Source organism: Streptococcus sp. 4886 (assembly GCF_013276485.1).
Classification (GTDB): Bacteria; Bacillota; Bacilli; order Lactobacillales; family Streptococcaceae; genus Streptococcus.
Genome location: NZ_VMLD01000004.1, coordinates 115,343 through 167,704 on the forward strand (window position 1 = coordinate 115,343; position 52,362 = coordinate 167,704).

Consider the following 52,362-nt stretch of genomic DNA (forward strand, 5'->3'; position numbering starts at 1 on the left):
CAGCAATACCAGCTAAATTCCAATCACGATCACCAACAGCCTGCAATTTACCGATAAATGCTACATTTCTTAACAGGCCACCACGATCAATCTTATTAACAATACCAGCAATACTATTGTTTCCAAGAATGCTACCAGTAACCTTGATATTCTCAACTGTCGCATTTTTAACAGTCTTAGCAAGTGCTGAAATATCATTAATCCAAGGCATATTGATATTAACGTTTGCTAAGTTAATATTTTTAACTGAACCACCTTCGATACCACCGAATAATTGACGTTTCATGTTATGAATTGAATACTGGTTACCTTCTACACTGGTCAATGTACCTCTAAATGTCCCAGGTACATATTCTTTATTAGGCGTTGGTACATTTTCTGCATTCAAATCTGCACCGATTTTAAATGTACCGTTTTTATCAGCATTCATAGCATCTACCAATTCTTTAAAGTTATAATAAACGTTATCAACTTTTGGAACTGGTTTTTCAATGTAATGAATGTATTCATTTCTAGTCTTAGATGGATCAACATGTTGAATTAAATCTTGAGCGGTTGCTGTAATTTTATAAAGTTCTTTTTCTTTTTCAGTTACTAACTCAATCTTATCAACTGCTAAACGTGTTACTTTATTATCACGACTAGTAATTTTTAAGTACATTTTCTTCACATCTTCATCTGAAGGTTTTTCAGTCATGAAATCACTAGGTGTTTCAGTACCATCGTCATTTACCTTCACTAAATTAGTAGATGCGATATTTTTAATTTCAACTTTTTTCAAATCCAAGCGAAGTGGTTTCTCTTCTAATGTTGCAGTTTCTTCTCCCTTGCCACGGTCATAGGTCATAGTGGTCTCTATCTTATAGTCCTTGTAGAATTTTAAATCTTCTACCTGCTTATTTAACTGCTCTGAAGTCAAATCTACTGTTTTGACAATTTCATTTCCATCTTTAATTGTCGCAGTAATTTTATTGATTGTGACTCCATCTGTATTAACTAAATGATAAGAAAGAGTTGCGGATCGGTTTAATACATTTGTATTTGTTCTATCTAAGGTCAAAACAGGAGCCGTTTTTTCTTTAGGTTTTTCTTTGGTACCTTTTACAAGAATTTTAGGCTTCATTTCTTTCAAAATAGTTACTGTTTCAACTGGGTCACTGATTTTTTTGCCATGTAACTCTTCATAGCTAGTAACAATTTGACGTTCGCCATCCTCACCAACTTGTCTAACAGAATCATCGCCTATAAATTTGCTAGGATCAGGTTCTTCTATAGTGGTTTTAGGAATAGTCTCTGTCCGAATATCGGTATGTAAAGAAGGCAACTCTTCTCTTTCTGATGCAACTTCTGAAACTGTAGATATTGGTTCAGTATACTCTGGAATGTCGTTAACAGGTGGTGCAATCAAGTTGCTGTTTTCGTCCACTCCTGTTGTACCTACTGGTTCAGTGTATGCTGGAATGTCGTTAACAGGTGGTGCAATCAAGTTGCCGTTTTCATCCACTCCTGTTGTACCTACTGGTTCAGTGTATGCTGGAATGTCGTTAACAGGTGGTGCAATCAAGTTGCCGTTTTCGTCTACTCCTGTTGTACCTACCGGATTGGTATACTCTGGTTTTTCGCTAACAGGTGGCTCAATCAAGTTGCCGTTTTCATCTACTCCTGTTGTACCTACAGGTTCAGTATATTCTGGTTTCTCAGTTTTAGGCGCTTTATCTGGAACTGTACCTACAGGTTCAGTGTATGCTGGTTTTTCATGAACTGCTGGTTCAACTAAATTACCGCCAATTGGAGCTGTATATTCTGGTTTCTCATGAACTTCAGATTCTACCAGATTACCACTAACTGGTGCTGTATGTTCTGGCTTCTCAGCTTTAGGCGCCTCGTCAGGGACTGTGCCTACCGGTGCAGTGTACTCTGGCTTCTCTGATTTAGTTGTCTCGTTTGGAACGGTGCTTACAGACTCTGGATTTTTAGGTTTTTCTGCTTTAGGCGCTTCATTAGGGATACTTTCCTGAGTTTCAGATACTGGAACATTTTTTGTCCCCTCAGCTTTATGTTGAATTTCTGAAATTGCATCATCATTAAGGGGTAAGTATCCAATATAACGATACCCAGCAATTTGAACTACTCCTTCATTACTTGGAGCTTTCAAAGGATTGCTTAGATCGAGAGCTTGCATACTAGAAAGACTAATCAGTCCAATCGTAGTAACTAAGAACAGACTAGCAACTTTTTTATTTTTATGAACCAAAAGGACTAAACTACCAACAGCTAATAGACCTAAAGCTGTAAGCACAGAAGTCGATGAACCTGTCGCAGGAAGAGTTTCCTGCTGATAAATAAGAGCATAAGTTACCTCATTATCAGTAGGAATTCCTGCTTGAATCTTGCTTTGTTCTTCCTTTGTAAGATCGCTTTTTTCAACATAATGATAGGTAGAAGCATGAATGATTGACGGCGCAACCAAGATACTTCCGAGTAATACCGAACCAACAATCCCACAGATTTTTCGGATCGAAAATCGTTCTTTTTTAAATAATGACAAGCGTAATCACCTTCTTTAATTTTATTTCCTAACAGTAAAAACTATTTTTTATTCTCAAAAATTGAACTTCTAAAATCATCGGTTTGGTCAAGATAAGCTTTAAAGATTGCTTTTTTCAACTTATGAACCGCACTATCTGTTTCTGGATTATAGTTATCCCAATGAGGTGTATCTAAATCTTCCAATACAGCTTTTCTCATTAAATTTTCTAACTCGTTTATCGATTTAATAGTCTTTATTTTTCGATTATACCAAGGGGTTGATGGATCTTTAAATGACACTGTATTTAATTGTCCAAACTTATCTTGGCGCTCTTTATACATGGCCTTTTTAAAATCACTCCAAGTGTGGTATTGACCATTAAATAATTTCTGAAGTACTAATGTATCTGTTACTAATCCTTTGGTCTTACCATATGAGGTAATCGTTTTATTATTTGCCCTAGCATCGGGTTCAAATTGATTTGAGATATATGGTACCATACCATCTTTAAATCCTTTTGCAGCTAATAGTTCATAGGCTATACGACGGCCCATCAGGTCACCTGGCGTTCCTTTATCATTACTTAATGCTGCATAAATCGGCGCAAATAGTTTGATCGTATAGTAACCATTTCTTTCGTATTTACCTGAAGCATATTCCCTAGACGAAATAATATTATTCTCAATCAAATCATTAAATGAATGTAATTTTTCAGCTTCTGCATATGCCAAATCTTTAACTACATTTGTTGCATAGACACTATTTCCATCTGGATCTGGATGATACTCATTTGTAACTTTTCTAAGAAGTTGTTGTTTTTGATTCGTATCCAATTTAAGAATTGAATTTCCTTCAAGATATTCCAACATATAAACAACATCAAACATGTTGTGTACATATTTTTGAAGATCTGTCGCGTCTTTAAATCTCGTAGTTGGATCGAGTATTTGTAATCGTTCTCCTTCTTTACTATCCGATTTTAAATGTTTCAAGATCGAATTAATGGTGATTGTCGCATCTTCTGGATGGTCTGGTGCTTGCAATAAGCCTTTAGCAAAAAACTCTGGTCCCAAGCCACTTCTTCGACCATAGCCACCAAGATAGATGTCCTGATCTGAATCATGCGTCATTTCATGTGTATAAGTGATAGCTCCATCCTTATCCAACATACGATAACCCATATAATAAACGGCATCCCCTGTAGCATAAGCACCGTGTCCATTATGTCCAACCTTATTTCCAACAGGTCCAAAGAAATGTTTCATTGCAGGATTTGGATTATCAAAATCTGCTACTTCTGTAGCCTTTCCTTCAGTATTATCAGTTCCAAATTTATAGGCATCATAAAGCAAGATATTTCGGTAAAGTTTCTCACGCCCTTCCTTATCTAGAATACGATACCAATAATCATAGTGATCTCGTTGACGCTCTGCTGTTTCGTGAGCACTCTTTTCAACAAAGTTATTTAGATCACCATTTGCTTGATGTTCTTTATTACGATAGCGATCATAAGAACCAAAACCTAGACTAGATATGGTTGAAATGACAAATACGGATCTTTCTGGCAAGGTAAGTAGAGGCAGTACCATGTTACGGTATTTCCAGCTGTCGATAGTGATTCGATCATAGACACCGATAGAGTACTTGCTGCCAACTTTTTCCTGATTAGCCCTCACTTCTGGAATATTAGATTTTTCTTCAACGATTAAGGCTTTTGTCTGTGATTTAAACCATTCATTGTTAGTTTGATGTGGTGCAAATGCTTTACGGTAACCTTCTAAAGCACTAAACAAATCTTTTGTACTGTAGTTATTAGTCAACAAGGCATTGTAAGTAACCACATTATTTTTAGCCAAGAGATTGTTGTAGCCAGATTTGCCTAGTTCAATAATCGTATCAAGAGGAGAGGTATTTCCCTTACCAAAGAAATCCATATGGAACATAAGCAAATCTTTTGCGCTAGCCTTATCAAATTGGAAATCATACCAGCGTTCTAGATAGGTTAATCCTAGCATCAAGGCTTCTTTGTTGCGCTTGATTTTATCAACAATGTAATTGTCAATAGCACTATTATTTCCAGAAACAGCTGCATCAACTGAAAGTAATTTTTTAAGAGTTTCAGTTAAGTGATCTTTTGTCTTAGTGAATTGCTCATCTAGATAGAGTTCTGTTAATTTAACATTATCCGAAATTCCTAACAAATTCTTAAGAGCAGTTGGATTATACTGTACTGCAGTTAAGTCATTTTTAACTCTATCTATTATAGATGTATAATCTTTTAGGAAAGTATTTGGTGTGTATACTAGACCTGTAGTTCCAATAGTATACTCAGCCAGATTTGCAAAGTCACTATGGTAGGTTACGTTTACTTTCTCAGATGTTCCATCTTTGTAATGTAGTAATAAGTGATTGATAGAGTGCTTGTCTGAAGTAATATCTGAAACCACTTCCTCATTTTTCATAGCGACAACAGATAACAATTCTTTCTTAAATAGATTATTATCAGCTGACAATTGATTTCCATACTTCACAATGGTGTCTCTATTATAGAAAGGCAATAATTTTTCTATATTTTTATATGCAACTTCTCTTGCCGCTTGATAATGAGTGGCCTTGGTATAATCTACATCCTGTTTAGCAGAATTTGTGAAATCTTCCACGGTTATAGTTTTCTTTGTAGTAATCTGGTCTTTCTTGGCTTGAACTGCTTCTTTTTCAATCTCAGTACCACGTTCTACAGTGGAATCAACTGACATTACCTCATCTCCAACTGCTTGAACATTAACTACCTTATTGTCTTTATTACTGTATACCTTTGTCTGCTTCATACCATCAAAATGGTATCCAGAAATCGCATTCCCATTTGTAATATTCATATCGCTGAGAACGTTATTCAAGTGGCCGGTATTATCATCTGCTCCGCCGTCTTGTGTCCATAGGGAACCTGCAACTCCACCAACTCTAGCGAATGGTTTAACATTATTTATTTCACCTTCAGCATAACTATTTGCTACAGTTGCATTATTTTCTACGATACCTGCAATTCCGCCAATGGTTTGGTTAGAACGTTCTGCATTACTTGAAATAGTTACTGATGCTATAGAATGACCTACACTAGCATTCGTACCAGTTAATTGACCGACTAGACCACCAATTGCATACTGAGAGGTTGTAACAAAAGTATTTGTTATTCTTCCGGTGAAGCTACTATTACTTACGGTAGAATTTTCAACTTTTTGGACAAGTCCTCCGATACCTAGCTCACCAGCAATGATTCCATTTGCGTGAACGTTATCTAAAGTTGAAGAATTTGTGGCTTCCTTAGCAACTGATGCGACATGATTCTTACCAGAAATATTGACATCTTTTAAGGTGAGATCCTTAACAGTAGCGTGTTCTAATCTATTGAATAACGGCTTTTTCAAATTATAGATAGCATAATGTTTACCCTGATGACTACCAATCAATTTCCCTGTAAAGTTATTTGTAATATAACTTTCTTGATTTTCATTTAACTCAAACTCGCGAGCATTCATGGTCGCACCCAGTGTAAAAGTTCCATCTGGTCTACTATTCATATCAGTTACTAATTTTTTAAATGATGTGTAGATAGGGCTATCGTTTTGAACAACTTTTGGAAGATAATAAGTAAAATTATCTTGGTATTGATTGTCTACAGATTGCTTCAAGTGTTCCAATCTAGCTGTAATTTTATAGACTGCGTTACCGTCTTTTGTAGTGTCCTCAATATTTGAAACTGGGAGCAGTACATCTTTAAATTTAGTTGACTTCACCTTAATGAAATAAGCAGATTTATTATCTGGTACTTTATCCAATCTTGTATGCTGTCTTGACCGATCTCCTTCATAACTATAGAGCTCCACATCAGAAACACTTCTTAGTTCTATTGTTTTTTCTGGATCTGTTTCTTTCGGCTTCTCAACGGGAGTTTCAGGTTTTAGTTGCTCAATATTCCCCTTGTATTCAGGAAGTGGATCTACCTTTTCTGGTTCTACTAATGCACCAGCTTGTACGCCTGTATATTCTGGTAGGGGGGCTACCTGCTCCGGTTCAACAATAGCTCCAGCTTGTACACCTGTATATTCTTTCGGTGCTTCTACTTTCTCTGGCTCGACTATCGCTCCGGCTTGTACTCCTGTGTACTCTCTTGGTGCTTCGACTTTTTCTGGTTCTACTATTGCTCCAGCTTGTATACCCGTATATTCTCTCGGAGCTTCTACTTTCTCTGGCTCGACTATCGCTCCGGCTTGCACCCCTGTGTACTCTTTCGGTGCTTCGGCTTTTTCTGGTTCTACTATAGCTCCGGTCTGAACTCCTGTATATTCAGGTAGCGGTGCTATCTGCTCTGGCTCGACTATCGCTCCAGCCTGTGGACCTGTGTATTCTGGTAGTGGTGCCACTTGCTCAGGTGCGACTACAGCGCCAGCCTGTACCCCTGTGTATTCTGGTAGTGGTGCCACTTGCTCAGGTGCGACTACAGCGCCAGCCTGTACCCCTGTGTATTCTGGTAGGAGTGCAATCTGCTCAGGTTCACCTTTATCACTTACCACAGTATCTGGCGACTCTGGTTGAACCTCAGTCTCACCTTTGTCAGTCACAACTGCTTCCGGCAACGCTGGTTGAACTTCAGGTTCACCTTTATCACTTACTACTGCTTCCGGTAATTCAGGCTGGACTGCGGGTTCAACAATAGCTCCAGACTGTACGTCCTTATATTCTGTACCAGTCTCAGGTTGTTCCGTTATAACTTGAGTTTTTTTAGTACCTTTTTCGACTATTCTTGAAACAGGCGCAGTCGTTGAAGTTGAAACAATTTCTCGCGAAACTTCTTCCTTGTTTACAGAGAATATTCTGATGACTTCAACTTTTTTACCTAATGTACCTTCTTGTTTTACTCTTACAGTTCCTTCAGCTAAATCAGGATTCTCCTGAACTTCTTCTTGAAAATCTATTTTTGTCTCTATAGTTTCGTCACGATATAAGAGTTCAGGTTTATTCAACTGACCTGATAGAACTTCATCCTGTGGATTTAATGTATTTACCCCAGTCTTTTCTTTTGGAGAAATCTTTTCCTCTTTCTTCGTCTCTAGATTTTTGTGTTCGGCTAATTGTGCTTGAGAATTTGAAGATTGTTTCTCTTCTTTTGTTGGATCGGTTAATTCTGTAGAGAGAGGTTTTTCAACTACTTGAACTTCTGTCGGCTTAGTTGAAGAAACAGGTGTTTGTTCCTGAATAGCTTGTACTGTTGATGGATGGTCTACAAAATTCGGTGTAACACTATAATCTACCTTTTGTTGTTTTGTAGGAGTGGCTGCTGATTTTTCTTGATTATTTACTTTAGGCTCAGAAGTTATGTTTCCCTCTTTGATATATCCAACATATCTGTAACCTGAAATATCTTTAGGAAGAGGTAATTTTTCTCCAGAAGTCAATTCATAGTCCGTATTGTAATTCAGCAAAAGATGATTTTCTAAAGAATGGGCTGAAACTAAGACACCATTTCCTATTCCTGCAACCAATACTAAATGTAATACCGTTTTATTCTTAACTTTTTTCTTAGAAACAGCAAAAATTAAAATCCCCAGAGCCGCTAAGCTAGCACCAGCAACTAAGGCTTGCATCTCATTCTTGCTTCCAGTATTTGGCAATTCTCCCAATTGATTTTGGGAATTTAATTTATAAACAAGATAATAAGTCTCATCATCATTCTCCACGTATGTCGGAATATCATAGACAAGCTGCTTCTTTTCTTCTGATGATAGCTCTGACTCTGTCACATATTTATAGTGAACTCCTGAAGTTTCTTGAGCATCCACAGATGAACTAGCTAATACAGACATAAAAAATAAACTTGAAATCGTTGCAGATACAAGTCCTACTGATAATTTTCTAAATGAAAAACGCTCTTGTTTTTCACCAAAATATTTTTCCATGATTCCTCCTTGAAATACAATTTATAGATGTTACAAAGACTTTTATTATATTAGTGTATTATCTATAAAAAAGGCAGTATACCTTAATTATACTATTTATTTACCGAAAAGTCTTAAAATTGCGTAGCGTTTTCATACTTTGTTTTATATTATTTTGGGGATACAATAACACCTACCATGGAATTTACACGGTAGGTGTTACTCATATCACTAATCGTTCTAAAAATGGTTTGATGCAGTTGAGGAGAATTCCTTCTATCCAGCTTTCTTGTGCTGAGGATAGATGTTCTGTCTGAAGGCTTTCTTTTAGAAAATCGCGGACTTGTTCTGGTGAGATTTCAAACTCAAAGGCTTTCATTTTATAGAAAAAGTCGAGCAGATGGTCTGATAAGTATTCAGTTGAAAAAGGCACTTCTCCACTTTTTCGATATTCTAATAAGAGCCGAGCAAATCGGGCTTTTTCTTCAGGAAGCTCACGAAAATAGGAATTGAGGAGCCAGGTCTGCTTCTGCTTTCTTTCAATTGGATCCTGACTGGCAATTCGTTGGTCTTTTTCCAGCTCTTTTTGGTATTGTTTGGCCTTGATAGCCCGTTCTGTCCGATTTTTACCAAAAAGAATTTTCTCCCACTTGCGTTCTTCTTGAGTCAAGGTTTCTGTAAATCCAAAGTAATCCTGATAAGCACGCTCTGCGGGTCCCATGGCTAGGACCAGATTGTCTGCATATTGCTTGGCGATTTTATCTCTCTTTTTGCGCTCTTTCTCTGCCTGGATACGGAGTTCTTGTTCGTAGTCAATTTTCTCCTTACCTAGTTTGACAAGGTAGAGTTGGTCATCTGGTTTTCCAAGTAAAAAGGGTTTGATACACTTTTCAAGGACTTCTTCCATCCGAGCCTTTTTCTTTGGCTCCGCCTTGGTCCAACTTCCTCCTTGAAAGACTTCTAGGAAGAGCTGGTAGTCTCTCTCAGGTGTAAATTGATTGCCGCGATTAGGCTTGAAAACACCTTTTTCCCAGAGCCATTTTAGAAGTCGCTCGTCAAAGTCACTTTTATTGACCTTGATTTTTTCCTTTTTCTGAACTTTTCTGGTTAGATTTTCAACCTTTCTGAGCAGTTTTTCTTCTTCTTCCAATTGCTGGTCAAGGGACAATCGATGAAAATGACGAACACAGTCGCTACCAATTGGAAAGAGACGTTGGCCTGTGACACCATTAAAGAGTTCGTAGGCGTACTTGATGGCATTCCCACAGATACAATTGCTACGGCCGATACCGTTAAAAATCAAGGAAACTTCATTCCATTCCTTGGTAGCTTGTTCCCAAGTATCAGCTTTTGAAGCCTGTAAAACCGCATCGTGTAGGGATTTTCTAACTGGAAGTGTCATGAGGTCTCCTTTCTAGATTATACTTTTACAACTTGAACCTCGTCTTTACCGAGTAAAATCAAGTATTTTTCAATATTTTCAATCGAATAGGCTCGAGATAAAGCCTCTCCGTATAGGGCTAACTGACCACGATAGCGGTCTACGAGTTGACTTGGTTCATCATAGCGGTCTGTCTTATAGTCGAACAGAACAATTTTGTCTTCGTAAAGTAGATAGCCATCAAGGATACCACGGACAACAAAGTCTTCCTGACTCTTTTGGTCACGTTTGAGCATGGAGAAAGGTTGCTCGCGATAGAGATGGTTGGTATTGGCGAGAATTTCCTGACCGAGTGCTGTGTCAAAGAATGCAAGAATTTTAGCAAGATTGATCTTGTCCCTAACAGCTGGGCTGGTTTGAACTTGTTTGAGAGTTTCTGTCAGGCTAGCAAGTGTTGGTCGCTGACTGAGGTCAATTCTCTGCATGAGTTCGTGGGTAGCACTACCAATCTCAGCTCCTGTTACCTTTTCTTTGGTTGAAAAATCTGGTAAATCAAAACTAATTTTCTTGTCTACTAACTGGCCTTGACTAGCAATCTCGACACCTTCCATATCTATAACAGGTTCGTAGAATTTCTTGATTTGACTTGGTGTTTGAACACTAGGCAGTTCAATGGCTGCCCGATGAAGAGTATTATAAACTTCCACCTCTTTCAGCATTTCAAGGGCTTCTTTGATGGTTTCTGACTGACGATTGTCTGCTTGAGAGCTAGCTTGGAGAGGACTTTTGTTTTCCAACTGACCTATAGCTTCTCTAGTCAGCTGATCTTCACCAACAAAACGATAGCTAAAGTTGAGATGATCCTTGGCAAACACTTTGCTGATAGCCCAAAGCCAATCTTGGAAATTCTTGGCTTGGAGTCTAGTGTTGCTATTTAGTTTTCCATTTTTAGCTGCTGGGTATTCCTTGGCTTCCAGCTTTTCACGAGAACCCTTGCCGACAAGATAGAGCTTTTTCTCAGCCCGCGTCATGGCAACATACAGCAGACGCATTTGCTCAGAATAGCTTGCCAGCTGTAATTCCTCTTCATTCTGCCTATAGGTCAGGCTAGGAATAGAGAGCTTGATGGTTTTAGGATAGTGATCTTCCACTGCTCCTGTCTCCATTTTAGCAATATATTTGACACCAAGCCCATTTTTACGGCTGAGAATGACCTCTGACATAGAGTCTTGCTTGTTGAAATCTTGATCCATATTGAGAATAAAGACGTAAGGAAACTCCAGCCCTTTACTCTTGTGGATGGTCATGAGCTCTACTGCATCTTTTGGCGGTGCGACAGCCACGCTTGCCAAATCGTGCTGGGCTTCTAAAACCTGATCAATCATACGAATAAAACGAGACAAGCCTTTGAAATTGCTCTTTTCAAATTGATCAGCACGCAGTGCTAGGGCATAGAGATTGGCCTGTCTAGCAGGACCATTTGGCAAGGCTCCAACATAGTCATAATAAAAACGGTCGTTATAAATCTTCCAAATCAAGTCATAGAGGGAGTGGGTCTTGGCATACAAGCGCCAAGAAGCCAAGATATCCAGGAATTGCTTTAGTTTCTCAGCTAGAGCCGTGTGAATCAAGTTTTTCTGGATTGTTAGCATTTTTTGTGCATTGATCAGTTTCTCATAGAGATTTTCTTGGACTTTATCCTCTGCTTTCTGAAGGGACAAACGTGCTAACTCGTCTTCATCAAAGCCAAACATTGGAGACTTCATAAGGGCAACCAAGGCATAGTCTTGCAGGGGATTGTGAATGACACGAAGAGTATCTAACATGACTTGCACTTCTAGGGATTGGAGATAATTGTTTTGCTCTCCGTCAGTTTTGACAGGAATCCCGTACTCAGACAGGGCGAGAAGAATCTGGTCATTACGACTGCGGCTGGAGGTCAAAAGGGCAATTTCTTTAAAGGCAACACCTTTCTCCTGATGAAGTTTCAGAATCTCCTTGATGACTAAGCGCATCTCACCTGTTAAGTTAATGTCTGCTCGGCTCTCTTCTTCCTCACCTGTGTCGTCCTTGTCATAGAGGAGAAATTCTGCCTTGTTATCAGGATTAGAAGTCAGTTTGGTATTGGCAAAAACAAGCTGGTGCATGTTATCATAGTTGATTTCGCCGACCTCTTGGTCCATGAGACGTTCAAAAACATCATTGGTTGCTGATAGCACTTCTGAACTACTACGGAAATTTTCCTTTAGGAGAATCAGCTTGCCTTCTTGGGGATTTTGCGCATAGCGTTGGAATTTTTCATTGAAAATCTGCGGGTCTGCCTGACGGAAACGGTAGATAGATTGCTTGATATCCCCCACCATAAAGCGATTATGGCCATTAGACAGCAATTCCAGCATCCGTTCTTGAATGTGATTGGTATCCTGATACTCATCGACCATGACTTCGTGGAAACGCTCCTGATAAGCCTCACAGACTTGCGGGAAATTCTCTAAAATCTCGATAGTGTAATGGCTTATATCAGCGAATTCAAAGGCATTTTCCTGTCGTTTTCTCTGACGATAAGCCTCCACAAAATCACTCATGAAGGTTTGGAAGGTTTTAGCTAGTTTCCAAGTGTCTCCATGATAACGTTCTTGATAGTCGAGAATGGTTATCTGGTCTGACAGTTGTCCTAGTTTAGCAAACTGGGTCTTTCTTTCTTCGTTGTAGGCATCGGCCAGTGGCTTCAAATCAGCCTTACGACTGGCATTAGTCAGAGCTCGACCGTTTTTCTCTTTCGAAATTGCGACAACACGCACAAGCACTACTTGATAAGCCTGACTATCGGACTCCTGATTTAAGGAGCTAATTTCATCCAGAATCAACTGAACATTTTCTAAATAAGCAGCCTTTGCAAACTCCTTGGCATCATTGTCCAGATGATAACGGAAAAAGCTTTCCAAATCCCAAAGGGCTTGTTTGATTTGCTCAGTTAGTTTTTCTTTTTCACTGGTAAAATCAGCTTTTTCAAAGCCTTTTAAGAAAGATTCACTCAGCCATTTCTGAGGATTACTGGTGGATTGGAGGAAGTCATAGATTTTATAGACTTGCTGGCGCAACCCCCGTTCATCTTTTCCACGTCCAGCAAAATTTTTTAGTAAATGGCTAAAGGTCTCTTTCTGTTTACCTTGGTAATGGGCTTCAAAGACCTCATGAAAGACTTCATTTTTTAGAAGGAGTTGCTCGCTCTGGTTTTGTAAAATACGGAAATTAGGCGCAATATCAAGCAGATAGCCATGTTTACCAAGGAATTTTTGTGTAAAAGAGTCCATGGTACCGATGGCAGCATTGGGTAGGTCTGCCAACTGACGACCCAAGTGTTGTTTGAGATCAATGTCATCGCTTTCTTGGATTTGTTGGCTGATTTTTTTCTCCAAACGTTCTTTAAGTTCAGTCGCAGCCTTAACGGTAAAGGTTGAGATAAAGAGTTGAGAAATTTCGACACCACGCGCTAATTGGTCCAGAATACGCTCGGCCATGACAAATGTTTTCCCAGAACCAGCCGATGCTGAAACGAGGATATTTTGACCAGAAGTGTAGATGGCTTCGATTTGCTCAGCAGTTTTCTTTTGTTCCTTGCTCGACTGCGCTTCTGCATCTTGCAGTTTTTGAATCTCCTCTTCACTTAAAAAGGGAATGGGCTTCATCGATTCAACTCCTCTCTTATTTTTTCAAACCAAGCTTGCTTGAGTTTTTCTCCGACCAGACGCTTGCCATCAGCCAGGTCCAACTTTTCTAGGAAACGGGCTTGACCCAAGTGGTAATTGGCTTCAAATCCTGTGATGGCTTGGTGTTGCTGAACATACGGTGCAATACTTCTGCCATTTTCAGTATAAGGGTTAATGGCGAACTGGCCTGCTAAAATCTTCTCAGCAGCTTTCTTGTAAAGACAGGCATTGTAGTCCAGTAGGAGCTGAAATTCCTCATCTGTCAGCTGATTAGCCTTGTTTTTGTTGTAAAAATCGCCCAAATGACTGCTTTCTTTTTCTAAAAAGAGTCCTTGGTATTTCATAGATTTGCTGGCTTCTACGACTGCACCTGCCAAATTCTTAACGGCCATCAAAGATTGGACAGGTTCAGCCATTTCCAAGTACATAGCACCAAAAAAGTTCTGCTCCCCTTCTCTTTTTAGAGCAGCAAGATAGGTTGGTAACTGGGAATTGAGCCCATTAAAGAAATGAGGAAACTGGAACTGAGTCAGACTGGATTTGTAGTCTACCACTCCTATCGCCCCATCAGCTTTCAAACGGTCAATCCGGTCAACCTTACCTCGTACATGGACACTGCGTCCATTGTCCAATTGAATAAAGGCTTGCTCTTTCCCACCGAAATTCGCTTCCTCTTTGATGGTTTCGATGGCTAGATTGTGTCGGAGAATATGGCCAGTCGTCCGTGCCACATCAAGCAGAATTTCCTTGGTAAACTGGGCTTCCAAACTTTCTTGATAAATAGCTTCAAATTCGCGTTCTTGACTGGTTTCTTGAATAGCTTGTTCTAAACGTTGGTCAAAAGAATCTTCGTCAGGCAACTGCAAGGCTCGTTCAAAAATACGGTGCAAGAAATTTCCGTGACTACGGGCATCAGGACGCAAACGTAATTCCTCCTGCAAGCCTAAAACATAACGTAGGAAATAACTGTATTGGTTCCGGTAAAACTCCGTCAAACCTGATGTAGAAAGGTAAAACTTCTGTTCAGCAGGATAGAGAGCTTGTAAGGTATCCTTGGTCAACTGCTTACTGCTTGGACTGATTGGGAGGGCTGGATTTTCCAGACCTTGCAGTTCTAGTTTTTTACCCATGACACGCGCAAGAACCTTGACAAAGGTCAAATCTTGCTCCGTCTCACTCATCTCGCCCTGCTGGTGATAGGCAACCAGACTGGACAAAAGACTGTGATAGGAACCCATATCCTCCTTAGATAGCCCTTTGTGATTCATCCTCCTCTCTCTCCGACTAAATCCAAAATGGACCAGTTCTTGAAGATAGGCTGACTCCTTACTTTCACTTTCGTTAAAAAGGCTTGGAGCTGACAAGATTAACTCTTTACGAGCAGAATTGACCAAAGAAAGCATAGTATAGCGATTTTTCTTGAGGTTTTCACTGCTGGCAATCAGCAATTGACTCCCCTCTTCTGTCGCTTGGTTTAGGTTTTGCCTTTCTTCATCTGTCAAAAGACTAGTGTTTTGCGCAATTTTTGGTAAATTGTCCTGAGTCAGCCCAATGGCATAGACAAAGTCAGCAGTCAGTGGTGCAATCAAATCGTAACTCTGCACCAGAACGGTGTCCACTGTCGCTGGAATAGTACGGTATTGGGACAAACTCATTCCAGAATGGAGCAAGGCAAGGAAGTCCTCCAGACTAACTTGTGAACCAGCAAAAACGGTCGCAAATTGTTCTAAAACATGACAGAATGTCTTCCAGACCTCGGCTTGTCTTTCCTGTTCTACAGTTTCCATAGTGGCTGTCAAATCTTGTAACTGCTTGGTCACTGAACTTTCTTTTAGAAAGCTATTCCACTTTTGCAAGAGATTTTCAGCCTTCTGCTTTCGGCTGGCAAAGAGAGTTTCAAGAGGTTCTAAAATTCTCAGGCGAAGGGCATTCAAACGCTCAAGATTAAATTTTCCATGGTGGGATTTGGTGAAGGTTTGCTGAAAGGCTGGCAAGCCATTGATACCAAGATAGCGGATATATTGCTCAAAAGCGTCAATATCAGCCTGACTGAGGTCGGTATACAAACCTGTTCTGAGAAGGTTTATCAAATCCTCCTGACGGAAACGATAGCGTTTCAAAGCCAAAATAGACTCGACAAACTGTGTCAAGGGATGATGAGCCATGGATTCGCTTCTACCAAGATAGAAAGGAATCTGGTACTGGTCAAAAATAGTTTTGAGAGATAACTGGTAAGAAGCCACATCACCCAAGAGAATACGAAAATGCTTGTAACTCAGGTCTGAGTTCTCATGCAATTTCTGACGAATGCTACGGGCTAGCAACTCCAACTCTTCTTTTTGCGTCAAGCAAGACCAGATTTGTAAGTTTTCACGGTCCTTCTCATCGACATCCAATGTGAGTTCTGAAAAATCATAAGAAGACTCTAGCAAACGAGAGGCCTTGTCAAAGCTATCCATCTTCTCATGAGTTTGAGAATAGTCTTGAGCAGGCGTTTGGTATTTAGAGGCTAGATGATGGAGAAACTCCACACTGGCTTGGTAAAGATTGCCCTCACTAAAAGGACTAGTATAAGCTTTCTTACTCGCATAAGCCCCAATAACAATCTCAACACCCTTCCCATGAAGTAAGTCCACAATTCGCTCTTCTTCGGCAGAAAAACGGGTAAATCCATCAATAACCAAGGCAATTTGAGTAAAATCACTACTAACTTTGTCATTCTCAATAGCTTCAATCAAATGGGACAACTGACTTCCCTGAGCTAACTGCTCTTGATTGAGGTAGGCCGTTACTTTCTCAAAAATCAAGAGTAAGTCTGCTCGCTTGTCCTCATCCGTCAAACTCTCCAAGTCCAAAAAACTCATCTGAGCTTTGGTCATCTCGTGGTAAAGCTCAATCAACTGCTGGATAAACTGAGGATCCTGCTTGATGGCGCCGTATACTCGTAAATCCTTGGGGTCAAGTTCTGCAAGGCATCTGTAAAATACCATCCCAAGACCGATATCATCAAGAGTAGTTTTAGCTGGTAAATCATTCAAGACCAGATAACGAGCCATTTGAGCAAAGCGCGTGACGGTAATCGCAAAAGAAGCCTGCTGGGGCAAGCATTCCAGCACGGCACGTTCCTTTTCAAAAGAAAGAGAGTTAGGAGCGATATAGAAGACTCGCTTGCCAGCAGCAACTAACTCCTCCGCCTCTCTGGTTAGAATTTCTGTCAAAGAAGTCCGAATATCAGTATAAAGTAATTTCATCTCAGCCTCGTTGGAATTTTTCATTACCTTTTATTATACCATTATTAGCCTCGTAAATCTGTTAAAATATTTAGACCATCCTTTCTTTTCTTCATCATCTACTAAATCTTAAATACTTAGCTTTACTTGTATTAGATAGAATAAATCTGGCTACTGAAAATCACATAATAAAAAAGCCTCGGTAACAAGGCTTTGAGTTTTATGATTGTTCCCTAGGTCCAGAGTAGACTTCAATGTGTTGTCCTAGTACCTTGATATCGACTGGTAGATTATCTGATTTATCGCCATCAACATCGGACTCTAATTCGATATCAGAAGAAATTTTAATAGTACGTGCCTTTATATATTCAATATTTTCATTCTCTACAAGATCTCCTTTTAACAAATCCGGAATCAAAGATAATTTAGAGAATATAGAAGCATCTTTCAAAATTAGAATATTTGCATATCCATCCTTGTTTTCTTCAAAGATTTTTTTATCGGCAAAATAATTTGTTAGAAGTACTAAAACATGACTTGCTTCCCCAAGGTAATTTCCATTTTCGGTTTCGACTTTAATGTTAAAGACTTGATCTGTCATGACTGACTTCATGGTATTAACTGCATAGGCCAAGATACCAAATTTCGTTTTATCTTCAATTTCAACATTATGAATGGCTTCAGGGAGAGACCCGATACTAAAGATATATCCAAAATAGTGACCATTTGCTTTTCCAATATCAATCTTATCAGTTAAATTGAAATCCAGTTCTTCAATAGCTCCGTCAATATCTTGATTGATTTCTAAAAGTTTTGTAATCAGGTTACCAGTACCACCTGGTATAATTCCCAGTTTAGGAATATAGTCCCTTTCAGCAATCCCTGAAATAACTTCATTGACTGTACCATCTCCACCAAAAACTAGAATTGATTCATATCTTTCTCTAGCAGCTTCTTCTGCGAAATTTGTAGCATCTTTGGCTTTTTGAGTAATTTTAGTTTCCACATCATCAAAATACTCTCTTGCTTTATTCTCCAGCTTCTCTTTGTAATCTAAAGCTTTTTCTCCTCCAGAAGTTGGATTGATAATTAGCATTATTTTTTTCACTCTGTATTTTCTCCTTAAAATTGAAATAGAAAGGTTATTCTCGATGAAAATCAAAGCGTAAACTAGGAAACTAGACGCAGGCTACTCACGACATTGTTTTGAGTCTGTATATTAGCCTGACGTGGTTTAAAAAGATTTTCTAAGAGTATTAACCTGATGACACATGATATTTGCGTATATTGCTATTATACAATGAAATGTTAAAAAATAGAAATAAATTGCTTTTAATATCGGTTTTTATCTCATATTAAAAAATGATCTATTTTTTACTAGTAGGTTGTTCTTAATCATCCAAACTAGTCTCTCTCCTCCCCACGATGGAATATAGTTTGTAGATATTATTGCTATTTTCTAGTTCCGGATAAAGATAAAGCTCACTTGAAAGAAGATTTTCCCCATACATAAGTCAGTCTTTCTCTGACTAGCTACTAGCAGATAGACGAGTTAATGTTCATTGTCTACTAATCTGAAAATGAAAATACTTCAGAGGCAGGCACAGCTAAGGATGAAAAAACTCAATTTTTAAGAGAATATGAAATGATACTCAATCAAAATCAAATAGCAAACTAAAAATCTAGCCACAGCTTACTTAAAGCAGAACTTTGAGGTTACAGATCAAACTAACGCGGTCAGCTCAAGACACTGTTTTGAATTTGTAGATTAGACTGACATGGTTTGAAGAAATTTTTAAGAGAATATAAATTATCTAGTATTACAATAAAAGGCATCTTATCAAGTGTTTTTGACACCTGATAAGATGCGCTTTCCTGTTTGTAAATATTTTTCTCCAACTTTATTATCATTTAAGATAAGACGCTTCCATCATGTTTTGCATCATCATCAACAAACTGTTCTTTCACCAAATCCTTGATATCACTTTTGATACTTTTAGTATCTATAATAGAATCTTCACCAAGTTGGTGAAATGTCGCCTTATCTCTAATAGTATATTCTTGTTCATCGTCATATTTTTTGGTTATCAATCGAATCATCTTTCGTCTTAAAGATTTTTCCCCTTTGATGTTTCCTCTTTCTTTTATCCATGCCACTGCTAAAATGACCAGCATTAGACAACCGACATAACCTAAAAGAGGATACATAATGGAGACTAATTCTTTAAATCCCATAAAAGATAAACCATATCCTATAGCGACCGTAGCAATTAGAATAGGGTAAAAGCGCTTCGGTTTGTTTGAAGAGAAACGTTTTGCCAAGGCATAAAATAAACTGAAAGCTGTATTAAAAATAAGTCCAAAAATAATTAGAGCATACAGCAAAGAAAATAGAGGATGAATTTGCTCCGCAATTGTTAACATAGGAATATCAACAGTTGAAACAAGTTTTATATTGGCGTATAAAATACCAGTTGCTACGGTAATAATCAAACTAACTACAAGTCCACCTAAGAGACCACTTTTTTCCGCAACACCAATTCTCATGACAGAACCTCCTAAGACAAATGCCATGGATACACCAGTCATAACAGTTAGTGCGAAATAATTTAGTAAAGAAACCCATACATTGGGCATCGGAGAAGAAAGTGTAGCTGTGATTGCTTCTAACTCTTCAAAATCAAAACTTTTCCCTACGAACGTATGGACTGCCATAATGATAATCATGACAAAGACCAAAGGAGTAAATATCCCAAGAACGCTGGTAATCTTTTCAAAATTAAGAAAACTGACAATAATGACCAAGATAGCACAAATCAATCCTCCCAACCAAAATGGCAAACCAAATTGTTGGTTAAGGTTTGAACCAGCCCCAGCAATCATAACAAAACCAATTACAAAGCAGGAAACAATTAAAGCAAAATCAAGAATCTTATTAGTAATAGGCCCGGCAATTTGGGAAAGAACTTCAAAATGATCATTTGAACGGAAATAGCTTCCTAAGGTAATGATAATTTTACCAAAAATAATACTTATGATTCCAAGAACAATCGTTCCAATGATACCCCATTTACCAAAACTAACAAAGTATTGCATTAAATCTTGGCCTGAAGATAGTCCAGCACCAATAACAACACCGACATAAGCTAATGCTATATTTAAAATACGTTTTAACACTATTTTCTCCTAACCGTTATCACTACAATAAATGACTGTCTATTTAGTATACTATTTTCTTATATTATTGTCAAAAATATAGGTATTAGAACCTTGTACATAGAAATATTTCTGCACGATATAGCAAGATAACACAAGGACTAGTCAGTTACTAATCAAACTTTTATAGTTCTCAATTGTTTGGAGATATTGGCTAGTCTTATGTTAGATAAATATCACAAAGATAGCAATACATTAGACATCCATACAACATTCAACCGATACATTCCAGATGATGACGGTACTAAGACTTTTGCAAGCTTTCGAACTACCCACTTAACTAAAAGAGAAATTGAGATACTAGACAAAATGATTGAACTGAACCAGCTCAGTGAAAATACTGACCCAAATTGGTACAAAAGCACTCGTATATTCGTCACAAACACTGGTAAGCCAATCCATAGTTCAATTCTAAGCAAGTCTCTCCAGCGAGCAAACGAACGCCTTAAAAAACCAATTCCTAAACATCTGTCCCCTCACATCTTCAGACATACAACTATTAGCATTTTAGCTGAAAATAAAATTCCGCTAAAAACAATCATGGATAGGGTTGGACATTCTGATTCTGATGTTACTAATTCCATCTATACCCACGTCACAAAGAACATGAAAGATGAAGCAATCAATGTACTGGATAAAGTTATGAAAAAGATTTTTTAAAAAGTTTTGCCCCTTTTTTGCCCCCTAAATACAAAAATAGCCCTTCGGATAAAATCCGAGGGGCTAGAAACGTTGTTAAATCAACGATTATTTCTTAAGGTTGTAGAATGATTTCAATCCACGGTATTCAGCTACTTCACCAAGTTGGTCTTCGATGCGAAGCAATTGGTTGTATTTAGCGATACGGTCTGTACGTGAAAGTGAACCAGTCTTGATTTGTCCTGCGTTAGTTGCAACTGCGATGTCAGCGATTGTTGAATCTTCAGTTTCACCTGAACGGTGTGATACAACGGCAGTGTAACCAGCTTCTTTCGCCATTTCGATAGCGTCGAATGTTTCAGTAAGAGTACCGATTTGGTTAACTTTGATAAGGATTGAGTTAGCAGCACCTTCTGCAATACCTTTTTCAAGGTAAGAAGTGTTTGTTACGAAGAAGTCGTCACCAACCAATTGAACTTTACCACCAAGACGTTCAGTAAGAGCTTTCCAACCGTCCCAGTCATTTTCATCCATACCATCTTCGATAGTGATGATTGGGTATTTGTTTACCAATTCTTCAAGGTAATCGATTTGTTCTGCAGCAGTACGTACAGCTGCTCCTTCACCTTCGAATTTAGTGTAGTCGTAAACTTTACGTTCTTTATCGTAGAATTCTGATGAAGCACAGTCAAATCCGATAAATACGTCTTTACCAGGAACATATCCAGCAGCTTCGATAGCAGCAAGGATAGTTTCAACTCCGTCTTCAGTTCCTTCAAAACGAGGAGCAAATCCACCTTCGTCACCTACGGCTGTTTCCAAACCACGAGATTTAAGGATTTTCTTAAGAGCATGGAAGATTTCAGCACCCCAACGAAGAGCTTCTTTGAATGATGGCGCACCAGCAGGTACGATCATGAATTCTTGGAAAGCGATTGGAGCGTCAGAGTGAGAACCACCGTTGATGATGTTCATCATTGGAGTTGGAAGAACTTTAGTATTGAATCCACCAAGGTAGCTGTAAAGTGGGATTTCAAGGTAGTCAGCGGCAGCACGAGCTACAGCGATAGACACACCAAGGATTGCATTTGCACCCAATTTACCTTTGTTAGGAGTACCGTCAAGAGCGATCATAGCACGGTCGATAGCTTGTTGATCACGTACATCGTAGCCAATGATAGCTTCAGCAATGATGTTGTTTACGTTGTCAACAGCTTTTTGTGTACCAAGACCACCGTAACGAGATTTGTCACCGTCGCGAAGTTCAACTGCTTCGTGTTCACCAGTAGAAGCTCCTGATGGAACCATACCACGTCCGAAAGCACCTGATTCAGTGTAAACTTCTACTTCAAGTGTTGGGTTACCGCGTGAGTCTAGGACTTCGCGAGCGTAAACATCAGTAATAATTGACATTTTTTACTCTCCTTATGAGTTAAATTTTTTACACCTCTATAATACCTTAAAACCCCTCCTTTTTCAAGAAAAAACGTTATCTTTGTGCAAATTTTCCTTAACTTTATAAAGTAATCGCTTTCTTTTGTCTGTTTTATTCTAACTTTTATGATATACTATTTTCATGACAGATTTATCAAAACAATTACTTGAAAAAGCTCATGGTGGGCCAAAACTAAATCCGGATGAGCAAAGACGCTATCTTGGTACTTTTGAGGAAAGAGTTCTTGGCTATGCAGATATTGACACGGCAAATAGCCTTCAGCTAGAAAAAGGCTTTTTATCTATTTTAGAGAACCTTCAGGAAAAGGCTGAGCCACTATTTGTGAAAATCTCACCAACTATCGAATTTGACAAGCAAGTTTTCTACTTAAAAGAAGCTAAAGAAGCTGATAGTCAAGCTACCATTGTGTCTGAAGAGCATACTTCTTCTCCCTTCGGTCTTGTTATCCATAGCAATGCACCCGTTCAAGTAGAAGAAAAGGATCTTCGACTTGCTTTTGCAAAACTTTGGGAAGGTAAAAAGGAAGAACCAGTCAAAACATCTTTATGGAAGAAATGGTTTGGCTAAATCTTGCGCATATTTAATAAATGCCCGATATTGGCAGCCTTGCGCTCCAGATAGAGACTGGCATTTTTCAAACTATCTTCTAAAGGTTCGCTTTTCTCTAAAATAGAAAAGGCAGCTTGGATATTTTCAAATGGTAGGGATGGTAAATCTTCAGCAAGACTACCACAAATAGCAATAACAGGAACTCCGACAGGGGTTCTTTTTGCTACGCCTATCGGCGCTTTCCCAGCAAAGCTTTGACTGTCCAGTCTACCTTCGCCAACGATAACTAAATCAGCATCTGCAACTTTCTTATCAAAATCAATCAAATCTAAACATGTATCAATTCCAGACACGATATTTGCCTGAGCAAAGGCACACAAACCACCAGCAAGGCCTCCACCAGCTCCTGCTCCTTTAATTTCCAATGTTGCAGGGGAGACTTTTTCATAAAAATCTTGGATCGCTTGATCTACGACCTCAAACATAGTAGGATCTAGGCCTTTTTGTTTGCCAAAAGTATAGGTCGCACCTTGATGACCACATAAGGGACTCACGACATCTGCTAAAATACGAATTTGAACATCTTCAGGAATTTCATAGCGATTTTCTGTTGAAACAGAAGCTAAGTTTAATAAGGACTGACCGCAAGCGGGCAAGACATCTCCATCCCTATCATAAAATTGATAGCCTAAACCAGCAGCGATCCCAATTCCTCCGTCATTACTGGCCGTACCACCAACGCCAATATAGATATCTTTAATCCCTTGAGCAATGAGATGGCGAATCAACTCTCCAATACCACAAGTTTGGATTTGAAGTGGATTTCGTTTCTCTAGCGGAATTTTTCCAAGGCCAACCAAATCAGCTACTTCAAATAGTGCCAGTTCCCCTTTTTGAAAATAGCGCATGGCTTCTTTTTGTCCAAAAGGGCCTGTCACTTGGATCCATTTTTCTTCAAGGTCAAGAGATTGTCGGATAGCATCTACAGTACCTTCCCCACCATCACCAACAGGACAGAGGAGACAGTCTACATCTGCTATCGATTGTTGGAAGCCTCTTTTAATAGATTCAGCTACCTCTTCAGCAGTCAAGCTTTCCTTAAACGAATCTGGTGCAATAACAATCTTCATATTTTCCCTCATTCTAAACAGTCAATCAAAGGAAGTACTTCTAAAAAATCCCTCTTGTCAACATGATGTTGTATTTCTTTTTTGAGCACTTCTTTGGCACAAAAGGCGATTCCAAGTCCCGCCGACTTCAACATTAATAGGTCATTGGCCCCATCACCGATTGCAACTGTTCTTTCTCTAGGAAGTTTGAGTTCCTCTCTCCATTTTTCCAGAATCTCTTTTTTGACCTGGGGACTGATAAGTTGTCCAATCAATTTTCCAGTTAAAAGACCATCTTTGACTTCAAGTTGATTGGCAGAGAAATAGGCAATCCCTAGAGATTTTGCTAATCTTTCAACTATTGGTGTAAATCCACCAGACACCAGACCAACTAGAATGCCATTCTGTTGGAGAATGGAAATGAATTCTTGGGCATTTGGCGTTAGATGAATAGAGTTGAAGATTTTATCAAATACCGAAATAGGAAGACCTTCCAAGAAGAACACTCTGTCTCGTAAACTGCTTTCAAAGTCCAACTCTCCTCGCATTGCCCGACTTGTAATCTGCGAAATTTCTTCCTCACGACCTATATCTCTTCCCAACAAATCAATCACTTCTTCTAGGATTAAGGTTCCATCCACATCCATAACACACAAACCTTTTACTTGAGACATCAGTTCTCCTCTCTAAACAGCCTAAAAATCGTATGAAGTCATCATACGATTTTATCTATTAATTAACTAAACTATGGTACAAGTCAAGATATGACCTGCAGGCTGTATCCCATGAGAAGTCACACTCCATAGCTTGTTTTTGTATGTTTTTCCAAATATCAGGATGATTTCTATACAAGTCCAATGCTGTTTGGAAAGTCCAATTTAACCAGTAAGGAGATAGATTGTCAAAGCTAAAGCCAGTACCGCTCCCTTCGATTGGATTGAAAGCGCGAACGGTATCTCGCAAGCCTCCAACTTCATGGACCAACGGCAAGGTTCCGTAACGCATCGCCATCATTTGAGACAAGCCACACGGTTCAAAACGACTTGGCATGAGGAAGAGGTCACAAGCAGCGTAGATTTCTTGAGCAAGTTTGACATCAAAAGTGATATTTGCTGATAGCTTGTCTGGGTAAATCTGAGCAAACCATGAGAAAGCTCCTTCAAAGGCTGGATCTCCAGTTCCCAAAAGAACAATCTGAACATCTTCTTGCAAGATATGGTGCAGACTTTCTACCACCACATCAAAACCTTTTTGACGTGTCAAACGAGAAACAATTCCCACCAGTGGAACGTCAGCTCTAACTGGCAAGCCAACTCTTTCTTGTAATTTTGCCTTGTTTTGGGCTTTCCCAGACAAATCTTCCTGATTAAAATGATAGTCTAAAAGAGCATCCGTCTGAGGATTATAAAGGTCAGCATCAATCCCATTCACGATACCAGAAACTTTACCAGACTCCATTCGAAGAATCTGATCCAAGTTACATCCGAACTGACTGGTCATAATTTCATGAGCATAACTAGGTGAAACTGTTGAAACACGGTCAGCATAAAGAATACCAGCCTTCATCCAGTTCAGACAGTTGTTCCAGCGAAGGGTACCATCAGCATAACGCTCAAAGCCAACTCCAAACAAATCCCATAACATTCCTTCTGAAAATTGTCCTTGAAATTCCAAATTATGAATGGTTAAAACAGTTTTAATACCTTGATAGGCTTGAATCCAACGGTATTTTTCCTTTAACAAGAACGGTATCATGGCTGTATGGTAGTCATGAACATGGAGAAGGTCAGGAATGAAGTCAATCCTTTCCATAGCCTCAATGGCGGCAAGTTGGAAGAAAGCGAAACGTTCCCCATCATCAAAATCACCGTAAACATGGCCACGGAAGAAATAATATTGGCTGTCAATAAAGTAGAAGGTTACACCGTTTAAGACGGTTTTCTTAATCCCACAGTACTGTCTGCGCCAACCAACACTCACCTCGAAATGAAGAACATCTTCAATCTGATTTCCAAATTTAGCCTCTACCATGTCATAGTAGGGTAAAATTACTGCAACTTCATGTCCCGCTTTTACTAGTGATTTAGGAAGAGCGCCAATGACGTCTCCCAGACCACCTGTTTTTGAAAAGGGTGCACCCTCTGCTGCTACAAATAAAATTTTCATGAATGAATATCCTCTGTTACTTTGCTACCTTTCTTAACGACAACTGGATGTTCTGCAGTTCCTCGAATCACAATACCAGGCTCAACTTCAACACCCTTGTCCAAGATAGCATATTCGACCTGAGCACCTTCTCCAATCACAACACGAGGGAAGAGCAGGCTATCTTTAACCAGGCTATCCTTATGGACATGAATATTACGTGATAGAACAGAATGAGCCACTTGACCTTCAATGATACTACCAGACGCAAACTGAGAAGTACTTACCTTAGATGTATTAGCATAGTAAGTTGGCTCTTCATTTTTGACCTTTGTATAAATCTTTTGGTTTGGTGAGAAGAGAGAGTAGAATTTTTGTGATTCAAGCATATCTTTATTAGCTTTGTAATAAGACTCTACAGAGTGAATATTTGCAAGGTAGCCTGTATACTCGTAGGCGAAAGCTCCCTCTTTTGCAGCCAAATCCCGTAAAACATAACGCAACTTCTCTGGATGTTCTTTTTTAGCTTCTTCTTCCAAGCGTTCAATCAACCACGGTGTATCAACGACAAAGATATCTGTAGACATATTGAACGTTTCAGCTGTTGACTTACTATCAAAGAGTTTATGAGAAAGAACATGGTCTGTTTCATCCACTTCTAAGATTGCATTTACTTCTGAAATATCTTTCTTAGCTAGTTTTTTATAAACTACAGTGACAGGCCCTTTTGTTGTACTATGTAGGTGGAAAACTTGGTTCAAATCAATGTTAATCAAGACATCGCAGTTGAGGGCAACCGTTTGGTTTGAGCCAGAACGTTTCAAATAAGTAAGAAGCTGTTGGTAGTATTCTTTTCCAACTGTGCTACTTTCTACACGGGTATTGTAAATTCCTAGATAATAGTGACTAAGAAGAGTTGACAAGCCCCACTCACGTCCTGAGCGGATATGGTCAAAGACTGAGCTGATATTATCCTGCTGGAAAATACCAAAGACACTACGAACACCTGCATTAGCAAGACTAGAAAGCGGGAAGTCAATCAAACGATATTTCCCACCAAATGGCAAACTTGCTACTGGACGGTGGTCCGTCAATGTCGACATATCATGAAAACCAACTGTATTTCCTAAAATGGCAGAATATTTATCAATCTTCATCTGTTGCTACCCCCACTACTTCATCATATCCTACAACTTGTACTTCATCTGTTCCATCAATTTCGACACCGTCAGAAATAATCGCACCTTCACCAATAATGGCACGTTTAATCTTAGCTCCTTGACCAATGATAGCTCCACTCATGATAACTGAATCAACAACTTCCGCTCCTTCGCGAACTTGCGCGCCTGTTGAAAGGATAGAATGTTTAACAGTTCCATCAACGAAACATCCGTCTACAACTAATGAGTCTTCCACATCAGCATTTGCCCCGAGGAAGTTTGGTGGTGAAATCAAGTTTCTTGAGTAAATCTTCCATTGACGGTTACGACTATCCAAGGCATTTTCTGGAGAAATGTACTCCATGTTCGCTTCCCAAAGTGACTCAATCGTACCAACATCTTTCCAGTAACCGCTAAATTCGTAAGCATAAACACTTTCACCTGACTCAAGGTAATTTGGAATGACATTTTTACCAAAGTCTGACATGTCAACCTTACTCTTTTCAGCAGCGACTAACATATTACGAAGGCGTTGCCAATCAAAAATGTAGATTCCCATAGAAGCTTTTGTAGATTTAGGTTGAGCTGGTTTTTCTTCAAATTCAACAATACGATTGTTAGCATCTGTGTTCATGATACCAAAACGGCTCGCTTCTTTAAGAGGGACGTCTAAAACTGCTACTGTCAAGCTGGCATTATTATCCTTGTGAGATTGGAGCATATCATCATAGTCCATTTTGTAGATATGGTCCCCAGACAAAATCAAGACATACTCAGGATTGACACTGTCGATATAGTCGATATTTTGGTAAATAGCGTGACTAGTCCCTTCAAACCAACGATTTCCTTCACTTGCAGAATAAGGTTGAAGAATAGAGACACCTGAATTAATACCGTCTAAGCCCCAACTTGAACCATTCCCAATATGGTTGTTGAGAGCAAGTGGTTGATACTGTGTAATGACCCCAACATTATGAATCCCTGAGTTGGCACAGTTTGATAGGGCAAAGTCAATGATGCGGTAGCGCCCACCAAATTGCACAGCTGGTTTTGCAATACTTTGAGTGAGTTTACCGAGACGAGTTCCTTGCCCACCAGCAAGAATCAAAGCTAACATTTCATTCTTCATTTTCTACTCCTTTTTGGTTTTTACTTGTGACGGTTTTAGTAGGTTTCAAGCGGCGTTTGATTTTCCAGACACTAGCTCCCATAGCTGGTAGGGTAAAGGTTAAGGTCTGCTCATAATCTTTCCATAGTCCTTCTTGCGTTTGAACAGTTTGATTATGTTCTTTCCAAACGCCTCCCCACTCTTCTAACTCAGTATTCCAGACTTCTTCGTAAATTCCTGCAACGGGTAATCCGATTGTAAAATCTTTCCGTTCAACAGGTGCCATGTTAAAGATACAGACTAACATTTCTCCCTTTTTACCCTTACGAATAAAGGAAAGAACACTCTGGTCTCGATTATCCGCATCAATGATTTCAATACCATCATAGCTGGTATCGATTTCCCACAGACAGCGGTTGTCTTTGTAAAACTGGTTTAGCTGAGAAGTGAAATACTTCATCTTAGCATTCATTGGGTCTTCTAGGTTAGACCACTCCAACTGTTCTTCAGATTTCCATTCTAGGAATTGACCGTATTCGCTACCCATGAAGAGCAATTTCTTACCAGGGTGACAAATTTGGTAAGTGTAGAGATTGCGCAAGCCTGCGAATTGATTGTAACGATCTCCCCACATCTTATGCATCATACTCTTCTTGCCATGAACCACTTCATCGTGCGAGAATGGCAAGAGATAGTTTTCATTGAAAACATACATAAAGCTGAAAGTCACTAGGTTAAAGTCATATTTACGATAAATCGGATCTTCTTCGTAGAAACGGAGGATATCATTCATCCAGCCCATGTTCCATTTGTAGTCAAATCCTAGACCACCAAGCTCTTTCATTCCCGTAATCTTGGTTGCAGACGAACTTTCTTCTGCAATCATCATCACATCTGGATATTCTAACTTAATAATGTCATTCAAGCGTTGAAGGAAATAATAACCTTCATAGTTGAGATTTCCCCCATCTTTATTAGGTGTCCATGGAGCATCATCATAGTCCAAATAGAGCATGTTGCTAACAGCATCCACACGAATACCATCCAAATGATAGACATCGATCCAATGCTTAATACAAGAAATCAAGAAGGACTGGACTTCATTTTTTCCAAGGTCAAAATTGAGAGCGCCCCAACCATAGTTATGAGCCTTATTATGGTCTTGGTATTCAAAAGTCGGTGTCCCATCATAATAGGCTAAGGCATCATCGTTGATGGTAAAGTGACCGGGTACCCAGTCTACGATAACCCCAATATTATGGATATGACACTCCTCGACAAAATCTTGAAACTCCTCTGGTCGGCCATAGGCATGCTCTAAAGCGAAGTAACCCATAAGCTGATACCCCCAACTCAAGCCTAGTGGGTGGGACATCAAGGGCATAAACTCAATATGAGTATAGTTCATTTCAACGAGATAAGGAATGAGTTCATCCTTGAGCTGGGCAAAACTATAAGGACTGCCATCAGGATTTCTTTTCCATGAGCCAGCGTGAACTTCATAGATATTGACAGGACGTTCAGCAAAGCCCCAACGTTTTCTTCGTGCCAGCCAAAGTCCATCCCTCCATTTCTTCTCAGGAAGCTCTGTTACGATTGCCCCTGTTCCTGGACGAGCCTCATATCTGACAGCAAAAGGGTCAATCTTCATCAGTTGATGACCATTTTGACGTGTGACATGATATTTGTAAATATGCCCTTCTTGAGCCATATTGGTAAAGACTTCCCAGACCCCAAAGTCATTTCTTACCATTGGAATCTGACCCTCAATCCAGTTGGTAAAATCACCAACCAAGTGAACAGCCTGAGCATTAGGTGCCCAAACACGGAAAGTATAGCCACACTCTCCATTCACTTGCTCTTTATGTGCTCCTAGATAATGCTGAAGGTGAAAATTTTCTCCTGTCATAAAGGTGCGCAAAGCTTCTCTTTTATCCATAATACCCCCTCTTTTATGTAAGCGTTTTCTATGTTTTTATTATACTACCTTTTTAGAGAAGATTCAAGTAAATTACTATACTTCTTTAAAATTATTTTGAAAATCTTCAACAAATTCACTGATGTGTCCACTTGTAAATCAATGTTTTTTCAAAAAAATGTGAAAACGCCTTTCTTTTCTCTACTATAATACCAAAAAGTTCGTATTTTTGCCACCAATATTATTTTTTTATAGCAAAAAATAAAACCAGGAAAATAATTTCCTGATTTTACACGTTTGATGAAAATATTTATCAAATTTTCTATACAAGTGAGTTGTTAGCTAAGCTCTTTCTATTCGTTCACTTCCAATGATGTGTTAGAATAGCGAGATAGATGGTCTTTATAAAACACTCAAGACGGCTAGACTAATATCATCTAAAACATTATCTTCTTTTGAGCGACTGTTGGTTACCAACATAGCTAAATTTCCTGCATTTTCAAATTGATAGGGTTCTGATTTAGCATTCACAACCACCAAGAGGTGTTCTTTGCCGTGAACTTCATAGATAAGGCAGCCGCTATGTTCAATCGCAGAATGCACAAAGACATGATGGTAAATTTCATCATAGCTAGAGTAAGAAAAGGCACCAGTTTTTGTCTTCAATCGGATGACTTGACGGATAAACTCAATACTGTCTTGACGCTCATTGATCAAATCCCAGTTCACTTGGTTCACACTGTCTGGAGCATTATAGCTATTCATCGCACGCTCTCTATCATCATGTGTCAACTCACCATTCTCACCAGTCGCAACCAGTTTGGTACGACCAAATTCTTGACCGATTTCCATAAAGGCCATCCCCTGCATGAGCAGATTCATGGCTGTGGCTGTCTCGACCTTGCGCATGATTTGTTCTGAACTTTGGTCTGGATGTAGGGTTGCCAATAAATCGTGAAGATTGTAATTGTCATGGGCTTCCACATAGTTAAGCACTTGATTTGGATGTGTATAGGTTCCTAATTCACGACTTCCTAGGATTGCTTTGGCTAGAATTGGCTCTGTCGCAGCACCGCTGACAAAACCTGATTTAATTGCACCGTAAACTTCTCCACCTTTGACAGCATCACGCTGATTGTCATTAAAGAAACCAATATTTGGCATTTCGTAGGCGTTGTCTTTCTTAGCCTTATCATAAGGGGCAAGGCCTGTTCCCATATCCCATCCTTCTCCATAGAGGATAATGTTAGGGTCGATTTCATCCAAGCTCTGACGAATCATCTGCATGGTCTTGACATCATGAATCCCCATCAAGTCAAAGCGGAAGCCGTCAATATTGTATTCTTGCACCCAGTATAGAAGAGAATCAATCATGTACTTACGGAACATTTCGTGTTCACTGGCTGTTTCATTTCCAACACCCGTTCCATTCTGGAAGGTACCGTCTGGATTCATACGATAATAGTAATCAGGGACTGTTGTTTGGAAAGGTGCATCAACTACTGAGAAGGTATGATTATAGACCACATCCATAATGACACCAATGCCCGCATCGTGATAAGCTTGAACCATGGTCTTCAAGTCGCGAATGACCTGAGCTGGATCCTCTGGATTAGTTGAAAAACTAGTTTCTGGTGCGTTATAGTTTTGTGGATCATAACCCCAGTTGTAGGTTACATTCCCGTCCTCATCGTATTCTTTGTGACGGTCTGCAATTGGTTGCAACTGAACATAATTGTAGCCCAACTTCTTGATGTGATCAAAAGCAGTTGACTGGCCATACTGATTAACCGTTCCAGTTTGAGCAGCACCTAAGAAAGTTCCTCGAAGATGTTCATCCACACCTGAGGTCGGTGATTGGGTCAAATCACGAATATGCATTTCACAAATAACTGCCTTACATGGATTTGTCAAACGCCAAGTAGCCTCCAAACCGTGCTTAACCTCAAAGTTTTCAACTTGCTTTTCTGCATGACTCAAAATAGCTGAACGTTTGCCATCAGGGCTGGTCGCGATTGTATAAGGATCACGTGTCAGTGTTTCGTGATGAGGGAATTGGACTTGATACTGATAAGCCTTACCAGTCAAATCTTCCTCAACATCCAAACTCCAGACACCAATAGTATTGTCCTTATGGTTATAAGAGTAGCGATTGCCTCTTTCCATATCAAAAGTTTTCCAAACAGGTGTATCATTAGCAGCTGATTCATAAACCACAACCTGCACTGCTGTCGCTGTTGGTGACCAAAGGGAAAAATGAGCCTGATTGTCCTCTACACGGCAACCCAGTTCCCCTTGGTAACCCCAATGATGGTCAAAACTAGCACTGTTAATGGCCTTATCAAAGGCAAAAGGATTTTGATTTTTATAGAAAGGACTGGCAATAGCAGGATTTTCAGAGTAATAAATCCTATCATCGCCTTCCAAAATCCAGACCTCTGTTAATAGGGGATAGTGATTAAAACGGATAGCATATTCTTTACTAGTTTGACCTGTATGAACCACAAAATTCAAGCTTTCTAAGGGATGAACGCTTGGGTGTTCAAAGCTAAATAAAGCACCAAAATAATCTTCTTGGTAAGTTAGTAAATCAATTCGTTGATCCTTACTCTTTACAAAAGAGCAAGTGTCATATTCGCCATTCTTGCGATGGTAATGAATGCGCATAGGGTAGGTATACATTTTTATTTTTCCTTTTTATTTTAATTTATTTCTGTTTCACTAATAAATTCTTGACCAATCTCGTCTCGATTAACAGACATAGTCAAATTATCTAAACTCTGGTTTTAAACGAACATTACAAACTTTCTAGCCATGCTTCATCTCGAACCTCAATACCAAGTTCTTGTGCTTTTTGCAGTTTACTTCCAGCGTCTGCACCTGCCACGACGAGGTCGGTCTTTTTAGAAACGCTGCCTGTTACCTTGGCACCTAGACTTTCGAGTTTATTTTTAGCTTCTGAGCGCTTGAGTCGTTCTAATTTTCCAGTCAATACAACGGTCAAACCTGACAAGGCTGCATCCGCTACAACACTCTGTCCTTTATAGTCCAGATTGACCCCAGCTTCTTTCAATTCTCTGAGGAGAATTTCAGAGCCTTCTGTCGCAAAATAAGTCTGAAGACTCTTGGCAATCACACCACCCAGACTTTCAATACTAGCCACTTCCTCTGGATCTGCCTGAGCCAGATTTTCAATCGAGTGAAAATGTTGAAGTAAGAGCTGACTGGCCTTACTGCCGACATGGCGAATTCCCAAACCAAACAAGAGCTTCTCGGCAGAATTTTCCTTAGATGCTTGGATAGCCTGATACAGTTTAGCAGCGGATTTTTCCTTAACCCCCTCTAAAAGGAGGAAATCCTCTTCTTGCAAACGATAAATATCCGCCACATCCTTGACTAAATTGGCAGCGAAAAGTTTCTCAACAATAGATGGACCAAGGCCTGTAATATTCATAGCATCACGAGAAGCAAAGTGAATCAAGCCTTCCATGATTTGAGCAGGGCAACGCGGATTAATACAACGGAGAGCCACTTCATCTTCAAAGTGCAACAAGTCAGAGTCACAACTTGGGCAGTTTGTAGGGATATCTAGTTTTTCTTCAGAAACCCGCTTGGACTCTACCACACGTAAAACGGCAGGGATGATGTCCCCGGCCTTATAGACGATAACCGTGTCGTCTTTGCGGATATCTTTTTCAGCAATATAATCCACATTGTGCAGAGTTGCACGGCTAACAGTTGTACCAGCTAGCTGAACAGGAGTCAGATTAGCAGTTGGAGTCACAACACCGGTACGACCAACTGTCCAGTCAACTGATAAGAGTTGAGCTTCTTTTTCTTCAGCTGGGAACTTGTAGGCTACTGCCCACTTTGGAGCCTTAACGGTAAAACCAAGTTCTTCTTGGCCTGCTAGGTCATTGACCTTGATTACCACTCCATCGATATCATAAGGCAGATTTTCCCGTTCCTCTCCTACTTCTTGGATAAAATTCCAGATTTCATCTATATTTTCAGCCAAGATTCGCTTAGGATTGACCACAAAACCAAGCTGTTCTAGGTGCTTCAAAACCTTTTCTTGACTATCACGAGTTGAAGGGCTGGCTTCTTGATAGAGGAAAGTCGCAAGATTACGCTTGGCAACTACTGCTGTATCCAGCTGACGCAAGGTTCCTGCCGCCGCATTACGAGGATTGGCAAATTCAGGCTCTCCATTTTCTTGGCGACCTTGGTTAACCTGGTCAAAAGAAGCGCGTGGCATGTAACATTCCCCACGAACTGTAATATCAAGTTCTTCTGGCAAGGTCAAAGGAATGTCCTTGACACGCTTGAGGTTTTCTGTAATATTTTCACCAACAGAACCATCTCCACGTGTTACACCAGCAACCAAAATCCCCTTTTCATACGTCAGCGAGATAGATAAGCCATCGATTTTCAGCTCACAAATATAGGTCGGATGAGCCACTTCCTTACGAACACGCGTATCAAATGCTTCAAGCTCCTCACGTGAAAAAGCATCCTGCAAACTATAAAGAGGATACTGATGACTGTATTTTTCAAAACCATCTAAGACTTTGCCACCAACACGATGGGTCGGACTGTCTGCTAATACTTGATCTGGATAGGCAGCCTCCAACTCAACCAACTCACGGTAAAGGCGGTCATACTCACTATCTGAAACCGACGGATTGTCGCTGGTATAGTACTCAGTCGCATAGCGATTGAGCAAGGCGACTAACTCATTCATTCTTTTATTCATAAGACCATTTTACCATAAAACAAGCCCTCCTCACAAACGAGAAGGGCGGAAAAAATACTTAGATTGGAATTATTTTTAAAACTCAAACAGACTTATGTCTCTTTTTCAAAATGAGTCCGAACATATCCGAGAGCTAAGAAAGATAAGGCTACAACTCCAAGTCTAATAATCAAGAAAGAAGAGAGATGTACACTTGGCAAGACTGTCATAAATCCTTTTGCAATAGGCATAAATAGAATAGCTAAGGTAAAAATTGTACTCAGTACTCTCCCAAGAAATTCGCTCTCAACCTTGGTTTGTACTTGAGTAAAAAAGTGAATATTGAAAATCGTCATAAACAATTCACAAACGAAATTACCTGAAAAAGTAAGATAGGATGGGAGGGAAAATCCCATTATCATCATCCCAAGTCCAGTCAGAGCCAATAAAAATAAAAGCATTTCCATACTGGCTTTAATCTTACTAGCTAGCAGAGCCCCAATGATGGAACCGATAGCACCCATAGTTAAAATAGTGGCATAGGCACCTTGAACTCCATAGAGCTGATTTGAAAAGGGAAGGAGGTAATTAAAAGCTGCAAAAAAGAAATTAACGCTAGAAGCTACCAGCAAAAGGAAGAAAATTTCTTGCTGATGCCAGATATAGTGTAACCCATCCTTGATATCTATAAAAATATCTCTCCCAGTAAAAGCCTTTTTCTCTTGAACTCCTGCTTCCTCTTTTGGAAGGAAAGCCACTAGAACAAAAGCAATGAAAAAAGTCAGCGAGTCTAGTAGTAGCGTCATATGGAGACTTGCAAACTGTAAAACAAGGAAGGAAAGAACAGGAGAGCTAACACCTACAACCTGCAAAACCAGCTCTAAGCGAGAATTATAGATCACAATCTCATCTTTCTCCACCACTTCAGTTATAATAGCTTTATTGGCTGTACGAGAAAAGGCAAAAGCAATCGCCTGCACAGTATTGGCAAAAATCAAAGCTCCAATCATCCAGCTGTCATTCCTTATGAAAGAAATGGCCAGACAAAGAATCCCACAAACAAGGTCTGTCACCATTAAAATCCTACGACGAGAAAAACGGTCTGAAATGACTCCGCCAAAAGGATTTACGAGAATAGATGTGACGAGTTCAGAAATCTGATACATTCCTAAAACAGTCTGCCCGATAGTCCCCATGGAAGCCAACCAGACACTATTTCCATAATCATAGAGCATATTCCCTATCTTGTTAACAGCTCCACGACTAATCAACTGTACTGCATAGCGATTCATATAAAAACTCCTCTCAAATTTTGAAACTATTGTATCAAAACTGAAAGGAGCATTTTATTTTTTCCCTTATTTGGGAAAATTAATCTTTGACAAATTTTTCATAGTGTTCCTGATAGTAGGCGACTTGCTCTGGAAGACCTAGTACGTCAAAAATATGCATGGCTTCTTGCATTTGGCTACAACCTTCTTTACACTTTCCTTTTTGATATAAGGCAAAACCTTTTAAATAATGGAAAACATTACGCTCATAAAGCTTAATACCTTTACCAATAATCTTCTCTGTATAAGTCTCAAAATAGCTTGCATTGTCAAAAGAAGAATGCTCTAAACAATGCTGGTAACAATTGAGGGCCAAAATCAACACTAATCTCTTATGGCGACCAATCTCTTGGTAAAATTCCTCCCTCTCCATAACTTCTCTACCAATCCGAGTGACATAGTCCACATCGTAGAAACTATAGAGATTCCCGAAAAGAATCAACTCATACATGGTCCATTCTTCTGTTTTGAAGAGATAATCTGCTACCTTATCCAAATCATCCTGCTTCATCTCATAAGTCGCATCTCTTTGACAAATCAGACCTTGCAACAAAATCCAGTTCAGCTCAAAATAAAGGGGATTCGTCGAACTCTTAGCCTTTTCAAGTTGTTCCCTTTGAAGCTTTTGAAAACCTGCAATATCATTTGAGTAGTAAAGAGGTATAATTTGTGCCATCATAGAAACATGTTCATGATTATGAAAATCCCTTGCCTTATCCATGAAATTTTCGATTGTGACATGAATGTTATCCAAAATCTCAAAGAAACGTGAAACTGCTAGGTCAGACTCCCCAAGCTCAAAGCGAGATAACTGAGAGGTAGAGCAAGACTCCCCTGCCGCCTCCTTTAAAGAATAATTTCCACTTGTCCGAAATTCACGAAATACTTTTCCAAGATGTTCCATCTTTACACCTGCTCTGATAATTCTTCCCACTCAAGCATAGCTTCTTCCTGACGATGGCTGATTTTGTCCAGCTCAGCCTGTAATTCCATCAGTTCGACGGCATCGTTTGTTTCCAACATTTTTTCAGAAATGTCTTGGCTTTGACTTTCTAACTCTTCGATTTCAGCCTCTAGACTTTCAATTTGTCTCATGAGTTTGCGAACTTCTTTTTGACTTTCTTTCTGAGCTTGATAGTCATTGACTGGACTTGAGTCTTTTACTTGATTGTTAGTTGAAGCTTCCTCAGCCTGAGTCATTTCTACTTCTGCTTTCTTCTCAACATAGTAGTCGTAATCTCCCAAGTAAAGAGTCGAGCCATTCTCTGACAATTCCAGTACATGAGTGGCCACACGATTGATAAAGTAACGGTCATGGCTGACGAATAGAAGAGTTCCATCAAAGTCAATCAAAGCATTTTCCAACACTTCCTTGCTATCAATATCCAAGTGGTTGGTCGGCTCATCCAGAATCAGGAAGTTGTTGTTTTCCATAGACAATTTAGCCAAAAGCAAACGAGCTTTCTCGCCACCTGACAGCATGCCGACGGATTTTTTGACATCATCTCCTGAGAAAAGGAAGGCACCTAGGCGGTTACGGATTTCAACTTCTGGTGTCAGTTTAAAATCATTCCAGAGTTCATCCAGCACCGTATTACTTGGTGTCAGCTTGCTTTGGGTCTGGTCATAGTAACCAACCTCAACATTAGCGCCAAAGCGCTTTTCACCCTTGATAAAAGGAATCTGGTCTACTATAGACTTGATAAAGGTTGATTTCCCAATACCATTTGGACCAACGATGGCAACAGCATTCATCTTACGAAGGTCTAGGTTGATAGGCTCTGACAGTACTTCCTCATCATAGCCAATGGCCGCATTTTCAACAGTCAATACAACATTACCAGAGTTTTTTTCCGACTGGAAGGTCATATTGGCTGCTTTCTTGCCAGATTCAGGTTTATCCAAACGTTCCATTTTTTCCAGTTGTTTTCGGCGAGACTGGGCACGTTTGGTCGTTGAAGCTCGGACTAGATTGCGATTGACAAAGTCTTCCAGAGCTGCAATTTCCTTCTGTTGCTTTTCATAGTTTTTTGCCTCAGTAGCTAGTTTTTGCTCCTTCAACTCGACAAAGCGAGAATAATTGCCCACATAGCGGTCCAAAGAATGCTTGGTCAAATCCAGCGTAATCGTTGCAACCTTGTCCAAGAAATAACGGTCATGGCTAACAATAATGAGGGCACCGCTATAGTTTACCAAGTAATTCTCTAGCCAGGCAATGGTTTCAATATCCAAGTGGTTGGTTGGCTCGTCCAAGACCAAGAGATTGGGCTTTTCAAGGAGCATTTTGGCTAGAGCCAAGCGAGTATTTTGACCACCTGAAAGTTCAGATATTTTCATCTGCCACATAGACTCGTCAAACTTGAATCCATTTAAAATCGCTCGAATATCAGCTTCATAAGTGAAACCACCTGCTTGGCGAAAATTCTCAGATAAGCGGTCGTAATCTGACATCAGCTTATTCAAGTCCTCACCAGACTTTTCACCCATCTCCAGCTCCATCTGACGAAGTTGTTTTTCCGTCCGACGCAAGTCATCAAAGACATGAAGCATTTCATCGTAGATGGTATTTTCAGACTCAAAACGGCTATCTTGGGCTAGGTAAGACAGAGAAATATCTTTTTTCTTATTGATTTCTCCACTAGTTGGCTCCTCTTCTCCAACCAAAATCTTCAAAAGAGTAGACTTTCCTGCACCATTTTTCCCAACAAGGGCAATCCGGTCTCGTTCATCAACCTGCAGGTTAATATTATCGAAAAGAACCTCTCCTGCAAAAGAACGTTCAATTTTATTAGCTTGTAAAATAATCATACAAGTAGTATAGCATGTTTCCCTAAGGCATTCAAGATAATGGTAAGTATTTTAGCGAAGGATTTGTAACATAAAATAAATTATGTATATTTTATATTACAAATCCTTCGCTATCTTGTTGGATTTTCTAATAAGCTAATCTTGCTTCAAATAGTTATCGCACAATTCTATTATTTAATTCTTTTCATTATATACGTACGTATAGCGGATTGAAATAAGATGAGAACAAATCGATTGAGGAAGTAAAATTAATTTCTATAAATGTTTTAGAAATTGTTTCGTACTATTTTAGATTCAACTACTATATATACAATATTTTCGGAGCATTCAACTTTTTAACTCTATTTATTACTAGATTATTCCCCCCTTCGCTCCACTTCCATTACAGAAGTTTCCTCACTACTATGGGCTCGGCTGACTTCTCATGATTCGTTGTTACTACGCTTTCAGCGCTCATGATACCTCGCGGATAAGTCGTACATCTTTCCTAGTTTATACAAGATATGAGGACGTTAGAAGGTTACAGTGAAAATAGGAAATCTGACGCAGAGTCTTTAGGCACTAGGAAGATTTATCTTTTTCACACAAACCTTAGTCCGAATTCAATTACTCTCGTGATTTACGCATATAGGTTACGACTACCTTTTTGGACTTTAGAGTTTTGAGCCCCCTTATCCGCTATATACGCCTTACTATCACGTTCCTGTTCGTAGAGCCACGATTTCGCCATCCCTTCCTCTGACGATTCTTATTTCCAACGTCAGACTTAAAACGGTCTATCCCCAGACCATTTTAATCCGCTACCTCACGATAGTCAGGCTTGGGAATCGCTATTGGGTTCACCGGTAGCAGGTGCCCACCGAGGACTTACACCTCAGATATACGACATGCCTATCGTACGTAAAAAGCCTACTGCCCAAGCTAGAAAGCTTGATACAATAGGCTTTTCAAAGGCTGATTATTTAACAGCGTCTTTAAGAGCTTTACCAGCTTTGAATGCTGGAACTTTAGAAGCTGCAATTGTCATTTCTTTACCAGTTTGTGGGTTGCGACCTTTACGTTCTGCACGCTCACGAACTTCAAAGTTACCAAAACCGATCAATTGAACTTTTTCACCAGCTGCAAGATAGTCAGCTACTGCTGCAAATACAGCTTCAACTGCTGCTGCTGAGTCTTTCTTAGTCAATTCTGTAGCTTCTGCTACTTTAGCGATCAAATCTTGTTTGTTTGCCATGTTAACGATTCCTCCAAATAATTTCTAATTAACAAATATAATCATATCCTAAAATCCCTTTTAGGTCAAGTTAAAAACGCTATTTCTTCCCATTTTATTTATTTTTTTAGGAGTGATAACGTACCAAAATAGCCCAAGCATTCTCACCTGTGTGCGTTTGAATAATGGAACCCGTTTCCAAAACAGAAATTGGCTGTTCAACATAAGCTTGTAAGCTTTCTTTCATCTCTTTTGCCCAATCAGCACTACCAGAATATGAAATTCCAATCTCTGCTACAGAACGTTCAGAGAGAGATGTTGTCAACTCATCTAACCATTTTTTAAAGGTTTTAGCTCCACGACCTTTAACCATTGGCTGCAATTCATGGTCTTTCATTTGCATGACAACACGGATATTAAGAAGAGAACTCAACAATCCAGTTACACGGCCAATTCGTCCACCTTTAACAAGATTTTCCAAAGTCGAAACACCAATATAGAGTTCTGTGTGGTTTTTAACCTCTTCTATGCGAGTTAAAATTTCCTCCAACTCTTTGCCTTCTTGCGCTAATTTTGCAGCCTCAACAACTTGGAATTTCAAGGCTTGGTCAGTGAAGGAACTGTCAATAACTGTCACGTCGGCAGTAGATAGGCTGGCACCTTGGCGTGCTGCTTCTACAGTACCAGAAAGGGCATGGGACATATGAATAGCAAGAATCTGACTACCATCCTTGCATAGGTCTTCAAAAACTTCAGCGAAGACACCTACAGGTGGTTGACTTGTCTTAGGAAGATTCTTACTTTCTTGCATCAAGTGAAGAAATTTACCTTCTTCTTTCAAATCAGCATCAGAATAAACAACATTATCAATCATTACAGATAATGGAACAATTGTAATATCTAATTGCTTTACTAGTTCTGGTTCAATAGTAACAGATGAATCGGTTACAATCTTAATTTTTGTCATAGTATCAATCTTTCTATTTTAGGATTCAGATTGGTTTTCTTACTTCTAATTATATCAAAAAAAGATTAAAAATCCTAATGGAGTCACTCAAATTTTCCTTAAAAATTTGATATAATCTACTTATAAGAAAAGAGGTGTCCTATGATTAAAAAAATTTACCCCATTTTAACCATTTTATTAGGAGCTGCTATTTATGCTTTTGGGCTGACTTATTTTGTAGTTCCTCATCATCTCTTTGAAGGAGGGGCGACAGGTATTACCCTCATCACCTTTTATCTTTTTAAAATCCCTGTTTCGCTCATGAACTTGCTGATTAACATTCCCCTTTTCATCCTAGCTTGGAAAATATTTGGAGCCAAATCCCTCTATTCTAGTTTGCTAGGAACCTTATCTTTGTCTGCCTGGTTGGCTTTTTTTGAGCGTATTCCTCTTCATATTGACCTTCAAGGTGATTTACTGATCACAGCCCTTATAGCAGGAATCCTATTGGGAATTGGCCTTGGAATTATTTTTAATGCTGGAGGTACAACTGGCGGAACTGATATTCTAGCTCGTATTCTCAACAAATACACTCATATATCAATGGGGAAACTACTTTTTATCTTAGATTTTTGTATTCTCATGCTCATTCTCCTAATCTTCAAGGACTTGAGATTGGTTTCCTACACGCTCTTATTTGATTTTATCGTTTCGCGTGTCATTGATTTGATTGGAGAAGGTGGCTATGCTGGTAAAGGTTTTATGATTATCACAAAACGTCCTGACCAACTTGCTAAGGCGATTAATGATGACCTAGGAAGAGGCGTTACTTTTATTTCTGGTCAAGGCTACTATAGTCAAAAAGATTTGAAAATTATCTACTGTATTGTCGGTAGAAATGAGATTGTGAAAATGAAGGAAATGATTCATCGAATCGATCCTCAAGCCTTTATAACTATTACAGAAGCCCACGAAATCCTTGGAGAAGGATTTACCTTTGAAAAAGAATAAAAAGAGGTAATGTCGTGACCTCAAAAGTTAGACTACATCATCTATCTTTTGGGTTACAGACAACCTCTTTTTTGTTTTCTAAAACGCTCAAGACCAATTTCGAGCTACTTCTTCATCAGCCTTTAACCGATCCACTAATTGGTCAACAGAATCAAATTTTGTCATATCTCGAATGCGATCAAGCCAATAAACCATGACGGTTTCCCCATAAATATCTTGATTAAAATCAAAAATATTGACTTCAAAACGTGCTTCTTCTCCATCAAAGGTCACGTTTTTCCCGACACTAGCCATAGCACGATACTTCTGTCTTTGAATCTCAACATCAACGACATAAACGCCATCTGCTGGCATATAAGTACGGTCTAAAAGCACTAAATTAGCTGTTGGATAACCAATCGTACGACCACGAGCATTACCATGAACCACCATACCTCTTGATGGAAGCGGTGCCCCCAAAAGTTCTCCTGCTTCTTTCACATTTCCATCTAAAATAGCTTGACGGATACGAGTTGAACTAATCTTTCCTTTCTCATCTTCTACAGGTGGAACGATAATGACTTCTCCATCAAAGTAATCCTTTAAGTCTTCTGCCGTTTTTTGGTCAGCACCAAATGTATAATCAAAACCTGCAACAATAATTTTGGCATTCATAGCCTTGATATAAGTTGCAAAAAATTCTTCTGCCGTGAGACTAGCGAATTGACTACTAAAATCAAGGAGATATAATTCTTCTACGCCTTCACGCTTTAGTTTCCTCTCACGTTCAGCAGGGTTCAAAATATGCAAAAACAGATCAGGATGATAAGGCTCTAAAGCAATCTTTGGTGATTCATTAAAGGTCATAACCACGATAGGCAATAAATCCTTTCTCGCAGCCTTATTGGCAACACGAAATAATTCTTGATGCCCCTTGTGTATACCATCAAAATAGCCGAGAACAACGACTGAATCAGATGGTGTGCCAATATCTTTTTGGTTTTTTATAGGAATAGTAATAATCATAAAATAATTATATCATAGCGATAGCTATTTCTGGAACAGAAAATCTGAAATGTCGTTTTTTTCACCTGAAGTGTAGCTGTTTTCAAAAAGCACTTCACTCGATTGTTGCTTAACTATGAACTTTGCAATATTCTTCTCAAAAACTTGTAGAACATCTTCAAAATTTTGAAAGGAGTGATTAGACTTGTTCAGTAACCATAAAGTGTCATACTATGCTTATGTATGAAAAAGCAATGCAACTAACTCCTGAGAACTTTAAATTACTAATTGGTGTCGAAAAGGTAGAATTTAGAATCGAGGTACACCTATGGCTGTAAAATTTACAAAATGAGACAACTTGGGCAAGATATTTGAAGAGTTTCCTAAACTCCCTGATTTGAAGCAAGTCACTTTCCCTGATGACAAAGAAAAAAGCCAAAGCAGAAAAGAAAAACTAGATGACTGCTTTTCAACAACTCCCATCCAGTGTGCTTCAGATTGGAGCTATTTTTCTCTCCGTCTGTTAGCTTGGATTCTCAGACAGTTTCAGTTAAAGAATATCATTTTCCCTTATCAGAAGGAACGAATCAAGCTATTCAGACAAGTGAAGGGACGACAAGCCAATATTTGAAACCAAATACCAGTTCTTATAGTCAATTGAAATAAAATCTGAAGAAATAGAGTAGGAAACTCAAATCAATTTTTAACAGTGTTCTATTCCAGATTCAATCCACTATACATATTAAAAAGTATGGATACCAAAACAAAAAACAGGCTCTCCGAAAACTCGGAAAGCCTTATTTAATGCTACTTCTAGCTTCCTCGCCTTTACATTTCAAGGCTCGGGATAAAAAGGTTCACTGGACCTTTTTATTTAGCGATTGGGTAAACAGAAACTTGTTTTTTATCGCGTCCTTTACGTTCAAAGCGTACTACGCCTTCAACTTTAGCGAACAAAGTATCGTCTCCACCACGTCCAACGTTTACACCTGGGTAGATGTGTGTACCACGTTGACGGTAAAGGATTGATCCACCTGTTACAGTTTGTCCGTCAGCTGCTTTAGCTCCAAGACGTTTCGCTTGTGAATCACGTCCGTTTGATGTAGAACCTCCACCTTTTTTGTGGGCGAAAAGTTGCAAGTTGTTAAGAGTCATTTTTAACATAATGTTTTCCTCCGTGTTAGTTTTCTGTGATAACTCTGGTTTGGACGAACTCAGAAGAGTTCTCCGATAAGTTTGCCATACCTAAGAAAAATGATTCAAAGAATAACTGGGTCATTTCTCTCTGGTGTGAAGGAAGATCTTTTGGTATTTCAACCATCAGATAACCACCTTCATCTTCGTTTAATTCTAGGATTGGTTCATAGCCTGCAAATTTCTCAATAGAATTGATAAAGTTAATGGCAAGCGTAGAAACCGATGCACACACGACATCTAAGCCGTATTCGCCACTCTCGGCGTGTCCAGTAATTTCCGCACTCCTCAGCTCGCCATCTTCGGCTCTCTCAAAGACTGCCTGTATCATGTGTTCTCCTTAAAATTAAGCGTTAATTGCGTTGATGACAACTTTAGTATATGGTTGACGGTGACCTTGTTTACGGTGGCTACCTTTTTTAGGTTTGTACTTGTAAGTAACAACTTTCTTTTGTTTTCCTTGTTTTTCAACAGTTCCAACTACAGTAGCTCCAGCAACAAGTGGAGTTCCGACAACAGTGTTTTCACCACCAACAAGAACAACTTCGTTAAAAGTAACTTCTTGACCAGCTTCAACGTTCAATTTTTCAACGTAAACTGCTTGACCAACTTCAACTTTAACTTGTTTTCCGCCAGTTTTGATAATTGCGTATGTGCTCATTATGCACCTCCTATGATTTTTATGGGTTTCCCCGATTTTTTTGTGAAGACTCGCCTAGCATCGTGGGACGAACCACTTAAACTTGAATAATCAAGCAACGATGTTCGTGCGGTTGCACAGGATCGTGCATAGTCAACTCTTCAAGTATAGCATATCTCCTATTTTCTTACAAGTAATAACACCTAAAATCAAGCTTTTTCTTTTACTTTTTTCTGCCAAGAGGCAAAAAGCATGCTAAGGTAAAAAATACTCATCATAATAGGAACACCAAGAATAGTCTTTTCATGATAGAAAATCGTCAAATAGGCTGAAAAGACAACACCAAGGACAAAACTACTAAGCAGGCTAACAAATATGAACCCTTCACGCAAAAAAGGAGTGTGCTTGGTTCGGAAATAATCCCCAAAAGCCAGCATTGTTCGTTTGATATTCCCTGTCATAAAGGCATTATTGTAAGCAATACCCGAAACCTCACCAAAGGCAGTTGTCACCAAGCCCATACAAAAGGCTAAGGGCGGTACTAGATAGATATTATCTACAGTTTGCGGCACAAAACCAATAATGATTGATAGTATTGCCAAAGGAATCAGTGACAGAATCGGTTTTTTTACAATTCTCAATTTTTCCTTATAAATGGTTAGTAAAAAAACTCCCAGCATAAATGCTATTAAAGTTAAAAGCTTATCCCTAACATCCGAAACATTATTCTGTATTAGCTCTACCGAAAGAAAGACAACATTTCCTGTTTGTCCAGCTACAAGGGTATTCCCGCGAACAATAAAAGTGTAAGCATCTACATATCCAGCACAAAACGTCAAAAAAAGTGCTAACCTTTTAGACTGACGTGATATTTTTCTTATAGGTAATAACCTCATTTTCCCTCCCATTGTATTTTCTCTTAGAATATTGTACCATTTTCTTTCTAAAAAATCGTAGGCTACCATTTAGATTTTACTATTAGCATAAAAATAATAATAGACAACTATTTATCCAAAAATAGATAGAGGTAACATGTTTGTAAACAAAGCATACGAACCTTTAGTAAAATCATTTCCATGAAACTAGAATAGAGCCCCTCTTAGCAAAAATCATTATTTTAATTTATTTCTAATCACTCCTTGATATAAATAACTCTCACCAATAAAAGACTATGTCTTAAAAAAATGGTATAATAAAATCAGTACTTGGGCTTGATGGCTATGCTACTAATAACAATTAGGAGAGAAAATCAGGCACTTGTTAACAACAAGGATTATCCCCTTGAAACGAAAGGAATCTTAAAAATCTTATGATGAACATGCAAAACATGATGCGTCAAGCACAAAAACTTCAAAAACAAATGGAACAAAGCCAGGCCGAACTTGCTGCCATGCAATTTGTTGGCAAATCTGCTCAAGATCTTGTCCAAGCGACCTTAACTGGAGATAAGAAAGTTGTCAGCATTGATTTCAATCCAGCTGTCGTTGATCCAGAGGACCTTGAAACTCTTTCTGATATGACCGTTCAAGCCATCAACTCTGCTCTTGAACAAATCGATGAAACTACCAAGAAAAAACTGGGTGCTTTCGCTGGGAAATTGCCATTCTAAAAACAAGGAGCTAGAACAATACTTGTCGATAACAAAGGCTAAGAAAGGTGCAAAAATTATAAAAAACGCATAATAGCAGGTGTACAAAAAACACTCAATATTATGCGTTTTCTCATGAAAAAATTCTCTTTTCATACTCATTTAATACTCTTCAAAAATCAAATTCAAACTATATCAGCGTCGGCTTGTCGTACTCAAGTACTTCCTGCGCCTAGCTTTCTAGTTTGCTCTTTGATTTTTATTGAGTATAAAATCCAAAAGGGAATTTATCGTTTTACGGACATGTATATTACAGATTTCTATAGGTCGTATATAGACAGGATATCATCGCTTGGAAGTTGTCCTTTTTGACACCAATCAGTAATTTAGTTCTCAGGAGTTAATGGCAGTGCTTTTCGTACATAGTTTCATAACTACAGTATAGCATAGTATATCGCTTTATAGTTTTCACTATTGATGAACTGCTTGAGCTGCTGTGATAAGGGTTAAATTGTAAACATCTTCTGCACTACATCCACGTGAAAGGTCATTAACCGGCTTATTCAAACCTTGTAAAACAGGTCCCACAGCTGAGAAACCACCGAGACGTTCTGCAATCTTGTAACCGATATTTCCAGCTTCGATACTTGGGAAAATAAATACAGTTGCTTGTCCAGCCACTTTACTTCCTGGAGCTTTTAAAGCTGCCGTTTCAGGGTGGAAGGCAGCGTCAAATTGCAATTCCCCATCTATTTCAAGATCTGGGCGTAGTTCATGCGCACGTTGTGTAGCTGCTACTACCTTATCAACGTTCTCACCAAAACCAGAACCTTTACTTGAGTAACTTAACATAGCAATTTTTGGTTCTATACCAAACATTTTCGCAGTGATTGCTGAATTAATTGCAATTTCAGCCAAGGCATCTGCATCAGGATTGATATTGATAGCACAGTCACCAAATAGGTAACGTTCTGAACCACGAGTCATTAGGAAGGCACCTGAAGTACGAGTAACATTAGGACGAGTTTTTATGATTTGAAGGGCTGGACGAACTGTTGCAGCAGTTGAGTGAAGTGCACCTGAAACCATACCGTCAACCAAGCCCATATATACTAACATTACACCAAAGTAGTTAACGTCTTCACGTAAGAGTCTAGCAGCTTCTTCTTCTGTTATCTTACCATTTCGACGTTCAACGAGCGCAGCAACCATTTCTTCAAACTTAGCGTAGTGGTCAGGATCGATGACTTCATAACCCTCGTGAATCCCTTCAATTTCAAGGTAAATTTTAATTTTTTCTGGTTTACCAAGCAAGACTGGAATAACATCTGTTTCTTTTACCAAGCGTTTCGTAGCTTGAAGAATACGAGGTTCTTTTCCTTCAGGTAGAACGATGCGGACATTTTTACCAACTAGGTTGGCTCTTAGACTTTCAAAAACTTCCATGAGTTTTCTCCTTTAAAATAATAAATTATACTCTAATATTTTTTATTGAGTATTAGTTGATAACTGTTTAATAAGGTTACTGAAATCATCCGGCAAGGGACTTTCTAACTGCAAATCTTGCTCTAAAAATGGATGATAAAAGGATAGGTAATGGCAATGCAGAGCCTGACGTTGGATGCCGTCGTCCAGACTACCACCATACAAGTCATCTCCCAACAAAGGAAAACCAATATGAGAAAAATGGACTCGGATTTGGTGGGTTCGACCAGTATGCAAGCGAATATCGACCAAGTGAATATTTCCATAGGAAGCGACAATCTTATATGATGTATGGGCATACTTTCCACCTTTAGCTACTCTTCTAGTGATAATAGAGTCTTCATCACGCGCAATCGGAGCAATAATTTCCCCCTCTGACTCCAAATATCCATCTCCTTTAACGAGGGCAAAGTAGCGTTTTTCAATGGACTTCTTCTGCAACTGCTTGTCTAATCGTGCGTGGGCATAGCCGTGCTTGGCGAAGAGCATCAAGCCAGAAGTGTCCCTATCAAGTCTGGTCACAATGTGAACCTGCTGATTTTCATAATTTTGCTTGACATAGTAACCCTTAATAAAATTGGCAATGGTATTAGAGTGATTGACACTAGGAATAGAAGCCACTCCATAGGGTTTATTTAAGACTAGAAAATGGTCATCCTCATAGAGAATATCCAGTGGGCGCTCGATTGCTTCTAGAGTTTCAAAGCCTTCCTCAGCGGGAATGTCAATGGTAACGCGGTCTCCAAGATCCAATAGATAGGTTGCATTTTGTGGTTGGTCATTGACCAGAATAGCTCCACCACGAAATTTAATCTTGGCCAGCAATCCCTTAGAAACCTCGTGCTTTTTTAAGAAGGTCTTAACCTTGACATGTTCATCTGCGATAAATTCAAACCTCATTCGTCCACCTCGCCGATAAAGGCATCCTTAACGCGGTTCCAGAAACTGGTATGGCTAGGAGTCGCGACAAAGTGAATCTTATGATGATCAATTTGATACTCGATTCGCTCGATACTACGAAAAGAATAGACACTATTGTCAACCGAAATGGTGTGGTAATCATTTCTTGTTGGAATGAGTTCAATCTTATCCTTCTTAGGAACAATAATGGAAGAGCCCAGCGTTCGATAGACACGATTATTAAGGCTGGCAATTTCCGTTAATTGCAAAGCTTCAATGGTAGGATGTAAAACAGCACCACCAAGAGACTTGTTATAGGCAGTACTACCAGTCGGTGTCGAAACTGTTAGCCCGTCTCCACGAAAACGTTCAAAGGGAACACCATTGATGACAATATCTGCCACCATGGTTCGATCAGACCTGCGAATGCTGGCTTCGTTGAGGGCACGAAAAATCTTGACCTCTCCATTTCCAAGAAAAACCTTCACATTTAGAACAGGGTAAGAAACCCTTGCTCCGGTATCTAGCTGCAAATTGGTCATTAACTTATCCAACTCAAAATCACGATAATCGGTATAAAAGCCCAGATGTCCTGTATGAAGACCGATAAAGCGTACCTTATCAAGTTGGTCTTCGTACTTATGAAAGGCCGACAAGAGCATGCCATCTCCACCAATGGAAATGACAATGTCCGGACTGCTATCATTGAGTATAAACTGATTTCTCTTCAAACGATCTCGCAATTCATACAAAACCCTTTGACTCTGCGGTTTTCTATTGGCTATCAGATCAATTCGCTTACCTGTATTCTTCATCTGTATCGTCACTATTTCCTACACCGTCATTTAATTTTCTACTCAAAGGATCAAAAAGAGCCTGAGCTTCTTGGATATCATCTCGAATTTTACCCATTTCTTCATCCAACTGATGGGCGATTCTAGCTGTAATTTCCAGTCGCTTCTTAATCTCCTCTGGGAAATCCCCTTGGTACTTGTAGTTGAGAGAATGTTCTATCGTTGCCCAGAAATTCATGGCCAAGGTACGTATTTGAATTTCTGCCAAAATAGTTTTGGCTCCATTGATGGTGTCAACCATATATTCTACTACCACATGATAGGAACGGTAGCCTGATGCTTTTCTATGAGTAATGTAATCTCGCTCCTGTATGATTCGCATATCCTGACGCTTACGCAAAATCTCCACCACTTCTCGGACGTCATCTACAAACTGAACCATCACACGTAAGCCAGCAATATCCTGCAAATCGTGTTCCAAGGTCGCATAAGTAATGCCACGACGAGCCATTTTTTCCTTGATACTTTCAATTGGCTTGACTCGACCGGTCACAAACTCAATCGGAGAATGCTTATTTTGCTTACGATATTGCTTACGAATACCACGTAGTTTAATCTTTAACTCACCAACAGCTTGAATGTAAGGATCTAGAAATTCTTCCCATTCTAAGGTCATATATTCTCCCTTGTTCTCATATTATCCGTCAAAAATATCTTTGATTTTTTCTCCAGATTCATATACAATAAATACAATGCTTATTATACCATAAGTGAAAAACGTTTACAAATAGTTATCATCACTTGTAAATAGTTGAGTTTTTACTTATTTTTCGTTAAAATCATTTACACTAATTTCCATCGTTTTTTTAAATCGTATTCATCTTCGTATTCATTTTTACAATCATCTTTGCCCGTATAGTTGAGAAGGTTTCAATTTACTTCTAATAGTTTACAAATAGAAAACTGTGATTACTCACGGTCTTTTTTTAAAAAATAAAATAAAAAAACTCCATCAAAACTCTTGACTTTCTCGGTATACCGTGATATAATATAATCAAGATAAGGAAAGGGGGTGATGAAGTTGAACAAAGAAGATTGGCTTAGGTTACTTGAAAAGGCAATAGACAATATTCCTGAAACAGTAACTGCTATCGCAAGTCTAGTGACCGCAATAACGGTCGCAAGGCAAAACAAAAAGCGTAAACCGAAATCCCGCAAAAGAAAAAGGTAAACGCTAAGAGGTTGGGGCGAAAGCCCCTCACACCTCTATTTTATCAAATGGAACGAGGAAATGCAATGGTTAGTGCAATAGCTATTTTTATAATTGCAATTAATGTATACATTTATCTAAAAAACAAAAAGGACAAATAAGATGAGAAAAGTTATTCAAGAATTGTTAGACAGTTCGATGTCTACATCTGCTATTTCGCAAGGCGCTGGAGTTCCATGGACTACCGTTTCTGACCTCAGAAAAGGAAAAACAAGTATGGACAAAATGGCACTTCTCACAGCGGAAAAACTTTATGAATTTGCTACAACTGATAAGCAGTGATTTCGGTCACTGTTTTTTTATTTTTAACAAAACACCGTTTTTGACAATAATACCCTGCCATTACTCCTCCCTATTCTTCAAGAAAACGCTTTTTTGAACAATAGGACTTCTATTTTAGTTTCTAATTGTTCAAAATGCCTGTTTTTGCAAAATAAAAAACCGCAAGCCTGAGCCTGCGGTTGGTGTAATCTATTTTGAAATTTTTAAACAAAAAAGGAGCATTTAAGCTCCCTCCTTTGAAATAACGGACACTTGGCTGGTCGGTGTACCCAGCATCTCAGATACCTTTTTCAAGGTGCGGCAGGAACCTTTCTGCCCTCAAATGTCTTTCGTTAATGTTATTCTAGCACTAACTGCTTTTTTTGTCAAGTTTTCTCAATCTACCAGACTTGATACGACTTTGTAACTTGAAATCTTGCAAGCGATACATGGTCGGAACATAAAAGAAATCGCCACTTTTATGTAACTTTATGGCAACGAGAACATTATCATCAAATCTTTTCACATATTCAAAACTAGCGTCTTTCTCTCGCGGATTGACTCCAACAAAATCTGGATTTCTTAGTATGAGTTCCAAGTCTTCAATATGATGGATCACATCATTATGATGGCGTTTCAACATATGGCTTCTCAAACCTTCTTTGTTGACCTTGATTTCACTTGCTTCAAGAACAATATTAAAAATTTCTTTTACTTCATCGGTAACCTGACCGATTTTTTCGTGATTCATAATTCCCTCCGTTATTTCATAACCATTATATCACATTTTATTTTGTCGTAATTAAGCCATCTGGCTCTACTGTGAACTCTGGCTTGTTTGCCATCGTTCCGTCTGGTTTGAGGTAGTACCAGCCTGTTCCGTCTGCGGACTGGACGAAGGCGTTTGATACCATGGCACCTTCTTTACCGTCTAAGTAGTACCAAGTCTCCTTGTACTTGACCCAACCCATCTTCATGGCACCCTCTGTGTCAAAATAATACCACTTGTCAGCGATTTTCTTCCAGCCTGTAGCCATTTCACCTGACTGGTCAAACCAGTACCAGTTGCTGTCTGAGTGCTTCTTCCAGCGGTCTGCAAGCATGTAGCATGAGCAGTC

At 39.1% G+C, this 52,362-nt stretch carries 37 protein-coding genes, 2 pseudogenes and 1 other annotated feature (1 of these 40 running past the window's edge); of the genes and pseudogenes, 7 read left to right on the forward strand and 32 right to left on the reverse strand.

The genetic code is table 11. The features are described 5' to 3' along the window. The 7 genes from HT679_RS02085 to HT679_RS02115 form a co-directional block, all read right to left on the reverse strand. Window positions 1–2,548, reverse strand: the start of a protein-coding gene (locus tag HT679_RS02085) for an SIALI-17 repeat-containing surface protein (protein ID WP_173212624.1). Its footprint begins 3,044 nt before the window's first position; only the first 2,548 of its 5,592 coding nucleotides appear in the window; it begins with the start codon at window positions 2,546–2,548; its stop codon lies off the left edge, out of view. A gap of 41 nt (window positions 2,549–2,589) precedes the next feature. Then, window positions 2,590–8,484 carry a ZmpA/ZmpB/ZmpC family metallo-endopeptidase gene (locus HT679_RS02090; RefSeq protein WP_173212627.1) on the reverse strand — a complete coding sequence of 1,965 codons (5,895 nt, stop codon included), beginning with the start codon at window positions 8,482–8,484 and terminating at the stop codon, window positions 2,590–2,592. Window positions 8,485–8,686: 202 nt separating this feature from the next. Then, window positions 8,687–9,865, reverse strand: a complete 1,179-nt coding sequence (locus HT679_RS02095) for a hypothetical protein (protein ID WP_173212629.1) — start codon at window positions 9,863–9,865, stop codon at window positions 8,687–8,689. 17 nt (window positions 9,866–9,882) lie between these two features. After that, window positions 9,883–13,533 carry a helicase-exonuclease AddAB subunit AddA gene (gene addA / locus HT679_RS02100; protein WP_173212631.1) on the reverse strand — a complete coding sequence of 1,217 codons (3,651 nt, stop codon included), beginning with the start codon at window positions 13,531–13,533 and terminating at the stop codon, window positions 9,883–9,885. Beyond that, a complete protein-coding gene (gene rexB / locus HT679_RS02105; RefSeq protein ID WP_173212634.1) occupies window positions 13,530–16,805 on the reverse strand; it encodes an ATP-dependent nuclease subunit B in 3,276 nt (1,091 codons plus the stop codon). Before rexB ends, addA begins: the two co-directional genes overlap by 4 nt. A gap of 199 nt (window positions 16,806–17,004) precedes the next feature. Next, the gene (locus tag HT679_RS02110) at window positions 17,005–17,892 is read right to left on the reverse strand and encodes a YegS/Rv2252/BmrU family lipid kinase (protein WP_173212636.1); all 888 of its coding nucleotides are present in this window, start codon (window positions 17,890–17,892) and stop codon (window positions 17,005–17,007) included. A gap of 803 nt (window positions 17,893–18,695) precedes the next feature. After that, a complete protein-coding gene (locus HT679_RS02115; protein WP_050242696.1) occupies window positions 18,696–19,961 on the reverse strand; it encodes a hypothetical protein in 1,266 nt (421 codons plus the stop codon). 201 nt (window positions 19,962–20,162) lie between these two features. Between HT679_RS02115 and HT679_RS02120 the strand changes: the two genes are divergently transcribed. Then, on the forward strand, window positions 20,163–20,660 hold the full coding sequence (locus HT679_RS02120; protein WP_240149567.1) for a tyrosine-type recombinase/integrase: 498 nt from the start codon (window positions 20,163–20,165) through the stop codon (window positions 20,658–20,660). 87 nt (window positions 20,661–20,747) lie between these two features. Here HT679_RS02120 and eno read toward each other — a convergent pair whose 3' ends face one another. Continuing rightward, the gene (gene eno, locus HT679_RS02125) at window positions 20,748–22,052 is read right to left on the reverse strand and encodes a surface-displayed alpha-enolase (protein WP_000022821.1); all 1,305 of its coding nucleotides are present in this window, start codon (window positions 22,050–22,052) and stop codon (window positions 20,748–20,750) included. A gap of 163 nt (window positions 22,053–22,215) precedes the next feature. Here eno and HT679_RS02130 point away from each other — a divergent pair, with 163 nt between their 5' ends. Beyond that, window positions 22,216–22,662 (forward strand): DUF1694 domain-containing protein, encoded by a 447-nt coding sequence (locus HT679_RS02130; RefSeq protein ID WP_173212638.1) that lies wholly within the window; start codon window positions 22,216–22,218, stop codon window positions 22,660–22,662. On the opposite strand, the gene HT679_RS02135 is transcribed toward HT679_RS02130, so the two are convergent. The 13 genes from HT679_RS02135 to HT679_RS02195 all read right to left on the reverse strand — a co-directional run bounded on the left by HT679_RS02135 (window position 22,659) and on the right by HT679_RS02195 (window position 41,138). Further along, window positions 22,659–23,774, reverse strand: coding sequence for a glycerate kinase (locus HT679_RS02135; RefSeq protein ID WP_173212640.1), 1,116 nt, complete (start codon window positions 23,772–23,774; stop codon window positions 22,659–22,661). The two genes, HT679_RS02130 and HT679_RS02135, sit on opposite strands and share 4 nt — an antisense overlap. Before the next feature lie 8 nt (window positions 23,775–23,782). Then, the gene (serB, locus tag HT679_RS02140) at window positions 23,783–24,427 is read right to left on the reverse strand and encodes a phosphoserine phosphatase SerB (RefSeq protein WP_173212642.1); all 645 of its coding nucleotides are present in this window, start codon (window positions 24,425–24,427) and stop codon (window positions 23,783–23,785) included. Window positions 24,428–24,485: 58 nt separating this feature from the next. Further along, window positions 24,486–25,919, reverse strand: a complete 1,434-nt coding sequence (gene glgA, locus HT679_RS02145) for a glycogen synthase GlgA (RefSeq protein WP_173212644.1) — start codon at window positions 25,917–25,919, stop codon at window positions 24,486–24,488. Next, on the reverse strand, window positions 25,916–27,055 hold the full coding sequence (gene glgD, locus HT679_RS02150) for a glucose-1-phosphate adenylyltransferase subunit GlgD (RefSeq protein ID WP_173212646.1): 1,140 nt from the start codon (window positions 27,053–27,055) through the stop codon (window positions 25,916–25,918). The genes glgA and glgD overlap by 4 nt, the downstream gene beginning before the upstream one ends. Then, on the reverse strand, window positions 27,045–28,187 hold the full coding sequence (locus tag HT679_RS02155; RefSeq protein WP_049512069.1) for a glucose-1-phosphate adenylyltransferase: 1,143 nt from the start codon (window positions 28,185–28,187) through the stop codon (window positions 27,045–27,047). The genes glgD and HT679_RS02155 overlap by 11 nt, the downstream gene beginning before the upstream one ends. Continuing rightward, window positions 28,177–30,105: a 1,4-alpha-glucan branching protein GlgB gene (gene glgB / locus HT679_RS02160; RefSeq protein ID WP_173212648.1), complete on the reverse strand. Its 1,929-nt coding sequence runs from the start codon at window positions 30,103–30,105 to the stop codon at window positions 28,177–28,179. Before glgB ends, HT679_RS02155 begins: the two co-directional genes overlap by 11 nt. 381 nt (window positions 30,106–30,486) lie before the next feature. Further along, entirely contained in the window at window positions 30,487–32,766 is a 2,280-nt protein-coding gene (gene pulA / locus HT679_RS02165; protein WP_173212650.1) for a type I pullulanase, read from the reverse strand. A 115-nt stretch (window positions 32,767–32,881) separates the two neighbouring features. Further along, window positions 32,882–34,840, reverse strand: a complete 1,959-nt coding sequence (ligA, locus tag HT679_RS02170; RefSeq protein ID WP_173212652.1) for an NAD-dependent DNA ligase LigA — start codon at window positions 34,838–34,840, stop codon at window positions 32,882–32,884. A 92-nt stretch (window positions 34,841–34,932) separates the two neighbouring features. Continuing rightward, window positions 34,933–36,111, reverse strand: coding sequence for an MFS transporter (locus HT679_RS02175; RefSeq protein WP_173212654.1), 1,179 nt, complete (start codon window positions 36,109–36,111; stop codon window positions 34,933–34,935). A 79-nt stretch (window positions 36,112–36,190) separates the two neighbouring features. Then, window positions 36,191–37,054 carry a MutR family transcriptional regulator gene (locus HT679_RS02180; protein ID WP_173212656.1) on the reverse strand — a complete coding sequence of 288 codons (864 nt, stop codon included), beginning with the start codon at window positions 37,052–37,054 and terminating at the stop codon, window positions 36,191–36,193. Window positions 37,055–37,056: 2 nt separating this feature from the next. After that, on the reverse strand, window positions 37,057–38,958 hold the full coding sequence (locus HT679_RS02185; RefSeq protein WP_173212658.1) for an ABC-F family ATP-binding cassette domain-containing protein: 1,902 nt from the start codon (window positions 38,956–38,958) through the stop codon (window positions 37,057–37,059). Window positions 38,959–39,916: 958 nt separating this feature from the next. Then, the gene (locus HT679_RS02190) at window positions 39,917–40,192 is read right to left on the reverse strand and encodes an HU family DNA-binding protein (RefSeq protein ID WP_001284639.1); all 276 of its coding nucleotides are present in this window, start codon (window positions 40,190–40,192) and stop codon (window positions 39,917–39,919) included. Window positions 40,193–40,298: 106 nt separating this feature from the next. Further along, on the reverse strand, window positions 40,299–41,138 hold the full coding sequence (locus tag HT679_RS02195) for a DegV family protein (RefSeq protein ID WP_173212661.1): 840 nt from the start codon (window positions 41,136–41,138) through the stop codon (window positions 40,299–40,301). 141 nt (window positions 41,139–41,279) lie between these two features. Between HT679_RS02195 and HT679_RS02200 the strand changes: the two genes are divergently transcribed. Further along, the gene (locus HT679_RS02200) at window positions 41,280–42,128 is read left to right on the forward strand and encodes a YitT family protein (RefSeq protein WP_000592068.1); all 849 of its coding nucleotides are present in this window, start codon (window positions 41,280–41,282) and stop codon (window positions 42,126–42,128) included. A gap of 87 nt (window positions 42,129–42,215) precedes the next feature. Here HT679_RS02200 and HT679_RS02205 read toward each other — a convergent pair whose 3' ends face one another. Then, window positions 42,216–43,133, reverse strand: coding sequence for a bifunctional riboflavin kinase/FAD synthetase (locus HT679_RS02205; RefSeq protein ID WP_173212663.1), 918 nt, complete (start codon window positions 43,131–43,133; stop codon window positions 42,216–42,218). A 492-nt stretch (window positions 43,134–43,625) separates the two neighbouring features. Between HT679_RS02205 and HT679_RS02210 the strand changes: the two are divergent. Beyond that, window positions 43,626–43,763, forward strand: a pseudogene (locus HT679_RS02210) (TIGR03943 family protein); the annotation flags it as partial. 219 nt (window positions 43,764–43,982) lie between these two features. Here HT679_RS02210 and rpmA read toward each other — a convergent pair. From rpmA to HT679_RS02230, 4 genes are all read right to left on the reverse strand, one after another. Next, window positions 43,983–44,276, reverse strand: a complete 294-nt coding sequence (gene rpmA, locus HT679_RS02215; RefSeq protein WP_000916509.1) for a 50S ribosomal protein L27 — start codon at window positions 44,274–44,276, stop codon at window positions 43,983–43,985. Between the two features lie 16 nt (window positions 44,277–44,292). Then, a complete protein-coding gene (locus HT679_RS02220; protein WP_000613699.1) occupies window positions 44,293–44,637 on the reverse strand; it encodes a ribosomal-processing cysteine protease Prp in 345 nt (114 codons plus the stop codon). Window positions 44,638–44,652: 15 nt separating this feature from the next. Beyond that, on the reverse strand, window positions 44,653–44,967 hold the full coding sequence (rplU, locus tag HT679_RS02225) for a 50S ribosomal protein L21 (RefSeq protein ID WP_000109141.1): 315 nt from the start codon (window positions 44,965–44,967) through the stop codon (window positions 44,653–44,655). Between the two features lie 36 nt (window positions 44,968–45,003). Further along, window positions 45,004–45,091: a sequence feature (ribosomal protein L21 leader region), on the reverse strand. A gap of 64 nt (window positions 45,092–45,155) precedes the next feature. Continuing rightward, window positions 45,156–45,842 carry a YoaK family protein gene (locus HT679_RS02230; protein WP_175880196.1) on the reverse strand — a complete coding sequence of 229 codons (687 nt, stop codon included), beginning with the start codon at window positions 45,840–45,842 and terminating at the stop codon, window positions 45,156–45,158. Between the two features lie 413 nt (window positions 45,843–46,255). Here HT679_RS02230 and HT679_RS02235 point away from each other — a divergent pair, with 413 nt between their 5' ends. After that, complete coding sequence (locus HT679_RS02235; protein ID WP_000981526.1) at window positions 46,256–46,555, forward strand: YbaB/EbfC family nucleoid-associated protein; 300 nt, start codon at window positions 46,256–46,258, stop codon at window positions 46,553–46,555. Between the two features lie 450 nt (window positions 46,556–47,005). On the opposite strand, the gene pta is transcribed toward HT679_RS02235, so the two are convergent. From pta to HT679_RS02255, 4 genes are read right to left on the reverse strand one after another with little or no spacing between them, the layout of a single operon-like run. Beyond that, window positions 47,006–47,980, reverse strand: a complete 975-nt coding sequence (gene pta, locus HT679_RS02240; protein WP_173212665.1) for a phosphate acetyltransferase — start codon at window positions 47,978–47,980, stop codon at window positions 47,006–47,008. A 42-nt stretch (window positions 47,981–48,022) separates the two neighbouring features. Continuing rightward, on the reverse strand, window positions 48,023–48,919 hold the full coding sequence (locus HT679_RS02245; protein WP_173212666.1) for an RluA family pseudouridine synthase: 897 nt from the start codon (window positions 48,917–48,919) through the stop codon (window positions 48,023–48,025). Continuing rightward, a complete protein-coding gene (locus HT679_RS02250; RefSeq protein WP_000799049.1) occupies window positions 48,916–49,734 on the reverse strand; it encodes an NAD kinase in 819 nt (272 codons plus the stop codon). The genes HT679_RS02245 and HT679_RS02250 overlap by 4 nt, the downstream gene beginning before the upstream one ends. Then, window positions 49,718–50,389, reverse strand: coding sequence for a GTP pyrophosphokinase family protein (locus HT679_RS02255; protein WP_173212668.1), 672 nt, complete (start codon window positions 50,387–50,389; stop codon window positions 49,718–49,720). The genes HT679_RS02250 and HT679_RS02255 overlap by 17 nt, the downstream gene beginning before the upstream one ends. A gap of 405 nt (window positions 50,390–50,794) precedes the next feature. Here HT679_RS02255 and HT679_RS02260 point away from each other — a divergent pair, with 405 nt between their 5' ends. Together HT679_RS02260 and HT679_RS02265 are read left to right on the forward strand one after the other, a co-directional pair. Beyond that, on the forward strand, window positions 50,795–50,944 hold the full coding sequence (locus HT679_RS02260; protein WP_162489709.1) for a hypothetical protein: 150 nt from the start codon (window positions 50,795–50,797) through the stop codon (window positions 50,942–50,944). A 141-nt stretch (window positions 50,945–51,085) separates the two neighbouring features. Continuing rightward, on the forward strand, window positions 51,086–51,265 hold the full coding sequence (locus HT679_RS02265) for a hypothetical protein (protein ID WP_023937752.1): 180 nt from the start codon (window positions 51,086–51,088) through the stop codon (window positions 51,263–51,265). 349 nt (window positions 51,266–51,614) lie between these two features. Here HT679_RS02265 and HT679_RS02270 read toward each other — a convergent pair whose 3' ends face one another. Further along, the gene (locus HT679_RS02270; protein ID WP_173212670.1) at window positions 51,615–51,995 is read right to left on the reverse strand and encodes a PBECR2 nuclease fold domain-containing protein; all 381 of its coding nucleotides are present in this window, start codon (window positions 51,993–51,995) and stop codon (window positions 51,615–51,617) included. A gap of 37 nt (window positions 51,996–52,032) precedes the next feature. Then, window positions 52,033–52,362 (reverse strand): annotated as a pseudogene (locus tag HT679_RS02275) (autolysin); the annotation flags it as partial.

Excerpts from the sequence above, each read along its gene's own strand:
- HT679_RS02090 (WP_173212627.1), bottom strand. The coding sequence starts at position 8,484 with ATGGAAAAATATTTTGGTGAAAAACAAGAGCGTTTTTCATTTAGAAAA.
- HT679_RS02095 (WP_173212629.1), bottom strand. The coding sequence starts at position 9,865 with ATGACACTTCCAGTTAGAAAATCCCTACACGATGCGGTTTTACAGGCT.
- addA (WP_173212631.1), bottom strand. The coding sequence starts at position 13,533 with ATGAAGCCCATTCCCTTTTTAAGTGAAGAGGAGATTCAAAAACTGCAA.
- rexB (WP_173212634.1), bottom strand. The coding sequence starts at position 16,805 with ATGAAATTACTTTATACTGATATTCGGACTTCTTTGACAGAAATTCTA.
- HT679_RS02120 (WP_240149567.1), top strand. The coding sequence starts at position 20,163 with ATGTTAGATAAATATCACAAAGATAGCAATACATTAGACATCCATACA.
- eno (WP_000022821.1), bottom strand. The coding sequence starts at position 22,052 with ATGTCAATTATTACTGATGTTTACGCTCGCGAAGTCCTAGACTCACGC.
- HT679_RS02130 (WP_173212638.1), top strand. The coding sequence starts at position 22,216 with ATGACAGATTTATCAAAACAATTACTTGAAAAAGCTCATGGTGGGCCA.
- HT679_RS02135 (WP_173212640.1), bottom strand. The coding sequence starts at position 23,774 with ATGAAGATTGTTATTGCACCAGATTCGTTTAAGGAAAGCTTGACTGCT.
- serB (WP_173212642.1), bottom strand. The coding sequence starts at position 24,427 with ATGTCTCAAGTAAAAGGTTTGTGTGTTATGGATGTGGATGGAACCTTA.
- glgA (WP_173212644.1), bottom strand. The coding sequence starts at position 25,919 with ATGAAAATTTTATTTGTAGCAGCAGAGGGTGCACCCTTTTCAAAAACA.
- glgD (WP_173212646.1), bottom strand. The coding sequence starts at position 27,055 with ATGAAGATTGATAAATATTCTGCCATTTTAGGAAATACAGTTGGTTTT.
- HT679_RS02155 (WP_049512069.1), bottom strand. The coding sequence starts at position 28,187 with ATGAAGAATGAAATGTTAGCTTTGATTCTTGCTGGTGGGCAAGGAACT.
- glgB (WP_173212648.1), bottom strand. The coding sequence starts at position 30,105 with ATGGATAAAAGAGAAGCTTTGCGCACCTTTATGACAGGAGAAAATTTT.
- pulA (WP_173212650.1), bottom strand. The coding sequence starts at position 32,766 with ATGTATACCTACCCTATGCGCATTCATTACCATCGCAAGAATGGCGAA.
- ligA (WP_173212652.1), bottom strand. The coding sequence starts at position 34,840 with ATGAATAAAAGAATGAATGAGTTAGTCGCCTTGCTCAATCGCTATGCG.
- HT679_RS02175 (WP_173212654.1), bottom strand. The coding sequence starts at position 36,111 with ATGAATCGCTATGCAGTACAGTTGATTAGTCGTGGAGCTGTTAACAAG.
- HT679_RS02180 (WP_173212656.1), bottom strand. The coding sequence starts at position 37,054 with ATGGAACATCTTGGAAAAGTATTTCGTGAATTTCGGACAAGTGGAAAT.
- HT679_RS02185 (WP_173212658.1), bottom strand. The coding sequence starts at position 38,958 with ATGATTATTTTACAAGCTAATAAAATTGAACGTTCTTTTGCAGGAGAG.
- HT679_RS02190 (WP_001284639.1), bottom strand. The coding sequence starts at position 40,192 with ATGGCAAACAAACAAGATTTGATCGCTAAAGTAGCAGAAGCTACAGAA.
- HT679_RS02195 (WP_173212661.1), bottom strand. The coding sequence starts at position 41,138 with ATGACAAAAATTAAGATTGTAACCGATTCATCTGTTACTATTGAACCA.
- HT679_RS02200 (WP_000592068.1), top strand. The coding sequence starts at position 41,280 with ATGATTAAAAAAATTTACCCCATTTTAACCATTTTATTAGGAGCTGCT.
- HT679_RS02205 (WP_173212663.1), bottom strand. The coding sequence starts at position 43,133 with ATGATTATTACTATTCCTATAAAAAACCAAAAAGATATTGGCACACCA.
- rpmA (WP_000916509.1), bottom strand. The coding sequence starts at position 44,276 with ATGTTAAAAATGACTCTTAACAACTTGCAACTTTTCGCCCACAAAAAA.
- HT679_RS02220 (WP_000613699.1), bottom strand. The coding sequence starts at position 44,637 with ATGATACAGGCAGTCTTTGAGAGAGCCGAAGATGGCGAGCTGAGGAGT.
- rplU (WP_000109141.1), bottom strand. The coding sequence starts at position 44,967 with ATGAGCACATACGCAATTATCAAAACTGGCGGAAAACAAGTTAAAGTT.
- HT679_RS02230 (WP_175880196.1), bottom strand. The coding sequence starts at position 45,842 with ATGAGGTTATTACCTATAAGAAAAATATCACGTCAGTCTAAAAGGTTA.
- HT679_RS02235 (WP_000981526.1), top strand. The coding sequence starts at position 46,256 with ATGATGAACATGCAAAACATGATGCGTCAAGCACAAAAACTTCAAAAA.
- pta (WP_173212665.1), bottom strand. The coding sequence starts at position 47,980 with ATGGAAGTTTTTGAAAGTCTAAGAGCCAACCTAGTTGGTAAAAATGTC.
- HT679_RS02245 (WP_173212666.1), bottom strand. The coding sequence starts at position 48,919 with ATGAGGTTTGAATTTATCGCAGATGAACATGTCAAGGTTAAGACCTTC.
- HT679_RS02250 (WP_000799049.1), bottom strand. The coding sequence starts at position 49,734 with ATGAAGAATACAGGTAAGCGAATTGATCTGATAGCCAATAGAAAACCG.
- HT679_RS02255 (WP_173212668.1), bottom strand. The coding sequence starts at position 50,389 with ATGACCTTAGAATGGGAAGAATTTCTAGATCCTTACATTCAAGCTGTT.
- HT679_RS02265 (WP_023937752.1), top strand. The coding sequence starts at position 51,086 with ATGAGAAAAGTTATTCAAGAATTGTTAGACAGTTCGATGTCTACATCT.
- HT679_RS02270 (WP_173212670.1), bottom strand. The coding sequence starts at position 51,995 with ATGAATCACGAAAAAATCGGTCAGGTTACCGATGAAGTAAAAGAAATT.